Source organism: Treponema sp. R8-4-B8, assembly GCF_054786175.1.
In genome coordinates this window covers 1-57,671 of record NZ_BDHE01000001.1, presented here as the reverse complement: position 1 = coordinate 57,671, position 57,671 = coordinate 1, and the positions used below count along the sequence as shown (strand labels likewise).

Genomic DNA, 57,671 nt, shown 5'->3' with positions numbered 1-57,671 from the left:
TAAAGAGGAATATGTTGAAGTTTGCAGGATTGCGTTGGAAAGATCGGCATAATGATAGTTAACGCCATTGCGATAGATTAATTATTCTGGACGTAAATGTAATTACCTTCTTTGTTAAAGTAATTCTGGTAGATATTTGTCTTGTTTGGAATACTGTCAGGCGGATTTTCACGGAATTGAAATGTATGCTCTTTTTTACTAAGGATCATCTCCCAGTTGTTAATTACATTTGTTCCAAGAATGATGTCGTCCTCCTGACCGCCTTTATAATTTCCCGCAAAAGCAAGGACTTTTTCAAGAACAAAACCGCCAATCATTATTTTATCTATAGAAAACGCCTCTGTTTCTATAAGACTGGCTCCGAGACTGTATTTCATCTTAAACCCTAAAGAATGTCCAGACTTTTCCGCAAGGTCTCTGGGGATCAATGTGTTGTAACAGCCTGTATCTAAAAATATTGAAGTTTCAACAAACTCTTTAGTCCGTAAGTTAAAAACGCCCGCATCGAATTTATAACGATGCTCAAACAGCTTCGATAATGCCACTGTCGAGTATATCATCTTTGGGTATCCATCCTTTTATTAGTACTACTTTACCGTGATATTTGTTGCATTGAATTTCCCTTAGGGCTTCTCGATCTTCGGGAGTTCCGTCGCCACAGGCAACTACATACCCCATGTCATCCTCTGGCGGAAAATCCCTTTTGTCGAATAAAACCCAACGTCCGTCATATTCGGCTTCTACTTCCCGGAAATTTAGAACACGCTTTTCCGTAGTCATCGTTACCATACAACTGTCTCCTTGTCTGGTTAAATATACCATAAAAATTACATAAATACAAATAATAAAAGGTTGCCGCAGGGCATAAACGTTCGCTTTTAGCTACTTGCCACCTCACATCGGCAACCTAATAACAAATTATCTCATACAAACGCTAATCCGTCAATTCTTCCTTTTGTTAGTGTGCGTACCGAAGGTACGAGTTCGTGTGGTAGAAATTCTTCTTCTATCACTCCCCTACTCTATCACTATATGACACTGTAAAGTTTTTAAAATATAATAAACATGAAAACATATTACGAATACGAAGACGGCACTTTCTGGGCAATCCTCACGGAAGGCGGCGACTGCTTCATCGCCGAAGAAAGCAAGTACGTTGATTTTTGGCCGAAACGAATGTTGAAATCAGAAAGTGAAGAAAACTGGCGTATACCGCCTAACACAAAAAAAATCACCTTTGAAACCCCTGAGGCGGCAGAACGGGAAGCCGCGAAAATGGCTGCTGAAAAAAGCGCATCCGCAAAAAAACAAGATGCTGAATTCTGGCGAATCGCAATAGAAATAAACGCTCTTCTCCTTTTCTTTGTCCCCGATGAATATATGACACCGGAACTATGCGCCCTTGCCGCCGGAAGAAACGGCTTGGCGCTCCAGTGTGTCCCGCCGGAAATGAGAAATCAGGAATTGTATAAACGGGCGGTGTATAACAACTGGAACGCGCTTGAATTTGTCGATGAAAATGAAAAGACTGAATATCTTTGCCAAATAGCGGTAGATCAATGCGGCGCAGCCCTTAAATATGCGCCTGAAAAATTTAAAACCGAGAAACTCTGCCTTATGGCGGTAAAAGATTATGGGTTAACGCTTAGGTATGTGCCTGAAAAATTTAAAACCCCGCGGCTGTGTAGCGAAGCAGTAAAAGAAGAATCAAAGGCGCTTAAATATGTGCCGGAAACCATGAAGACCGAAGAGCTTTGCATTGACGCGTTGTCACCTAGAGAAAAAGCTATTAAACTCTCCTTTGAAGAATCAACAGAAGAAATACACTGCGCTCTAGCTTATGTGCCGCAGGCGTTAATTACAAAGGAACTTTGTCTTGACGCGCTTGCGGATAATTCTGAATCCCTTAAATTCGTGCCTGATATATTCAAAACTTATGAGCTATGCCTAAAGGCGGTAAATAATTACGGAAAGGCGCTGGAACATGTGCCGGAAGAATTTAAAACTTTCGAGCTTTGCCTTACTGCGGTGAAAAGAAATGGATGCGCGTTGGAATTTGTCCCTGAAAAACATAAAATGACGGAACTGCTGGATGACGCGCTTGAAGAGGACGGACAAGCCCTTGAATTTGTTCCTGAGAAAAACAAAAGCCGGGAGCTTTGCTTTAAAACGATAAAGAAAGACAGCAGCGCGATTAAATATATTCCAGATGCCTTAAAGACAAAAGATTTTTACGAACAGGCTTTTTCATTGAACATTTTTGTATTTGTGCATATCCCAAAAGAATTTATCACGGAACAAATGTGTGAAAAAGCAGTTAATGATGATGATTACTTATTTGCTTTTGAACATGTTCCCGCCGAGTACCGCTCTGAAAAAATTATTGCCTCGGCAATAAAAAAGAACTGGTTTTCTCTGCGTTACATTGACGACAGTAAAAAAACAGAACAGCTTTGCCGTGCGACAGTAAAAAAAGACGGCTATGAGCTTCAATATGTCCCCTATCATCTGCGTACTCCCGACATTTGCCTTGAGGCGGTTAAATGTCTTGGCAGCGCTTTAGAGTATGTGCCTGAAACGCTTAAAACAATGGAACTTTGCATTGCGGCGCTAAAAAGGGGTACGCCAAAAAATGTAATGCGACACATACCTGAGAGCGTCAGAACAGTTGATTTTTACGCCAGATGGTTAATGGAAGCGGAAACCTTTTCGCCGTTTCAACTAGCAATTTCGAAACAAATGATGGCGGAAGCTCTTGAAAAAGTTGGAAAAAAAGGAAAAAGCGATGGCGAAGAATAGCGAGAAAAATTTTAATAGAACAAATTAAGCGAAAACCGTGCGTTAACGCACGGTTTTACTTTAAAAACTTAAATTTTATATATTTCATTCTTTTGTTTGTGGTAAGAATTCTTCTTTCTCTAATTTTTACCCTATCACTCTATGACACGGTGAAGTTCTTATAATATATATTATAATATAATCATAGCGGAAGGAGAAAAAAATGGAATGTTTTATAATCGAAAACGGCGTGGAAAGAAAAGCGGGACTGGAAGACATACTGCCCTTACTTGACGACAGGTTAATCCAGAAAATTTTAAGAGAGGCGTATGAGCCCAAATATCTGCCATATACTCTCCCGTATGTTCTCGCGTATATGCCAGAGAAAATAAAAAACATAGTGTACCGTAATTTGTCATTACGAATTAATAGTAAAATTAAAGAAAGAGTAAAGAAAATAGAATCTGATCATGAAGAGGTTTACGGTTATTTTGAAAACGGAAATACAGAACTAATTTCTTTTATCGGCAAGTATATTATGAAATATGGAAGCCCGGATCGCCTTGTCTGGAAACAATCCGATCCAAAAGAAAAAACGCAGGCTAACCCTACTGAAGAATTAATTAAAAAAATTGAAAATGCGCGTTCTTCAAAAAAGCTTTTTTTACCGTCTTATAAAACAAAAGAAATGTCGAAGGAAGACATGGAAAACGCCTTTGCCGCGTTCCACGATAGAAAAAACGAATTGCAAGAGATACGAGAATTTACAATCGGGGCGGAAATGTTACCCGCCGCCGCCCTGATTTTTGAAAATGAGACGCTTGATACACTGCGCATTGATGGTAAATTCACCGGAACATGGCCTGAGTTTATGAAAAATTGCGGGACTTTAACGTCAATAAAATTAGACGTATATGAGGGATTAACTGAATTTCCAGCATGGATACGCAATGCCGTTTCCTTGCGCAAACTTTACATTTCTGGTTCTTTTTCAAAAATTACATCCATACCGGATTGGATTGGTGATTTGCAATCCCTGACGGAGATTAGTATAGATAATAGAGATTTTATAACATTGCCTGACAGTATCGGGAATTTAATAAATCTTACCAAACTCACTATAAAAGATTCCGCCATAGAAAAACTGCCAGACAGTATTGGGAATTTGCATAACCTTACTCAACTCTCATTACCCGGAAGTGAAATAGAAACATTACCCGACAGTATTGGCAATATGGAAAAGCTGACTGAGCTTCATCTGGAAAATTGTAAAAATCTAAAACGCCTCCCCAACAGCATTGGAAAACTAAAGAACCTTGTCAAACTGATTCTTTATAGTTCGACAATAGAAATACTGCCTGATACATTGGCGAATTGTACTTCTTTGGAATATGTTGATATATGCGATACCTGCTTTACTTCCCTCCCAAATTTTATCTATTCCGTAAAAACATTAAAGCAATCAATAAAAATCTTAAATCAACCAATAAATCCATTACCGATAAAGCGGAGCATTTCCTACCTTTCTTTTTGTAATTATTATTACACCCTTATCGAAACTATTTTCCGTTTTAGAGAAAAGGCAAGGCGCGAAGGCCTTTTGGCGCTTGAGAATGAATTGGAAGATTTATCAAAAGGTTTTTTCAAGACGGGAATCAGGCTCGTGGTTTACGGTACTGACGCGGCAGTTGTCCGGGAACTTCTTACGCTAAAAATTGAACGCGAGCATGATCATTACATAAAAACACTCAAGAAAATAGCGATGGAAGGAATTATAAGCATCCAAGACGAAGATGATTTACCGCAAATCGGTATAAGGCTTGCCTCTATGGTTGATATAAAAAACAATCCGCTTGACGCCGCTTGCGCCAAATACCTTGCCGGCGATTTAAAAGCTTTTGATGATATTAATTTTAAAGCTTCATTACAACCTGAACAGGAGCGCGAAGAAAAACGTTTTATAAGACGCGCTCTACAGATAAACGAAATGATTCGCAGGGATGGCTGGTTGGAGGTTGAAAAGCATCTGGACAACGACGGTATTGCGGCAAAGGATGTATTTGAATACGGACTTCAAATGTTAGTTGACAACTGGGATTTAAATGATATTGATAAATATTTAAATCCGTTGACGGACCGTGAAACAGATCCAGCGCGTAAAAATCTCGCTTTGGCAAAAAAGCACGCCATTAGAATTCTCCATGAAGGTAATAATCTATGGATTTTTCTGTTCATGTTGGCTTATTTTGACGACGAGTTTGAGCAGGAATGTTTGTCTGAATTTGGTAAGGAATACGGTTACCCCGGATACGAAGACGACACGTCCTGTGACCTCACGGAAGACGACTTCTTAGAAGAAGGAGAAGAAGAAAGCGATGGCGAAGAATAGCGAGAAAACTTTAATTGAACAAAAAAAAGCGATGGCGGAAGCTCTTAAAAAAATTGAAAAATGCCGGAAGTCTCATTCAAGAACACTGGAAATCGGTCATGATTTAAACTTAATCGTATTTCCGAAAGAGATAAGGAAATTAACATGGCTTACAAACCTTTCTGTAGTATGCACAAGTATAAAGGCATTGCCGGATTGGATTGGCGAACTGGAAAACCTTAAAACGCTTGAATTAACAATTAATCATAAAATAAAAAAATTGCCAGCCAGTATCGCTAACTTAAAACACCTTAAAAAGTTAATCCTTGACAATACGGAGGTAAAAAAACTCCCGTCTTTTATCGGGCGGCTTTCGTCTCTTGAATTGCTGGATATTAGCATGCAAGGCATTAAAGAAGTTCCTCAATGTATTTTAGACTTGCCTAAATTAAAGCGAATTGAAACTGGACAGTATAAAATTGACCATCTTCCTTCTCTTGCCGCCAAACAACGCGATCTGAATGTGAAAGAATGTTTACGCCGTATTGAGCTCTGCAAAAAGAAAAAATCGAAAAAATTGGATTTAACGCATCTGCATTTAGACGAGTTGCCAAAAGATTTTTATGATTTAACCTGGCTGGAAGAACTTAACCTGACAGACAACAAACTTACGCAACTGCCCGAATGGATTGGAAAATTTTCAAAATTGACTTTTCTTGACCTTAGAGCCAATGAACTTGTCTCATTACCAGATTCAATAGGCAAACTCTCAAAATTAAAAAATATTTATCTTGACTATAACCGATTGCAAACATTACCGGAAACATTTGGCAACCTAAAATCTCTTGAGAAATTTGTATTAACGGAGGGCGATGAGTGTTTTACGAGCCTTCCCGAATCTTTTGGCAATCTTTCTTCATTAAAATCTTTTTATGTTTCTAATGCAAGTCTGACAGGGCTGCCTGAATCTTTTGGCAACTTAAAAGCATTAAAAGTATTGTGTATCCAAGAATGTAAAAATGAAGATTTTTATTTCCCCACTACGATGAAAAACCTTACCGCTTTAGAAGAGCTTGGCATAGGCTCTTTGAATCGCCTTCCTGATTTTATAAGTGAATTGAAAAATTTAACCAAACTTGATATCAGCCACAATAAACTTAAAGTCTTGCCTGATTATATAGGCAATTTTAAAAAATTAAAAAGTCTAAACCTGCACAGCACAGGGATCACGGAATTGCCCGAATGGGTCGGCAATTTGAAAAACCTTGTTTGTCTGGACATTAGCTTCAACGACCTCAAGGCAGATCCCAAAATAGAAAAAATACTTCCAAAGCTTGAATGGTATTCTGATTTGTATAATGATTACGATACGAAAAGAACGCAATCTAAAAAAACTCTTACGGAAAGTCAGGTTGAATTTATTGATGCGCTTTACGACGAGTTTTAAAAATGATCCTGAGTACCAACGAAGGTTTTTTGATAAACGAAAGGAGTAAAACATGGAATGTTACATTGTTAAAGAAGGCGTGGAAAGAAAAGCGGGACTGGAAGATATACTTTCTTTATTTAGCGACAAGGGAATTCAGTACATTTTTTGGGATGTCCTTAGAGCCAATAATGAGCTGCCGTATGCCCTTGCTCATCTGCCTAATGAAATAAAAGAAAAAGTCTACAGCAAATTAGCGGTGAGAATTCGCCATAGAATTGAAAAAGAGGTTAAAGCTATAGAACACTCTTATGGAAAGCATAACGGTTATCTTATTGATGAAAGGGAAAAACTCATTACTTTTATCGTGGAAAATTATAGGGGATGGCTGCCTGCTAATTCAGAGCGTATAGTGTGGAAAGAAACAGAATCAAAAGAACCGGTCAACTATATTGAAGAATTGAAAAAGACTATAGAGGAAGCGCTTGTTTCAGGATTGCTTCGTTTATCATTTTTTGATACGGACAAAATGACGGAAGCCGACGTGTTAAACGCCTTTATGACATTTCAGAACCGAAAAGATGAATTGCGAAAGATACGGACTCTTGATATATACATGAAGGATTTACCCGCCGCCGCCCTGCTTTTTGAAGCCGGAGGAATTAACAGTTTGAGTATTAACGGCGAATTCAACGGAACATGGCCTCTGTTTTTGGAAAAGTGTCAGACTTTGACATTTATATATCTAAACCTGTGGAAAGGATTAACAGAAATCCCTTCATGGATACGTAACGCCGTATCGCTGTGCAGTCTATACATTGAATCAAATATCACGTTATTACCCGATTGGATTGGCGATATGCAATCCTTAACTGCACTTAGCATATATTACACTAAATTTAAAACCCTGCCTGATAGTATCGGTAATTTAAAAAATCTTACCAAGTTTGAAATTCATTCAGATATAGAAACATTGCCCGAAAGTATTTGCAATTTATCCTCTTTAAAAGAGTTATCACTGTTATACAACGATAGCTTAAAAACTTTACCGGACAACATAAGAAATCTGAAAAATCTGACTTCATTAAAAATATGGTTATCATCAATAGAATCATTACCCGATTCTATTGGCGATCTGGAAAATCTGACTGAACTTTCCCTGTGTGATAACAAAAAATTAAAATTTCTTCCCGACAGCATCGGCAAACTAAGAAATCTGATAACCCTTGATATTTCCAGCTCCGCTATAGAAAAATTGCCCGACAGCATTGCGAATTGTACTTCCCTGGAATGTGTTGATATACGCGATACAAACATTAAATCCATTCCTGATTTCCTGTATTCAATCAAAAATCTATTACAAACAATAGAAGTAAAACCGATAAGCCACGTCAGTTCCTACTGTTCTTTTTGTAATTGCTTTTTCCTTCTAGCCAAAAGTTTATTCCAGTTTGCCGAAAAAGCTATTGAACAAGGCATACTGTCTATTGAAGAAGAATTGTATTACATAACGGATATATTTTTCAGGGAAGGATTGAGGCTTCTGGTTAATGGAACCGATGATGAAATTATTCGGAGTATTCTTACGCTTAAAATTGAGCGCGAGTGCAGTCATTACAAAAAAAAGTTAATGGAAATTGCGATGGAAGGTATTTTATGCATTCAACGCCGTGACAGCATACCGCGTATCGGTATAAAGCTCGCGTCAATGGTCAGCATAAAAAACAATCCGCTTGACGCCGCCTTTGCGAAATATCTTGCCGGCGATTACGAAGCGTTCGATAATATTGATTTTTTTGCGGCGCTTATGCCTGAGGAAGAGCGGGAAGAAATACGCTTTATTAAACGTGTTCTTAAAATATGGGATGTATTTAAGGAAGGTTCTCTTGGTCTTGAAAAACACCTTGACAATAACGGTATTATAGCAAGGGATGTTTTTGAATACGGCCTTTGTCTGATGGTTGAATGTTGGGATTATAAAGAAGTTGATAAAGTTTTAAGCAAGTTTATCGCCGATGAAACCGATCCCGTGCGTAAAAATTTTTCTTTGGCAAAAAAGGAAGCCGTTAAAATGCTTTATGAAGAAGAAATTTCAATCCGCATCGCGCCAACATTATTGGCTTATTTTGATGATGATGTTGCGAAGTGTTTTTGGGAGGCTGATAATGCGTAATGAATTGAAAATAAAATAGAGATAAAAATGAATATAATTGAAGCGTTCGATAAATTAAATAAAATCACTGATGAACTTAGAAGCATATATTGGGAAATATCTGATAATTACAGAGGGCCAAGCGACTTTAATGAAGGCCTATCACAGTTTATTGAAACTGTTGAAGGGCAAAAATTGGAAAAGAAATTATCTGAATTAACGGATAGAGTGAATTCAATCATAGATGAAATAATTGACATTATTGGTAAAGATGAAGTAATCAATAAAGAGAATGTAAAAACGGTTAATGATATAATTATTACTTTTGCGAATAACTTTATTTCAATTAACGCAAAAAACTGGTGGTTTAACCAACATAATATGGACATAAATGAAAGGGGGAAATTAAATGATTATTTTGAAATATTAAATTCAAAAGTTAGATTACTAAATAAGGAATTATCAGAAAAGAAAGATATTTTAAACATAATTACAATACATGAAGCAATTGATAATATTAAAAACGAACTAAATAAAACAGTTTGGACTAATTTGCTAAAATAAAATAGGTAAAATATATAAGGAAATGTTATGAAAGAAAATAATAAAGAATGTATTTATTATTTGGAACAAAATAAAAATATCACTAATTTAATATTCAATAATGAAGTAAATTCCTTAGAATTTGTTCAAAAAATCGTAGATATGGAATTAATACACCTTATAGATTATAAAAAAAGAGATTTGTTTTTAAAGAAACATGGAAAAATATTATTCAGAAAATTTAAATATATTAAACCAAGAAAACCAAGAAAAATAAATATTGAGATTAGGCATGAAACAAGGATATTATCAAAAGAAGATATTGACAGTTTATTAACGGCAGTGGCTGTAGATGAAAATAAAATTAAGTTACTATTACAAGATATAAAGACAAAAATTAAAATGTTTTATTGGCGTTGTTCAGAATGGAAAATTGTTATTTCCAATAATAATATATATTATAAATTTAGTTTGAATGGAATAGAAAGATTTGATCTTAAAAAAACATATTATTTTGATGTTGATGATATATTAGCAGATAGTGTTCTTTCACAAGAAGAAATAAATATGTTATTAAGGCCAATAGATGAGGAGAAAAAATGAGCCAACATCGCTTTAGTATTGGGGAAACCGTTTTCATCTACAGAACTAATTGACATGGTATTATTAACTTATATAATGATAATATGTCTAAATATATTAAGAAATATAGGAAAATTTCTACGATAATATTAATTTTATTGTTGAATTCATGTGCATCCAATAATAAATTTATTTATGGGCCAACCATAACTGCCAACAAATTAGAAAATATTGAAATCATTGGTTCTGTTGAAACTACATTTGAAACAACAATTAATTGGAGAAATAATAATCTTTTATTGGAAAGGTCATATTATGAATTATTAAAAGCAGCAAAAAAAAGTTACGCAGGGGAGATAGACATAAAAAATATAATCATAGAAAAACGTAATTCTAATAAGAACTTTTTATTGCTTATACCGATGATATTCAATAATTATATTTTTATGTCTTATACAAATGTTTATACAAAAGGAGACGTAATAAGATATAATAATAAGTAAAATATGTACATATTCTATGTACGCCTCCAATGTCGCCTAATAGTCCCTTTATAAAGTAAAACACATTGCCTTTATTCAATAAAATATATATTGACCATACTTGCTATTGTGTAATAAAATCCTACTATAAATATACGGATTGTGAGATAATAGATAAAACTTAAATGAATTTATCTCCACAATGCGGAAACTTCGATTAAACCGCCTGATCACTTAAGCGGTCAGGCTTAATTAAGGAGGTTACTTTGATAAAAGTTCTCATTCCCTACGCGCTCAGGGCATTTACAGAGCGCAATGCGGAGGTGGAAGTAAAAGGCGGCACGGCGGGTGAGGCGGTTAACGCGCTTGCAAGCGCCTATCCCGCCCTTAAAACCCACCTGTTTACGGAAGACGGTCAGCTTCGGGACTTCATCAACTTGTTTGTAGGCGGCGTAAACATCAACAGTTTGCAGGGACTGAACACGCCGGTTGCGGATAACAGCGAAGTGATGATTGTCCCCGCTATTGCCGGCGGCAGCGATGGCAGCCCTGCCGGCGGTAATAACGACGACAAAGCCGCCGAGCTCACCAACGAAGAAATCGCGCGTTATAGCCGCCATTTGCTTTTGCCGGAGATAGGAGTCGAGGGGCAAAAAAGATTGAAGGCGGCGAAAGTCCTCATTGTCGGTACGGGGGGGCTTGGCGCTCCCCTTGCCTTGTACCTTGCGGCGGCGGGCGTGGGAACAATCGGTCTTGTCGATTTTGACGTAGTGGACGAATCAAATCTTCAACGGCAAATTATTCACAGCACACGCGACGTTGGCAGACCCAAAACCGCGTCCGCAAAGGACAGAATCAAGGGGATAAACCCGCTAATCAACGTAGTGACGCACAATGCGATGCTTACAAGCCAGAACGCGCTGGAACTTTTTGCCGATTATGACATTATCGCGGATGGAACAGATAATTTTCAAACGCGCTACCTTGTAAACGACGCCTGCGTATTTTTGGGCAAACTCAATGTTTACGGCTCCGTGTTTCAATTTGACGGGCAGGCGAGCGTATTCGGTTCTAAAGACGGTCCGTGCTACAGATGCCTCTACCCTTCCCCGCCGCCGCCCGGACTCGTTCCCTCTTGCGCGGAAGGCGGAGTTATGGGCGTACTGCCCGGCATCATCGGAACAATTCAGGCGGCGGAAACAATCAAACTCATCGTAGGCGGCGCAAAACCGCTGATAGGTCGGCTCCTCCTATTTGACGCTTGGCGCATGGCGTTCCGCGAATTAAAACTTGAAAAAAACCCCGACTGTCCCGTATGCGGAAAAAATCCTTCCATTCACGAACTAATTGACTATGAACAATTTTGCGGTTTAAAAAAGAAAGCCGACAGCAAGCCGATAGACACAATAACCGCCATTGATTTAAAAAAACGCCTTGATAACGGAGAAAAAATTCAATTTATAGACATCCGCGAGCCTCATGAACGCGCCATTGTCAAATTTCCCAATGCTCTTGTAATACCTCTTGGCCAATTGGAAAGGCGCATGGACGAACTTGACCCGTCAGTAGACGCGGTATTTCTCTGTAAAATCGGCCAGCGCAGTATTTTAGGAATAAAAACTCTGCAGGAAGCCGGTTACAAAGGAAAACTGTTGAATCTGCAAGACGGCCTTAACGCATGGGCAAGAGATGTTGATAAAAATATGCCTATTTATTAAGAATTACGTTGAATTACAACCCAAAAAACGCGGTGACTGCCATCATTGCTTGCTTTGAACGTAACGGCTGAATACCCTATCTTCTTTACAGATATGATTTATCCACCAGTTTTTTAGAAATTCCAGAAACTCCTGAGGGTCTTTATTCCAAATGCTATCCTTGCTAGTGTGAGACAGCGCACTTGTCAATTCCTTGTGCAATATACGGTGATTTTCCAAGTTGGGATAGCCGCATTTTTTAAGAAAATCCTCTTCAATCTCGAAATGGATGCGGGTATATTCGTTCACCATGCCGATTATAGGCCGCAACATCTCATTTCCATGCTTATTTTGTATTCCATAGCAGAGGGAATTGATAGTGGAAACAATCCCACGGTGCTGTTCATCGACAATAGGTATTCCCAAATTGTACGAAGGCTCCCACACAATAAGAAGATTATGGTTCAGCATACTAATCCACGGTTCATTTACGGTTATTTTATCGGGCATGTTTCCTCCATTGCTTTCAGAGTAAACCTCTTATTACCGCCTGTCAATATGCCGGATAGACGGACAGAGATAAATATATGAGTGAAAAATATTTTTTTTATTTTTCACAAATTTTTTATTTTTTACTTGACAAAAATTTAAAAAAGGGACATAATTTATCGTAGGGGGGAAAAATTATGCCAGCCAAAAAAGCAGCGCCGAAAGCGGCAGCAAAAAAAACCACAACAAAAGCAAAAGCAAAAAAAACAACAAAGAAGTAAGGTACAAGTGCTATCGGTCTGCGAATGGCACTGCCATCGCAGGCCGATATGTTGACACAGTTTACCGCATTTAAAAAAAATTAAAGCACATTCATTAACAAATAAATCGTAAATAACAGGCGAACACAAAAGTAGTTATGTGATATAATCAACCTGTTTAATTCAATATTGACATAAACAAGTAAAAATTATTTAATACTTATTAGTTTTTAGGGGTATTTATGCTGATAATAGACATTTTATTGATAATTTTAGGGATGGTGTTACTGATAAAAGGCGGCGATATACTGGTTGACGGAGCGTCAAGTTTGGCGCGCCGTTTAAAAATATCGGAGCTGGCAATAGGGCTTACAATTGTCGCTTTTGGGACATCTTCTCCGGAATTAGTTGTAAGTTTATCAGCGGCTATCGGTAAACATTCTGAAATCGCTTTGGGAAATGTTATTGGCAGCAATAATTTTAATTTGTTTTTCATTCTTGGAATTACAGGACTTATAGCGCCGATAGCGGTTCAAAAAAATACGGTTCGTATAGAAATACCGTTTTCCCTATTGGCTGTAATTGTCCTGTTTTTATTGGCAAATCTGAATTTTTTTCCTGATGAAAAAAACATATTAACCAGAATTGACGGTATTATTCTTCTGTTTTTTTTCGGATTATTCCTTTTTTATGTTTACAAAAACATGAAAATGACAACTGTCGGCGTTGAAAATATTTCCGTTAAAACATTATCTTCAGTTAAAATAGCGTTGTTTATTATTTTCGGATTGGTTTTTCTCATTATAGGCGGAAAAATTGTAGTAAATTCCGCCGTGGCTATCGCTCATGCGTTAAATATCAGTGAAAAAGTGATAGGACTTACGGTTGTCGCTCTTGGGACATCATTGCCGGAGCTGGTAACATCAATAACTGCTATTGTAAAAAAGAGCGATGATATTGCGATTGGAAATATAATCGGTTCCAACATATTTAATATTTGTCTAATATTAGGCGTAAGTACCGTAATAAATCCAATGGAATATTCATTAGTTTTTAATAAAGATATATATATTTTAGGTATTGGAACAATACTTTTATTATTAGCAATGATTATAGGAAAAAAGAAAACACTAGATCGCCCGGAAGCCGCAATTTTAGTGATAATTTATATTGGATATGTTATTTATTTAATAATACAAAATGAATAGTTATAAAAACAAATTTAAATAACATATTTTCTATACTGCTTTCACGTAAATATACGCTTTTATGAGGCGCGGATTTATTATTTTTGTGTAAAGTTTCTTTTTTAATAAACACTTGAAAACATAGCAAACCTATGGTATAAAGAGGATAATTATGGTTACTGTACGAATGGATTCGCTTATCAAATCAATATCCACTGCTTTGGATATTGTGGAAGGAACCCTTGCAGGGGCCAGCCCCAATCACGGCAAGCGTATTGCCGTTCTTTGCGCCAAAATGGGAACGCTACTGGGAAAAACTCCGCAGGAAATCACAGCCCTTTCAATTTGCGCCCTGCTTCATGACAGCGCCCTTACCGAATATATTCTTTCCGAGCAAAAAGGCGGAAATCATGACATGGCAATGAAAAAACACTGCGAAATCGGCCAGCGAAACGTGGATGACCTCTGTTTTGAAACAAATGTAAAGGATTTTGTTCTGTATCATCATGAACGCGCCGACGGAAAAGGGCCGTTCGGCATACGTGAAGGGGAGGGTCCTCTTGAAGCGGAACTTATCGCCATTGCCGATTCACTTGACGTTATTTATCATCTGCAAAGGCTTGAGTCTGAAAAACTGTCCGTTATCCGAAATATGATCAGTCAGGAAAGCGGAAAAAGTTATAGTAAAAAAGCAGCGGAACTAATGTTGGAAATTCTCGACTGGCCTGCGGTTCTATCTCTTAAAGATGATGTCATTAAACAAACCGCGTTACAGGTTTTGTTCCCCTGGACTGTCGATATTCATACAGAAACAATTTTTGGCCTGTCCAGTTTTATTGCCAGAATCATCGACTATAAATCTGTTTTTACGGAAAAACATTCAACTCAGATTGCAAATAGAGCGTGGTTAATGGGCAAGTACTATAATTACGAACCTGAAAAACACGCGCAATTGTATCTTGCGGCATCTTTGCACGATCTCGGCAAGTTGGCAGTTCCCATTGACATTCTGGAAAAACCCGGCAATCTTACCGATGAAGAATTTAAAATTATCAGAGGACATGTTCGCCTAACGTGGGAACTTCTTAATGAAGTTGAAGGCTTCGAGACTATATGCAATTGGGCGTCCAATCACCATGAAAAACTTGACGGCACCGGCTACCCCTTTGGCAAAAAAGCTCCCGACCTTGACTTTAATTCCCGGCTGTTAGTCTGTCTGGACTTATATCAAGCAATAAGCGAAGAAAGACCTTACCACCCCAGACGCAATCACGCGGACACAATGCAGATACTAAATGAAATGTCTGATACCGGAAAAATAGACAGTGATATTGTCAAAGACATTGACATTGCTCTTGCGCCTTATGACGGTAAAGATTTGCCGCCGCCTTGTTAGGGATTTATTCGAAAAAATTCACACTAAGAGCACGAAGGAACAAAGATCACAAAGGGGGATTAGGGGTTTTTGTTTCAAAGCTGATCTTGAAATTTCACGATAAGATAACGGACAAAAGCCCTCTGATTCTTCTTTGTGTCCTTCTCTTTCTTTGTGTTCTTTGTGAGAAATCTTCTGGATATAATATTTGTAAAGTTTTAGATGTTACAGAGTAATAGTGCCGTCATACCACCGACTATCGCTATTTGGTTTTGGGGCGTTGTTTCCCTTTTAACGCCGCTTTTGACTTTGCAGGTGTTTTTGCCTTTGAGGTAGCTTTTTTTGAAGTTGCCTTTGCATTAGTTTTATGGGTAACAGTTCTTTTTGGACTCATTTTTTTCTCCTTAACTGCAATAATATAATATATTGAAAAAAAAACAAGGTTAGAGCGGAGGTATCAAGATAAAATAACTAACAACAACTTTCTTCTTTTTTCACCTTTCATTTTTCTTTTGTAAGGGCTTTCTTCTGCTTCTCCACATACGCGGTTTGCGCGGTAGACATATTGGCTAAACGCTGTTTGAGCAATGTTTTTTCTATGAGGTCTATGCCGGGGGCTTTTAGTATGTTTTGTATTCGGGTTTTATGCCCTATACAGGCGACATGAAATGCGTCTCTTGGGAAGCCGCTCACACGGTAGTCTTTATCGTGGGGAATGGCTTGTTCTACAACCTCGTAATGCAAACCTTCAACGGCTTTAAGAGCAAGAAAAGCGTCATCAAAAAACTTAATGGCTTTTGTCAGACTGTTAATTGAGTCTTTATCGGTTTTATCGCATAACTGGAATTCCTGTGTAATAAAAGTGTATTCGGCAAGAATTAGGGCTTGAGGATCAGCGGAGATTTACGCTTGTTGAAAGGCGGTCATAGCTTCAGCTATGCCATCTTCGTAGGAAATACGCCCTTCTTGTTCCTTCCCTTTAGTGGTAAAACCTTTGCGTCCAGAATAAATATATATTACAGAATTTGCAATATTAAGTGCTAATGTAATCAGGTCCAAATTCAGCCTCTACTTCAGATAAATTCCATTTATATCTTGTAAAGAATTCCATACCGACTTTTTCCTTCATTACTTTTGCTAGAAAAGGGGGCAAAGGAACTGTCCGTGTAAGACGTTCATACCCTTCTCGATCACCAGATTTTTTCAATTCTATAGCCCTGTTTAACGTGGCAAGTTTTTCATCTAAAGTCATGGTTTGCGCTTGCGGCATAAATATCTCCTTATTTTAATTTTACTTGCTTTTGGAAGGTTACGGCAAGGGAAAAATTTCCCTCAATCTTCCCTCTTCCTTCATGTTCTTTGTTCCTTCGTGATCTTTGTGAGAAATTCTTTCCAAAGAAACTTGAAAAACATAGTAAACCTATGGTATAAATAGGGTATTGTGGATAAAAACATAAACCAAGGTTTGCAAAAACGCTCATTTCTCATTGATGGAATGTTCTGCGTAAACTGCCAGAATACGATTGAAAAAGAACTGAAAAAAACGGCAGGCATCAAGAAAGCGGCGGTAAATTACCGTACCGGATACGCGGTTGTCACCTATGATGAGGCGATAATTAGCTTTGATAAAATATCCGAGATAATTGAAAATTTGGGTTACAAGACGCGGGAAAAAAGCGGTAAAGATCAATCTGTGCAAAGTAAGACAATCCCGCAAATTATCGGGACTCTGGTGATTATCCTCGCGCTGTTCATGCTGTTACGCGCTTTTGGAACCAGCAAACTCGCGGCCGCTTTCCCGCTCGCGCAGGAAGGCATGGGTTACGGGATGCTGCTTGTTATCGGACTCCTTACCGGCGTTCACTGTATTGCCATGTGCGGGGGGATTAATCTTTCGCAAACGTTAAATAAAGAGAAAAAAGAAGAAAGAAAAGAGAAGAAATTAGCAATTAACGATGAGCAATTAACAATTAGGAAAGGTGACGTTTATTCTTTACTTCTGCCAAGTATTTTCTACAATTTCGGGCGGCTTGTTTCATATACGGCGGTGGGGGTTATTGTCGGCGCTTTGGGTTCGGTGATTACTTTGTCGGGGCGTTTTCAGGGAGCGGTGCAGCTTATTGCGGGGGGCTTCATGGTGATCATGGGGTTAAATATGCTGGGAGTGTTTCCGGCTCTCAGGCGATTAATTCCGCAAATGCCAGCTAAACTTCAAGAGAAGATAGCATCGTTATTCGCAAAAAAAACTGATGGACATAAAACCAGTCGCGGGCCGTTTGTTATCGGTTTTCTGAACGGGTTTATGCCCTGTGGGCCTTTACAGGCTATGCAAGTTTACGCGCTCTCCACAGGAAGCCCCATTCGCGGCGGCATTTCAATGTTTCTGTTTTGCGCTGGAACTATCCCGTTGATGTTCGCATTGGGCGCGGCAAGTTCCACATTAAGCGGCGCAAAGGGGCGTACATTCTCCCGCCGCGTTATGCAAATAGGGGCGATTCTTGTCGCCGCGCTGGGGCTTGTCATGTTCTCAAACGGCTGGAGTCTTTCGGGGTTTGCCAATTCGCCGGATAAGCCTGTTTCCGCTAAAGCCGCCGTACCGAATAGCAGTATTCGAGAGCGGATGCAGGGCGCTGAAAAAACTGAAAATTCCAGCTCGTCAAAGTTTGCTCCGGTAATTAAAAACGGCGTACAGATTGTCAACTCAACATTGCAACCTAACCGCTATCCCGCGATAACCGTACAGCAGGGCATTCCTGTGCGTTGGACAATCAACGCGCCGCCGGGCAGCATTAACGGTTGTAATTACGCCGCGATTTTTTACGAATACGGTATTGAATATGTTTTTAAGCAGGGCGAAAATGTAATTGAGTTTACTCCCGCAAAGGCGGGCAGGTTCCGCTACTCCTGTTGGATGGGCATGATAAAAAGTACCATTACCGTACTTGCCGAAGCCAAAGAAGAAGGTTGATTTATGAATACTGAAACTTTAACCGTCGGCGGCATGCACTGCGCCGCCTGTTCCGCCCGCGTTGAAAAGGCGCTGTGCAAACTTGAAGGCATAGAAAGCGCCTCGGTAAATCTTGCCACGGAAAAGGCGACCGTAGTTTACAACCCGCAAACCTTGCGCCTTTCGGCTATCAAAGAGGCAATCGTCAATGCCGGTTACGAAGTTATTGAAACTTCAAAAAACGCGTTAGATGAAGATAAGCTCCGCAAAGAAAAAGAAATTAAACTCCTGTGGACAAAATTTATAATTGCCGCTTCGTTGGCGCTCCCCCTGCTCTATATCGCTATGGCTCCTATGATAAAATGGGTCACCCTGCCCTTCCCCAAAGCTCTTGCCCCGATGAATTTTCCCCTTGTTTACGCTCTAGTGCAGTTATTATTGGTAATCCCTATTATAATCGCGGGCAACAGGTTTTATACCGTAGGTTTTAAAAATCTTCTGCGCCGCAGTCCAAACATGGATTCGCTTATAGCGGTTGGAACCACGGCGGCGGTAGTTTACAGCGTTTACAATTTGTCTCAGATTGCCGCAGGAAACCATCACGCGGTTGAATCCCTGTACTTTGAAACCGCCGGAGTGATTATTGCCCTGATTCTTCTGGGCAAATCACTTGAAGCGGTATCCAAAGGCAGAACAAGCGAGGCGATAAAAAAACTAATGGGTCTTGCGCCCAAGACGGCAATCATTATCGTCAACGGTGGTTCCGTTGGAGCTGGTTCCGTTGGAGCCGTGGAAAAAGAAATCCCCATTGACGAAGTAGTGTTAGGTGACATTATCGTGGTAAAGCCGGGAGCGAAAATCCCCGTGGACGGAACTGTAACCGAAGGGCAAAGCGCGGTAGACGAATCCATGCTCACTGGGGAGAGTATGCCGGTTGACAAAAAGCCCGGCGATCCGGTTTACGGGGCGACCATTAACAGTAACGGACATTTTTATTTTAGAGCGGAAAAGGTCGGGAGCGAGACAGCTTTAGCGCAGATCATCAAATTGGTTGAAGACGCTCAAGGCTCAAAAGCGCCAATAGCGCAAATGGCGGATATTGTCTCCGGTTACTTTGTCCCTGTTGTCTGCGCCATCGCGCTTGTCGCCGGTGTCGCGTGGTTCGCCGCGGCTTCCGCAGGTATTGTCAGTTTGCCCGCCGGAAAGTCAATAACCGAATTCGCCCTTACGATTTTTATTTCCGTATTAGTCATCGCCTGCCCCTGCGCCCTCGGTCTTGCCACACCCACGGCAATAATGGTGGCAACCGGCAAAGGCGCGGAAAACGGCATTTTGATTAAAGGCGGCGAAGCTTTAGAAACGGCTCATAAAATTCAAACGATTGTGTTTGATAAGACGGGGACAATTACCGAAGGCAAGCCGGAAGTTACGGATGTAATATCAGTGAGAAGTGTGCAGGGAGCAGTGAGAAGTGTGCAAGGAGCAGTGAGCAGGGAGCAGGGAGCAGTGAGCAGGGAGCAGGGAGCAGTGAGAAGTGTGCAAGGAGCAGGGAGCAAGGAGCAGGGGGTGGATTTTCTACTTCAGATTGTGGCGGCTGTTGAAAAAAATTCTGAACATCCGCTTGCTTCGGCTATCGTGCGCGAAGCGGAAAAGCGCGGCCTTGAACTGCCGCCTGTAACAGACTTTAAAGCCATCCCCGGCAGAGGCATAGAGGCAAAAATCTCCTCGTCTCTGCTATCCACTATTCACTCCCCACTCCCCATCCTCATAGGTAACCGTAAACTCATGGACGAACAAAACATCCCTCTTACCGAACTAGAACCCATTTCCGACCGTCTTGCAAGTGAAGGAAAAACGCCGATGTATGTCGCTCTGGGCGGCAAGGCTGCGGGAATCGTCGCCGTGGCGGACGTAGTGAAACCTTCCAGCAAGGCGGCGATTGAGCGGCTCCATAAAATGGGAATCGAAGTGGCCATGATTACCGGAGACAATCAAAAAACCGCAAACGCCATCGCCAAACAGGTAGGAATAGATTGCGTGCTTGCCGAAGTTTTGCCGCAGGACAAATCTGCCGAAGTGAAGAAATTGCAGGAAACGGATTTGGAAAACAATACTGAAAAAAAGCGCAAGCTGTTCTCCAAAGTAACAAAACACCAACAGTTAAACAACCGCAGACGTTTTGTTGCAATGGTGGGAGACGGCATCAACGACGCTCCGGCGCTGGCGCAGGCAGACATCGGCATCGCTATAGGAAGCGGGACGGATGTGGCGATTGAATCGGCAGATATTGTGCTTATGCGTTCCGATCTGAGCGACGTTCCCACCGCTATAAACTTGAGCAAACAGACAATCCGCAATATCAAACAAAATCTGTTCTGGGCATTCGGCTACAATGTGCTGGGTATTCCCATTGCCGCCGGAGTTTTGTACCTCTTTGGAGGGCCGCTCCTCAACCCGATTTTTGCCGCCGCCGCCATGAGTTTGAGTTCCGTATCGGTATTGACCAACGCGCTGCGATTAAAAAGATTTAAAGCGTAATATTATGGAAGAAAACAGTATTATTATGCCTTTGAGTTCCACAGAATTTTTTTTCAATCAGTGCTTGACATTTTTTTGTATATATATCATAGTATTCATACGTATTTAATAGGAATTAAGAACTATAATTCCAAATTCATCAGGAGAAATCAAAATGGGAAGGACATATAAAAAAAACAACTCTAATAAAAAATCTCATTTAGGAGATGAGGAGCCGCTTGACATTGCCGAGCTTTTGGAAAAAACGCATTTTGAAACAATCATGGCTTTTTCTGAAGCGTTGGAAGCAAGAGACCAGTACACGGCAGGACATTCGCGCCGGGTAATGGAATACTCCAAAAGCATAGGGCAGCGCATGAAATTAGACAGGCAGGATATTGAAGACCTTAAAAGATCGGCGTTATTGCATGACATTGGAAAAATTGGAATACCCGATATGGTTCTTAAAAAGCAAACAAAGCTGACCGACGAGGAGTACGCCATAATCAAATCTCATCCAGAAACAGGCGCCTCTATCCTTAAATACATAAAGTCTTTTAAAGATTTAGTGCCGGCGGTATATCATCATCATGAAAGATTTGACGGCGAAGGGTACCCCGATGGCGTTAAAGGCACGGCAATTCCCCTGCACGCGCGAATTATCGCCATTGCGGATACCTTTGACGCGATGACATCAAGCAGATCGTACAGAAAAAAAGCGCTTTCTTTAAGGACGGCGTTAACGGAACTTGAGCAGAATAAAGGGATTCAATTTGATCCTGACATTACGGAGATTTTTTTGGAAATATTACAGGAATCGCCCTATTACTTTTCACGGTTTAAAGAGCCTGAGTATTACTTGTAGCAGAATGTCGTAAACCGACATTGATCATTTTTTGAAAATAATTATCTATACATACTTGACATATCTGTTTAGTATGTTTATAATCTAATACATAGTAAACACATAGGTATTATGTGTTAATAATATTAGGAGGTTTTCAAATGAAAATCAGTTTTAGAAAAATTCTCGTCTCGGCGTTATTATTCGGATTAATCGTTTTAACGCCGATCTTTGCCGGAGGCGGTAAAGAAAAAGCGGCTACTGCTTCAGGGAAGAAAATTATCGTGGCGGATGCCAATTCGACACATCACCTCGATCTTTATGTAGCCTACGAAAAAGGTCTCTTTTCCAAACGGGGACTTGATGTGGAAATTCAACAGACCAGTTCCGGCGTGGCGGCGGTGGTCGGAGGCGAAGCCGACATCGTTTTCAACTGCCCCACTGGCGTAATCACGCCCATTGCAAAAGGGCAGAACATCATCATTATCAGTCAGGTAAAAATACCCTGTACTTCGGTGCTGGTGGTTCCGGTGAACTCGCCGGTTAAGGTTCCGCGTGACGTAAATAAATTGCAAATTGCGGGGCTTTCAACTACCTGCTGCGCGGTTATCGCGATTAGGGACGCGCTCAAGAACCAGTACAATACTGAATTTGAACTGGTAACTCTTGCGCCCGGCGCGGCTCTTGCCGCCCTCGAAGCGGGAAGCGTCAAGGGAGCTATCTTAGAGGAACCTTTTGTGGCTGAAGCACTGCTTCTTGTAGATGCCCAGGGCAAGCCCAAATACAAGACTATCTTTGACGGAACGTCGGACGCCAATGGCGACGGCAAGATTGACGCGAACCTTGCAGGCGAAAATCCGCCATGCCGCACGATCAACGCCAATACCAACTTTATCGCAACAAGGCTTGATGACGCAAAACTTTTTATTCAAGCAATTGACGAAGCGAACAAAATCATCCGCGCCAATCCAAGCGCGCCTGACATCGTAGCCATTGCCCGTAAATATGTAAATGTTTCCGAGCAGGCTATTATCAACAGTAACCCGAAACTGGGATTCCAGATCAAGCTTGATACGGTTGGCCTTAAAGGTTATGCCGACGCGCTTGTAAAACTGGGAACTATCGACAAGAACCCAGGCGACGCGCTTTTCGCGCCGCAGTTCAAAGGAATTACTTGGTAGCCGCGTACAGAGTAGCGACGCTACTCTGTAGCCATGCTGCCTTGTAGCTTAACGCTATGATTGAAACTTACGAAACAAGGGGAATCCGCCGCTTCTTTTTGGAGATCGGCGGATTTCTTAAAAACTCATTGGGGAATTTCTTTTCTCTCGAATTCCTTACCGTGCTGATCCCAATACTGTTGATATGGGAATTTTTCCCGCGTTGGAAAATTCTTCCCGAAGCTCTGATACCAAGCCTGTCCGTTGTAGCGCGGCGTTTTTGGTTTATGCTTTTGCACAAAAAACTTATACTTCACATACTCATAAGCCTGGGGCGCTTCTTCGCCGCGTTTGGCATAGCAGTTGCGCTGGCGGTTCCCCTGGGGCTTCTCATGGGCTGGAACTTAAAAATACGCGCTTATGTGCTTCCGCTCTGGCAGATACTATCAGCAATACCGCCGCCCGCATGGGTTCCCATGACGATCATTTTTTTCGGCATAGGCAGCAAGATGCACATATTTCTCATGTTCATCGGCATTTTTTATCCGGTGCTTTTCAACACCTATCAGGGAATTAAGGATACCGACCCGCGCTATCTCGCCTCCGCGAGGGTTTTCGGCGCGAGCGAATTCACCCTGTTGCGCAAAGTGTATTTTTGGCACGCTTTTGGCTCCATCATTATGAGTCTGAAAACCGGCGTCGCCATGGGACTGGTAATGCTCCTAATCGGCGAGTCTTATGGCGGCAGAATGGGCATAGGTTATCTGCTCGGCCAGGCGAAGGATTACTTCGTCATTCCTGAAATGATGGTCTGCATGGTAATACTCGGCTGGATAGGCTGGTTCCTTATCGAAGTTCTTAAATACGTTGAGATCAAACTTGCCGTTTGGAAAGTCGGAAGATAGCGGGAAAAAGAAAAAAGTAAGATGGAGATTACCGCATGATACAGGCTAAAAGCATCAGCAAATTTTTCTCGGTGACAAATGAAAAGGGTATCGCCGAAGGGCTTACCGCTGTCCTAAATGTCTCGCTTAACATCCCGGATGGGAAAATTGTGTCGTTACTTGGGCCTTCCGGCTGCGGCAAATCAACCTTTTTAGAAATACTTGCAGGACTTCAGCCGCCTACTGACGGAACAATACATATTGATGGCAAGCTGGTTCTGGAGCCGCTGCCCGCGACCAGAAAGGAACAAATCGATTACAAACGGCGCTACCGTTTTATTTCGCCTCTGGCAAACGGCGTGTTTCGGGATCGGCCAAAACATGATATTGCAATGATATTTCAGGACTATGCGGTATTCCCATGGATGACCAGTCTGCACAATGTAGAGTTCGCGCTCAAACTGCGGAATGCGGGACGCAAGGGGAAGGCAAAACTTAAACGTGCTGAGATAAGCGACAAGGCGCTTTTTTATCTGCAAAAAACTGGGCTTGCGGCTTTCGCGAACAAATACCCGTCACAGCTTTCCGGCGGCATGCGCCAAAGACTTGCACTTGCAAGGGCGCTTTCTGTAGAGCCTTCAATAATATTGATGGACGAACCGTTTGCCGCCGTAGACGCGCTGACAAGGGAAAAGTTGCAGGACGAGCTTTTACGCCTGTTATCTGAACGAAATGCCGATTCGCCGTTGACCGCGATTCTGGTGACGCACGAAGTGCAAGAAGCGGTCTATCTTTCCGATGAAGTGATTATCTTTTCTCCCAGTCCGGGAAGCATAAGAAACCGCATCAGCGTTGACGTGAAACGCCCAAGGGCAAGAACCGATCCTGCGTTACTTGACATTCAGGATCGCATTTTTGCCATGTTTCAGTATGATCTCAATCAGGAATCGGAGTACTCGATTTAAAAGAAAAGAGAAAGAGAAAAGAGTTATATTAGAGAATAATGGGAGATATTATGACGGAACAGAACAATTTAAATGTAAAAATTGAAAGCCGGGGGCATATTTATGACGGCATTATTGAGGCGCGGGGCAATACGCCGTTAGTCAGGCTTTCAAAACTTGGCAGGGAAATTTTGGGCAAAGAATTGCCGGGGACGATACTCGCCAAGATAGAATCGTTTAATCCCATGAACAGCGTTAAGTGCCGTATCGGGGCAGCAATGATCGACGCAGCAGAAAGAGACGGCAAACTTAAAGCGGGCGGCATTGTGATAGAGCCTACATCGGGGAATACAGGCATTGGGCTTGCCTTTGCCTGCGCCGCGAAGGGTTACAAATTGATTCTTACCATGCCCGAAACAATGTCCGTTGAGCGGCGCAAATTGGCGCAGATGCTCGGCGCGGACGTTGTTCTCACTTCGGGCAAAGACGGCATGAAGGGGGCGGTGCGAAAAGCGGAGGAACTTGCCGCGCAGATTCCCGGCAGTTTTGTTCCGTTACAGTTTGAAAACCCCGCCAACCCCGAAGCGCACCGCAGAACCACCGCCGAAGAGATTTGGGTGGATACCAAAGGAGAGGTTGATATTTTTGTCGCGGGCGTAGGCACGGGCGGCACTATTACCGGCGTTGGCGATGTGTTGAAAAAACGAAAGCCCGCCGTTAAAATAATTGCAGTCGAGCCTGACGCGTCTCCAGTGCTTTCAGGCGGCTTTGCCGGTCCTCACCGCATTCAGGGCATTGGGGCGGGCTTTATCCCGAAAGTGCTGAACCGTTCAATCATTGACGAAATTGTCAGGGTGACAAACGAAGACGCGATTATCACCGCCCGCAAAGTCGCCCGCGCCGAGGGCATACTTGTCGGCATTTCGGCGGGAGCCGCCGCATGGGCGGCATTGCGTGTCGCGGAACGGGAAGAAAACAGGGGAAAAAACATTGTCGTTGTCTTTCCCGACTCGGGGGAACGGTATCTTTCTACGCAGCTTTCGGATTTGGAGGGATAGATTATGAATAAACGAAAAGTAATCGTGGCGTTTGCGGCGCTATTGGTTTTTTCCTGCGACAAACTTGATACGATAGGAAATTATTCTATTCGCAGTTTTGGCGAACTGTTAAATAAAGCGCCTCAACTGGCGTCGGCTGACGATATAAACGGGGGATGGTCTTTTGCCGCTCCTGACGGCAGCGCCCGTTTTATCTGGAGCCGTAACTTTGCGGAAAGCCCCCATTTTGACGTGATGTTGGAATTTGACGCCGCTCCATTCTTTGCCGCAGGGCTTGATACCGCATTGCTTCCCGATAATTTTTACTTCAACGGGGAAAGCAATTCTCTTATTGTGGGAACAAAATTGGGGACGGAACGCCTACAGTATGACGGTGAAGCGACGCCGCTTGCCTCATACGAGCAAATAGTAAAACTGAAACGGCAGTCTATCGGCTATCATGGCGCGGCGGATCACTACGGCGTGAGTGTGGGAGATGGCAATATGTTTGAATGGGCAAAAGATTTAACAACCAATGATAAAGATATTGTCTTTGTGCTTAATCCCGAACCGTTTATCACCGCTGGTACAAACCCTGAACGCATAGAAGGCTGGCTGTTTACTAAAGTTACAGTAGATGACGAGAACGACAGGCCGGTACAGGTTGACAAAATACTGAAACCTTTTAACTTATTGTAAACGGTGAACTTATTTTTTTTAAAGGAGGCATTAAAATGAAAAAGAAAACCGCGGTATTTACCGCAGCAATAATTTGTATGGTATTGGCGTTTTCCGCCTGCTTATCAAGGCGGGCGTTGGAAGACGCGCCCATCATTACTTCAGCGACTCATCAACATACCCTGTACAATGGAAAAGGGCAGTCCATCGAAGCAACCGCTTCAAAAAAAGGCGCACCGTCCCCAGTTATTACTTACTTCCGCAGCGAAGAAGACCTCCATGCCGACAGAAACGGCTCGTCTGAGCCGCCTGTCGAAGTTGGCGATTACTATGTACGCATACGTCGGCCTGCAGGAAATGGCTATAAGGCGGGGAATGACATTACGGTGGAATTTCATATTCAAAAAGCTATGGTAACCATAAGCGCCGAAGAAAGACAGGAATTTATTTATGACGGAAAACCTAAATCGATTGTTTTTTCCATAGACCAGAATGTTGAACCGGGCGTTGCGTATTATCGCTCCTCTTCTAATCAGCCTCTTAACGCACCTCCAGTAGAGCGCGGCATTTATTCAGTGATTATTTCCTATAACGGAGACGCTCATCACATGGGCGCGTCAAAAAAAGTGGAACTGGTAATCAAATAGCAAGTCCAAAATTTGCGCGAAAATAAATGAAAATTTTTCTAATTATAGCTTGACATTTTTGAAATATTCTAGTATAGTATTCATATATGTTTAGTAGGAATTAGTAGAATTCCTTAATTACCAACCTATCAGGAGGATATTATGAGTAAGTATCGTTTAGAAACTCTTGCGGTTCACGCAGGACAGGAAAAGCCGGATAGCGCGACCACAGCCCGCGCGGTTCCAATTTACAGAACTACGGCTTATGTTTTTAAAAGCACGGAACATGCGGCAAACTTGTTCGGTTTGCGGGAACTTGGGAATATTTATTCCCGTCTCACAAACCCGACCAACGAAATTCTGGAAAACAGAGTAACCGCTTTGGAAGGAGGAGCCGCATCCGTCGCCATAGCCAGCGGAACTTCGGCTATCTTCTACGCAATAATCACCCTCGCCCAGGCAGGTGATGAAATTGTGAGCGCCACAAACCTTTACGGCGGCAGTTACACAATGTTCGACGCCATATTGCCCGCGCTCGGCATAAAGGTGAAATTCGTAGATCAGAGCAAGCCTGAAAATTTTGAAAAGGCGATCACGCCTAAGACTAAGGCGTTGTTTGTGGAGACCATCGGCAATCCGGTTCTTGATGTTGTGGATTTCAAAGCCATTGCGGACATAGCCCACAAAAACGGAGTGCCTTTAATTGTGGATTCCACTTTCACAACTCCGTACCTTTTCAAAGCCATTGAACACGGCGCGGACATCGTTGTCAATTCTCTGACAAAATGGCTTGGCGGTCATGGCACAAATATTGGCGGCATAATTACCGATGCTGGAAAGTTTGACTGGAAAGCCGGCAAACATCCGCTTTTCACCGAACCGGACCCCAATTACCACGGCTTGCATTGGGCGATTGACTTGCCCGACGCGCTAAAACCAATAGCTTTCGCGCTTCGCGTCCGCACCGTTCCATTACGCAATTTAGGCGCCGCCCTTTCGCCGGACAACGCATGGCAGTTCCTGCAAGGCATTGAAACCTTGCACCTGCGTGTTGAGCGCCATGTGGAAAACACTTTGAAAGTCGCAGAGTGGCTGAAAAAGAATCCCAAAGTAGCATGGGTTCGCTATCCTGGGCTTCCCGGCGACCCGACTCACGCGCTTGCGAAAAAGTATTTTAAAAATGGCTTTGGCGGCGTAGTCGTATTCGGCTTAAAGAGCGGCTATGACGGAGCCATCAAGTTTATAAATAACCTGCCTCTGTTCTCACTGCTTGCCAACGTGGGAGACGCCAAGAGTTTGGTTATACATCCCGCAAGCACGACACATTCACAACTCAGTCCTGAACAGCAAAAAGAAGGCGGCCTTTCACCTGATTTGATCCGCCTGTCCATTGGCATTGAGCATATCGACGACATTATAGAAGCGTTGGAAGAAGGAATTAACAAGTCATAAATAATCAACTGCAGGGGTTGAAAATTTTCAGCCCCTGCATTGTTCTATAATACTAAAGTATCCGGTGTGGGAAGGAACATATACAGATGGTTGTCAAAAATATTGACGCGAATTTCGGCTTTGCCACTCGCGCCATCCACGGCGGCAATGAGGTTGACGGTGAGACTGGCGCTATCCGCCGCCCAATCACAATGGCGAACAGTTATGAACTGCCTTACGATCCTTCGGATATAAACTGGAGCAGCGCCGAGGGCAGTATTTATACCCGCAACGGCGGAGTAAACCAACGGTACTTGCAGGAAAAACTTGCCCTGCTCCACGACGCGCCCGATTGCGTTGTTCTGGCGTCAGGAGTGGCGGCGCTTTCCGGCGTGTTTTTCGCCTTCCTAAAGTCGGGCGATCACGTCGTCGTATCCGATTCAACCTACATCGCCGCTTACCGCTTGCTGCATGAATTACTGCCGGAAAAATATAATGTCCAGTCCACTTTGGTTGATTCCTCCGATTTGGAAAAAGTAAAGGCTGCTATAAAACCGAATACAAAGTTAATCCACATAGAAACGCCTTCCAATCCCACGTTGAAAATCAGCGACATTGAAGCCATTGCAAATATTACCCATGAAAACGGAGCTATGCTTTCCGTGGACAACACGTTTGCGTCGCCTTACAATCAACGCCCTCTTGCTCTTGGAGCCGATCTTGTAATAGAAAGCCTGACAAAATATATCAATGGCCACGGCGACGCAATGGGCGGCGCGGTGCTGGGCGCGAAATCTTTGATTGATAAAATCCGCGCACAAGCAATGGTGAACCTTGGCGGGGCAATCAGTCCGTTTAACGCATGGCTGATTATGCGCGGTGCGGTAACGCTGCCCCTAAGAATGAAACAACACAACAACAGCGCGTCTGCCGTAGCGCAATTTTTGGAGAAACAGCCTGCTGTCCGTTTTGTGTCATATCCCGGACTGGAAACGCACAAAGGGCATGTCATTGCCAAACGGCAAATGCCTGGCGGTTTCGGCGGGATTATGGCTTTCGGACTCAATGCCGATCATGACGGTCATAACCGTTTTGTAAGCAAATTGCGTGTAATTACAAACGCTGTTTCTCTCGGCCATGACGAAAGCCTGATCGTGTTCCTCGGAGAAAACGACGAGCGGCAGTATCTTTATGCCGATGAGTTCCACGGAGGGTTTTTTCGGTTTAGCGTTGGGCTTGAGGATACGGACGACTTGATAAGAGATATTGAACAAGCGTTGAAAACGGCAGGTATATAAATTCAAATTGTACCCAGCATCACATTTCACGAATATTTAATTGGAATTAAAATTTACAGGAGAATACAATTATGGTTAAAATTGCGACTATTGCCGGATCGGACGCTTCCGGGGGCGCAGGACTTGAGGCGGATTTAAAGACGTTTGAAGAATACGGTCTTTATGGAATGACGGCGATAACCCTTATCGCAACTATGGATCCCGATAATAATTGGGCGCATGGCGTGTTTCCGGTTGATGAAAAAACTCTAAAGGCTCAACTGGAAACGGTATTTAAGGGCGTTGGGCTTACAGCGGTAAAATCGGGTATGCTTGGAACTTTTTACGCTGTGGAATTGACCCGTGAATATATAAGCAATTATAAAATTAAAAACTATGTACTTGATCCGGTAATGGTTTGCAAAGGGAACGATGAGGCGTTAAATCCTGAATTGAATCAGTCTATAACTGAAAAATTACTTCCATTGGCAAATGTTGTTACGCCGAATTTATTTGAGGCGGGGCAGCTTTCCGGCATAAAGGAAATTTCATATGTTGAACAAATGAAAGAAGCGGCAAAAATAATTGTAGAAAAGGGAACCGCAAATGTATTTATTAAAGGCGGTTCAAAATTGCCTAACGCGACAGAAGCCGTTGATCTTTTGTATGACGGGAAAAATTTTGAAATAATAAAAGATCGCCTTATAAATACAAATTGGGTACATGGAGCCGGTTGTACCGTATCAGCGGCAATTGCTTCCGGTTTAGCTCGCGGTCTTTCGGTTTATGACGCGGTTGTTTTGGCAAAGAAATTTATTACCTTGAGCCTTAACGGAAGTTTTGCACTTAATAAATGGGTCGGACCTGGAAATCCAACAGATTGGAGGAATAATAATTTGTTTTAATAAACAGATTAAAATTACTGAATCTTATTTATAGGTATTGCCTTGCCCTTATATTGAATATCGCGTATTTTCCCTGTAGTAGTACCCATTGGGCAAATGGTACACCACATTCGTGGCGTAAAAAGAATCCCGCAAATCACTCCTATCGCCGTGGCTGTTTCCATAAAAACCAGAATTGTATAACCTATCCTGTCAATATCTAATGTCGGGACAATCCATATCATCAGCCCGATAAATGAGCCCATCATCAATGCCCATAGAAAAAATTTAAACCCTTTTTTATGCATTATTGAAGGGCGTTTCAGCGCGAAAAAAGCAAACGGTCGCGTAACTAATCCAAGAAATGAACCGCGCGGACAAATCCTCGCGCAACTCATTTTTCCATATCCAGCTAGAGCGATAATGATAGGCGTAAACATGCAAACTAAGCCATAAAGGCCAAAAGGATGCCAAAAATTGGCAATCGTCATCCATGCTATGGTGATTATCCACGACCAACTCTGCCATGAAACAGGCCAAATCTTGCCATTTACTACTGTTGATTTAATTTTACGCGCTAAAACTGCCATATAAACACTCTCCTAATAATCTTACTAAACATATATGATTACAGTATATTGTAACAAAAAGAAAACCGCCAGTCAATAAGGAAATAAGCAATTTTCCATAAATGACTTTTTTTTATAAATATGCTTGACATATATTCTTAAAGTACTTATAATTTAATACATAGTATACACATAGGTATTATGTGCATACTACCAGCCATCTCTATTACAGAGTGGTTAATTTAGGAGTCGTAAAATGATTATAGACATTAATCCGCGTAGAAAAATTCTCTTGGTTGATGATGATGAGATACATCTTACCATTACTGAAGTATCATTGAAAGATGAATATGACATTTTTATGGTAAAGTCAGGAGCGGAAGCGCTGGAATTTTTAGGTAAAAGCGGAATCATTCCTGATGTAATACTGCTTGATATTTTAATGCCCGAGATGGACGGCTGGGTAGTATTCGACAGAATTGGCGATATTGCGGCTTTAAAATTTACTCCAATAATGTTTTATACGTCATTAGATGAGGATAGCGCGAAAGAAAGGGCGTATGAGCTTGGAGCGTTTGATTACATTACTAAACCTTGTGAGCAATCGGTTTTATTATATAAAATAAAAAACACAATACGGAAAGTTGAATTACAAAAATGGACTTACAATATATAAAATGAAGAAGACTGAAGAATATCTGGAACATATCTTAAAACTGCTTAGGGACAACAATGTTCCCGATCTTCCCGATGAATACGCGGAAGATCCGTTAATTGTTCAGATTCATGAAGAATTAAAAAAAATAATTCATAAAAAAGGGGAAACCCTCGCGGTTATAAATGATAAGCTTCGCAAAGAAGTTGAGCATGTGGAAATTCTTAAAGAAAGCAACGCTCATTTTAAATTTCTGGCAAGCCATGATCCCCTAACAGGCATTCTTAACCGCCGGGCATTTATTGAGATGGCGGAAATTGAACTTGCCACCGCGGCATATCTTCATGTTCCATGCTGCCTTGCCATGATGGACATAGATCATTTTAAAAGTTTTAACGATACTTACGGGCATTTGGCAGGAGATGAAGCTCTGCGTCACGCGGTCAAGATTGTTGAGGCTAAATTGCGAAAAAAAGACTTCATGGGCAGGTACGGCGGTGAAGAATTTATCTTTTTCTTTTACGATACTGATAAAGAAACGGGACTAGTAGTATTGGAACGGCTTCGCGCGTATCTGTCTGAATCGCCCGTTTCCCTGGTAAAGGGGCCTGTAGAAATTCACGCGAGTTTTGGCATTACAGAGATTGAAGCGGGAAAGTCGCTGGAAAACGGGTATATACAAAAACTGATCCATGATGCGGATATGGCGCTTTATGCCGCCAAATTAGCGGGACGAAACAGGGTAGTGCTTTTCAGCCCTGAAACGGAATTAAATCGCAATTCCGACGCTCAGATTTTTCAAGAAAAAACAGAAAATGTCAAAGAAGAGAAAGCATCGTAAAAACTAATCGCAATGCCGGAAAACGCTTACATTTTTTGTCTTTTTAAGGTATAGTTTTTGCAGGTTAAAAGTGCATTTCGCAATTCGGTATTTTTTGAAACGGCTCCTCTTTCTTATACCGGTACTTCTTGCGGTATCGGTAGTGATATTTTTTCTTATCCGCCTAACGCCTTCTGATCCAATCGGCTCTATTACAAGCGGACGGAGAATCAACGATGAAACGCGGGCTTCTCTGACAGCCCAGTACCATTTGGACAAAAGCCTTCCACAGCAATACGTTATTTGGATCAGTAACGCGGTAAGGGGAAACCTAGGGGACAGTTTCAGGCACCGTCAGCCTGTAGGCGCCCTCCTTTCTGCAAGGCTTCCGGTTACGATTCAACTTGTTTTGATGAGCGCCCTATTCGCTATTCTTCTGGCAGTACCCGCGGGCGTTATAAGCGCCGTAAAAAGGCATACCGCCGTTGACCGCGTTATTTCGGCTTTTATGATCTTTTGCGTGTCTTCGCCTGTTTTTCTTAACGCTATTTTATTAATGTTGATCTTTGTTTTTAAACTCAGATGGTTTCCGGCGTTTGGAGCCGGACGCGGTTTTACGGAAAATCTGTATTATTTATGCCTTCCCGCTTTTGCCCTAAGCCTTAATATGGTCGCCCTAATAGGCAGAATAATCCGTGACCGCATGATTGTGGAATTTAAATCCAATTACGCGCTTGCCCTATCCGCCAAAGGAACGCCTTTTCGCCGTATCGTGATGACCCATTGTTTTAAAAATACTTTGATCCCTGTTATCACAGTCGGCGGGGTGCAAATTGGCGCTATGGTTATTGGAGCGGTACTGGTGGAAAATGTTTTCGCCCTTGGCGGAATAGGCGCTTTGTTAATTGAGGGTATTCAAGCGTCTGATTATCCGGTAGTGCAGAGTATAATGCTGTTTCTAGTTGCTCTGTTTCTAGTTCTTAATTTGATAGTGGATATGGTCTACTTTATCATTGATCCCAGAATACGGGCTTCAGGAAATACCGGGAAAACATGAGGGGCGGGTTATGAACAAACATATATCTTTGCTCCCCAGAAAATTTTTCTCCAATAGCGGAAAAAAAACAGAGGGAACTTTTTTTACGCTGCCATTTTTAGTTTCAGGGATTCTACTTTTCCTTATTATTTTTTGTTGCATACTTGCCCCGATTTTAGCGCCTTACGGCGAGTCCGAACAGGATTTGACCGCTTCACTTGCGCCGCCGTCTGCTAAACATTTGTTGGGTGCGGATAAAATGGGCAGGGATCTTTTTTCACGGCTTTTATTCGGCGGCAGGGTTACGCTGATTTCCGCTTTGGGGGTGGTAATTCTTTCAGTCGTCATAGGCGCGCCGCTGGGGCTATTCTCGGGATTTTATGGCGGTAAATTTGATTCCGTCGTGTGCCGTTGTTGTGATGTGCTGCTGTCATTCCCCTCATTGCTCCTTGCATTCCTCTTTGTTACCGCTATGGGGCGCGGCATTACAAGCGCGGTGGCGGCGCTGGGAATTATCTATGTGCCGATGATTACCCGCCTGATCAGATCGCTCACTTTAGTTGAAAAAAATAAAACCTATGTGGAGGCCGCGGAGTCGATTGGCTTTTCACGACCGTACATTTTGTTCCGCCATATTTTACCTAACTGCGTTTATACCATGCTGGTACAGCTTACCCTTGATCTTGCTTATGCGATTCTCGATCTTGCCGCGTTAAGTTTTATCGGTCTTGGGGTAAGCCCCCCCACCGCCGACTGGGGAGCCATGTTGCAGGAGGGCAGAAATTTCCTGCTCATTAGCCCGCTCCTTGCCCTCGCTCCCGGAGCCGCCATTGTCATTACTGTAATAAGCCTGAATATTTTCAGCGACTGCATAACACAGTATCTCGATCCACAGGGGAGGGTTCTTCCTTCTTTTGAGAAAATTGAAAAACGCAGAGGCGTCATAGGGAGTGAAGTTAATGGAAACTGATTGCCTCTCCATAGAGAACCTTTCCTGCGATTTCCTTACCATTGAAGGGATCGTGTACGCTTTAAGCGGAGTGAATTTGCAATTAAAGCGCGGAGAAATTCACGGCCTTGTCGGGGAGTCAGGCTGTGGGAAAAGCGTAACATCCCGCGCTATTCTTGGACTTGTTGATAAAAAGCATACCCGCATGAGAGGGGTTATCCGCTTTAACGGAAAAAATCTTTTAACTTTATCGGAAAGGGAAATGCGTTCTATCAGGGGAAAACGTATTTCTATGATTTTCCAAGACCCGCTCAATTCACTTTCGCCGCTGGAGACTGTTGGCAGCCAGATTGAGGAAGCCATGACGAATCATTTGGATTTAGATCGCGCGGAACTGCGCCGGCGTACCGCTGAGCTTTTGGAAAAAGTGGGTCTTCACCCTGATACTGCAAAACAGTATCCCTTTGAACTTTCCGGCGGAATGCAGCAGCGGGTAATGATCGCTCAGGCAATAAGCTGTAACCCTGAACTGCTAATCGCCGACGAGCCTACTACCGCACTTGACCTTACAATTCAGGCGCAAGTGCTGGCTATTCTTAAAAGTTTGCAAAAAGAACTTTCTCTTACGGTGTTGCTTATTACGCATAACTTCGCCTTGGTTACTGAAAACTGCGATAGGGCGTCGGTAATGTACGCCGGACGCATTGTCGAGACCGCTCCGGCAAGAAGCCTTATTAAATCCGCCGCCCATCCTTACACTCACGCGTTGATCAACTGTATACCACGAGCAAATACCGCCGGAAAACAAAAAACAAAACTTCCGGTAATTTCCGGTTCTCCTCCAAGACTCTACGCTCCCCTCAAGGGTTGTCCTTTTGTCCCACGCTGCCTTGATTCCGATAAAGCCTGCGTTGTAATGCCTGCGGCCACGGATATTGGCGAAGGAAGATTGGTGTGCTGTCACCACTTGGGAGACATATAATGTTAGAAATCATCAATTTAAAAAAACATTTTGCGTTGAGCAACGGACGGCGGATTCGGGCGGTAGACGGGGTATCTTTTCAGGTGCGGAAAAATGAAATATTGGGGATTGTCGGAGAATCCGGCTGCGGCAAGTCTACGCTGGGCCGGCTTATTCTGCGTTTGATTGAACCGGATTCAGGACAGGTGTATTTCGGCGGCGAGGAAATAACCGGCATCAACCGGAGCGCTTTACGCCCAAAACGCAGAGCGATGCAGATGGTTTTTCAGAATCCTTTTTCTTCTTTTAATCCTAAGATTCGCATTGGCGACGCTCTTATGGAAGTATGCTTTTATTACGGCATGAATTATCTTGATAGCAGTGAAAAAATAAACCGATTGTTACGCGACATTGGCCTTTCAGGCGACATGCTTAACCGCTGGCCGCGCGAGCTTTCAGGCGGGCAGCTTCAACGCCTTGCCATCGCGAGGGCTATCATCGGAGAACCTTCCCTGCTAATTGCCGATGAACCCCTGTCCGCCCTTGACGTGTCAGTTCAAGCCCAGCTTCTCAATCTGCTTGATGATCTTCGCGCAAGCCGTTCAATGGCGATGATTTTTATTTCCCACGACATGACCGTTGTAGAGTACTTCTGCGATAGGGTAGCGGTAATGTATCTGGGCAAAATAATGGAGCTTGTTTCCGCCTCTGAATTGTCACATAATGCCCTTCATCCCTATACCCTATCCCTCAGGGCAAGCGCCCCACGGCTTGATGTTTTTAAGGATTCTTCCGAAGAAAAGACTACGCCCGTTTACGGGGAAACACCGAACCCGCAGGCTGTTATTAATGGCTGTCCTTTTGCCCCGCGCTGTCCGCAAGCGAGACCTCAATGCGCTGAAGTCTTGCCTGAACTTCGTGAAGTCTCACCTGAACACTGGGTACGCTGCAATCCGGCGTAGCCAGTGCTTATTTCTTTCTAGCGCTATTCAAGTTGTCACGCAATTCAGCTAATTCATCTTTAGACAGGCTGCTTTTAAATTCCTTACGCCAGTCTTCGGTAAAAGCAATATTATTTTCGTTTTTCTTTAACATCTCTTGCCCTTCCTGCCGCGACAGTAATTCCAAAATGACAAAGGCGTTTGAATACGGTATAGGATTTGGCGTCCAATTAAGTTTTATGTAATAGGCATTATTCGCTTTTACATCAAGTTTCAAACTGCTCCAGTTGAATCTGTTCGCCATAAAATAATGAGTGCCGGGTTTTGCCTTATAGGCGACATTTCTATATAATCCCCCATATATTTTTCCAATTGGATTTTCTCCGTCCCAAATAACTATGTCGCCAGCGCCGCTCGACACAGGCGGCTGAATAAAATAGATAACCGCGCTGGAAGCGTCAGGGGCCAATTTTGATTCTTCCGCCCCTTGTGGCATGGAGTTGCACGCCGTCATAAAGAATCCAATTAACGCTGTAATGGCGATAATTGCCAAAATGCTTCGCAATTTTAGCAAATTTGATTTCATGTTGTTCATAAAATACTCCTTTGCGGCTTTACCGCCGTTTATTTTTATAGATCCTGCTGATCGCTTAAAGCGATTATGTTTCCTATTTTACCACTTCCTCTTCCCGGTTTCAATGAAAAAACAATAGTTGCTACAATTGCGTGTCTCTCTACCTTCCACCGAATTGTTTCAGTATGCCAAACAAGCCTTGAAACCCGCCTCCGCCTAACGCGGCGCCAATAACCTTGTTGACTGCGAAGTAGGACAAAAGGCTGAGAACCAGGCCGACAGCCAAAAGAATCAGCATTGCCCGAGCGAAATTTCGCCTGTTGAGGTTTTCACAGCCGCCGCACGCCCAAATAATATAGACGACCAGGCCGACAACCGGAATGCACATAATGATGGATGCGATCACAAAGTCGATAGTTCTCATAACCGAGGAAGACCCCCCCTTTGTAATTTTAGCGCTCATAAATCCTCCTTTAAAATAGGTGACAGTCACATTTTTTTTAACCACGGAGGACACGGAGTTACACGGAGTTTTTGTACGAAAATCTTCTTTCCTCCGTGTAACTCCTAGCTGTCCAACGGACAACAGTACTCCGTGGTTATTTCTTACTTCTCGGACACTTCCTTACTTGCGGTTTTCTCAAACCACTACCAAGTATCTGCTTCTTCCTACTGTTTTGTCCACGCAGTGCCGCTTCTCGTATACGTCCCTACACCCCCGCTATTGTACTGATTCTGCAAATTTGTCGTGTTAGCAGAGTTAATAAATGCAAGACTGCCAAAAATAAGACCTGCTTTTCCAAATGTTACACTCGCAAGACTGGTACAACCGTTAAAAGCGGAGCTTCCAATGTCATTAACGCTGCTTCCTATGGTTACGCTGGCAAGGCTGGTGCAACCGTAAAAAGCGTAATTCCCAATGCTGGTAACGCTATTCGGTATGATTACGCTGGTAAGGCTGGTGCAACCGTTAAAAGCGTAATTCCCAATGCTGGAAACTTTACTGGTGGAGGCAAAGGTTACGCTCTCAAGACCGGTACAACCACTGAAAGCGTTAGTCCCAATGGCGGTAACGCCGGTTCCTATGGTTACGTTGTTAAGGAGGGTGCAACCCTGAAAAGCATAATTCCCAATGCTGGGAACGCCGCTTCCTATGGTTACGCTGGTAAGGCCCTTGCAATTTTGAAAAGCCTCATTTCCAATGCTGCCGCTTTGAATGGTTACGCTGGTAAGGAGGTTGCAATCGCTAAAAGCGTCCACACCAATACTGGTAACACTGCTGGGTATGGTTACTTGTTTAAGGTTGGTACCGTTAAAACCGTATTGCTCAATAGTGATAATGCTGTTTGGTAAGATTACGCCGACAAGCGTGAGACATCTGTTAGATGCAGAATATGCTCCAAAAGCGGCATTCACAATACTGGTAAAAGTACTGCCGGAAAGGTCAAGGATGACGTATTTTGTGGGGTTGTCTCTCAGCGCTCTTCCAACGCTTCCAGTAGCGGTGGCATTGCCGCCGAGATTGGCCACGTTCAACTTAACGGTATATGGCGTGTCGATGGTATTGTCTGGTTGCGCTGCTAACCATGTTTTCATGGCGTCAATGCTGTTAAAGGTTGTATTGTTGTTGTTGCTTCCGCCTGTAAAATTTGCCGTAACGGTTACCGCACTTGCAGGCATGGTAAATGTGGTGCTTGCGCTGGTTGCGCTTGCCAATGTTGTGTTGCCTGAATTGACTGTCCAGTATGAGAATGTCTGCCCCGAGGGCACTATTGCGCTAATGCTTACGGTTGCGCCTGCCGCATAACTGCCGCTTCCTCTTCCGCCATTGACGGTTACGGTGTAGGTTGTTGTGTTGTTATTGCCGCCACTTGTAAAGTTTGCTGTAACCATTACCGCACTTGCAGGCATGGTGAATGTGGTGCTTGCGCTGCTTGCGTTTGCCAATGTTGTGTTGCCTGAATTGACTGTCCAGTATGAGAATGTCTGCCCCGAGGGCACTATTGCGGTAATGCTTACGGTTGCGCCTGCCGCATAACTGCCGCTTCCGCTTCCGCCATTGACGGTTACGGTGTAGGTTGTTGTGTTGTTATTGCCGCCACTTGTAAAGTTTGCTGTAACCATTACCGCACTTGCAGGCATGGTGAATGTGGTGCTTGCGCTGCTTGCGTTTGCCAATGTTGTGTTGCCTGAATTGACCGTCCAGCTTGTAAATGTTTGCCCCGATGACGCTGTTGCGCTAATGCTTACGGTTGCGCCTGCCGCATAACTGCCGCTTCCGCTTCCGCTGATGACGGTTACGGGGTAGGTGATGTCGCCTAAAACGCAAGCCGCCATTGAAAACCCGATTACCGCGATAAGGGCGATTACGAACAGTTTCATTGCTTTTTTCATAGAAAACTCCTTTTGCGCTTAATGTCCGCTCGACATTTTACAGCCCCAAAAGGGCGGTATATGCGGAAAAAAGATATATTTTTCTTATATTCCACATAGAAATAGTTTATATATCTACTAGATTTTTGTCTATAGCGACTTTTCTTTTTTATTGTATAAAGGTGGTTTTAGGGGTATGATACATGGATGGAAAGGCTGTAAAAGCCGTTTTAGGGGAAAATATCAAATTTTTCCGCTTGCGGAAGGGATTAACCCAAGCGGTTTTAGCCGAAAAAGCGAATATTTCGGTCATTTTCCTAAGTAGCATTGAACGTGGAACCAAATACCCTAAAGCTGAAACAGTGGCAAAATTAGCAAAAGTTCTTGAGATTGAGGTTTTTGAACTCTTTATAAGGAAAGAAGTACCTGCCCACCAAACAATGCTTAACCACTTATCTGATGATATTAAAAATAACGTAATAAATTTATTGGATAACATTTTCAAGCAATATTCAGGCTAATTTGGGTAAAATGGGGACTGTCCCAAGAAGAATTTTAAAACCACAGAGGACACGGAGAACACAGAGTTTTTGTACGAAAATCTTTTCTTCCTCCGTGTACTCTGTGTACTCCGTGGTTATTTTCTTACTTCTTGGACAGCCCCATGTTGCCTTCCTATCAAGGACATGCACCAGTAACAGAGTAGTACATGCAGGGCAGACTGCGTGTAGAGGATAGGGGGAGAAGTTTCAAAAAGCCGTGAAAAATGGTATAATGGCGATGGGAAATATCGGTTTCCCTATCATTAAACTTTGAGGCGCAAGCCCGCAAGAGAGGTTTATATGTTGGCGACAATTCAAAAATTGGAAAACGCTCAGGCAGTTTGCTTGCCAGAAATTTTTCTAAAGGAATTATTTCTGCAAGAAAATGACCAAATTGACATAACGGCGAAAAACGGTTCTATAGTCATTAGAAAAGCGACACGGAAACGCCGTGCGATAAAAAGCCTTGCGGAACGTTTTGAAGGGTATACAGGCGATTATCAGTGTACCGAGGCTGATACTGGAAAACCTGTTGGTCTGGAGGTTTGGTAATGGCGTATCAGCCAAAGCAAGGCGACATCATTGTTATTGATTTTGATCCGCAAGCAGGGCACGAACAAAAAGGAAGGCGTCCTTGTGTAGTTGTGAGCAATAATCAATTTTATGTGCGGACTAAACTGGCGATGGTTTGTCCAATAACGAATACAATAAGCAATTTCCCAATGCACATTTTGTTGGATGACAGAACAAAAACAACTGGTGAAATCATGTGCTAACAGGTAAAATGTTTGGATATAAATGCCAGAAATCCATCATACAAAGAATCCCTTACCGATGATTTACTTGACGAAGTAATAGATTTAATTTGCTCATTTGTTGAATAAATACTCCGAAGAAAATTTTTACATTACTCTGCCAAAAAAACATACGACGTATTGACACCTTTTTGGCATTTTATGGCTCATACGGATTATATTAACACAAAAGGGAAAGGCGACAAGCGAGGGATTTATACCTTTTGAATGCCGTTGTCGGTTCTGGGCGGCATATTGATCTTTTTTTAAAAATAAACTAATATGATTTTTAATAACAATCAAATTTAGGAGGTGTTATAATGAAGAAATTGTTTTTTATCGTCATAACGTTGTTGGTCATTGCCAGCTTGAGTTTTACCGGATGTTCCAAATCAAAATCCAAGGGCGTTACTTTTACCGTGGCTCTGAGCGAAGACATCAGGGCGGTGGACGCGGGAGTGGCATGGAACTATGTTACCAATCAGGTTACAAATCAGATCACCGAAGGGCTGGTAACTTTTGACGCCAATAACAATATTATTCCGGAACTGGCGAAAAGCTGGAGCCAGCCTGACGAATTAACATACGTCTACAATGTCAGGGATGATATTGTTTTTTCTGACGGAAGCAAAATGACAATGGATGACGTGTTATTTTCTTTTGAAAGATCAAAAGACCCCGATGGCGGAACTTACTTTTCCGATTTCTTTAACGATGTTGAGAATTTTTCCGTTGACGGCTGGCAGTTCACTATTAAGCTTAGCCAGCCTTCGGCGGTGTTCAAGTATGTTCCGGCAATCGGCGCGGGACGGATAATCAGCAAAGCTTATTACCAGAAGCACGCCAATGATTTTGGAACTGCGGCTGGAGGCATTGTCGCGACAGGTCCCTTTGTTTACGAGAAATGGATCAGCGGGCAGGAAATAGTATTAAAGAAAAATAAAAACTACTGGAACAAGGAAAAATTAGCTGCCAATATTATTGACACTCTGATTTTCAAAATTATTCCGGAGGACACCACGAGGGTAATCGCGCTCCAGAGCGGAAACGCTGATTTCTGCGCCAACCTGCCGCAGGATATGTTGGACAAGCTAAGCGCGGACCAGAATCTTAACTTTACAAGCGTGGACTCCTTCAGCCTTACATACGTGGCGTTTAATACGCAGCGGGCGCCAATGAACGATATAAATGTACGCAAAGCAATTTCACGGGCAATGGACATTTCTGAATTCCAAAAACGCATTATTAAAAACGCGGGAAAAGCGGGAACAATTCTGCCTTTCGGCCAGGCGCTTTACGGCGATAACGCCGCCAAATGGCAGCAGTATTTAAATAATACTCAAGGCTACACTTACGATTTAGCCGCCGCGAAACAGCATCTTGCCAAGTCAGCGTATCCAAATGGTTTTACATGCGATCTTATTGTAAGCGAAAATTCTCTTGCCAATCAGAGGGCGCTGTACATTCAAGAGTCTCTAAAAGCGCTTAACATCACCGTAAATATTAAGAAGATGTCAGGCGACGAGCAGGACACCTACCAAATGGGCGGCGTTCTGGACGCCAACGGCAAACGTGATTACGATATGCTCATCGGCGGATGGGAAGCGGATTATCCCGATCTTAACGGCAATATTGAAATCATGTTCGCGGAAAGCCAGGCCGGTGAAGACGGATACAACGCGGCTGCTTACATCAATCCTGTTGTTGACGCGATGATCGAAGCCCAGAGAACTACTGTGGATTCCGCCAAGCGTTTTGATATTCAGTCAAAGATGATGGATATTATTGTAAACGACGTTCCCTATATCGTATTTGATTACACCTCACGGCAGAGCGTCTTAAACAAAAAATATACCGGGCTTGCCGTTTCTCCATCGTGGCTGTGGGTGCTTCCCGTACAGAACGTCCGCGCCGTTAATTAATTTCTTTTAAAGAAAGCCGTAAAAGCCCGATGCGCCATATATATGTCGGCTTTTGCGGCTCCCTCAAACGGAGAGTGCATTGAAAGGAGCGGTACGCCGAGATCAACAGCGGGAATGTCAAGGTTTGCGAAAAACCGCGATAAAGTCCCGCTGTATCCGGCATCAACCTTTCCACCTTCTCCCGTTTGCCAGATTATATCAGCTTCATCTAAAATTTTAATAAGCGCCGCAACAGTTTGGGCATCAGCGTCGTTTGTGTTTTCTTTCCCCTTTTCGCCCCAATAGCGGAAAAGCACAACGCCATGATTTAGCCTTGCCTCTCCATACTCGTCAAAAACTTCTTTATAAAGAGGATACCAGCAGGTATTAACATCAGCGGAAACGCAAAACGAATTTGAAAAAACTTCGCTCCCGGACTCTCCCGCGGCCTCAACAAGTTCATTGATAAAGTTGGGGAAAAAAGACGACTTCATTCCGCTAATCCCAAAAGAGCCGGTTTCTTCTTTGTCGGCGAGAACCAGACACGATGTATATTCAGGCTCATTTACGGAAAGGAACGCGGTAAGAGCGGGGTAAGCGCAGGCCTTATCGTCCTGGCCATAGGCGCCTACCATGCTCCTGTCAAGCCCAATATCCGAAGCGGGAAATGCCGGAACTGCGGAAATCTCCGCCGACACAAAATCTTTTTCGGTAATACCGTATTTTTCATACAGGAGCTTGAGTATATTGAGTTTCACCGCTCCCGCTCCGCTTTCGCCCGGCGCTGAATTGAGTCCCGCGAGAATATCAAGGCTTTCCGCCACAACCGCGTCTTTTACTGTTTTCTTCATCTGTTCTTCCCCAAGATGAGGAAGAAGATCCGCAATAAAGAAACGCGGATCATCACGCTCTTCGCCGATTTTTATGTTAAGCTCCTGTCCGTCTTTAAGGATAAAAAAACCGTGAATAGCAAGGGGAATGCCAGTCCACTGATAAGGTTTAATGTCACCATAATAATGGGTGTCAAAAAAAGCTAAACGTGAGTCTTCATAGAGCGGCTGCATTTTTAGATCAAGGCGAGGGGAGTCTACATGGGAAGCGATAATAGAAATGCCCTGAGAAAAACTTTTTTTGCCGATGGTACAAAAAACAGCGGCTTTTCCACGGCGGCTAAGATAGAATTTATCGCCGCTTTTTATTTTCATTCCTTTTTTCCAGGGAATAAAACCTTCTTTCTCGGCCAAGGTTATGGCGGCGCTTACCGTTTCCCTTTCAGTTTTCGCGGCATTAAGAAAAGAGATATAAGCCTTGCAATACTCATCAGCCGCTTTAATTTCTTCTACTCTCATAAAAACAGAAGCGTCCTTACGTGGAAAAAGAAGTTTATTTTTTATGCCAGAATCCATATAGTTTTCCTTATCAATGATTATAACAAAAATATTCCTAAAAGTCTAAAAAATTGAATGAATTTCCTTGCCTTTTATTGTTATTTTTATGATTTTAATAGTAAGAGCTTTTATCAAATTATAAAAGTCTCTTAAACCGAAGTTTAAAAAGTAAACAAACTTAACAATTACATAAATATTTATCACAAAAAAAAATCGTATCCGTGTTGCGGAACGATGAAACAACATTATTCGAACTTCAGTCATTGATTAATGTTATCCGGCTGTGTCGGATAACACGCCGCTGTCGCGGCTTAAAAAGGAGCGAAAAAATGAAAATCAAATTCAAACTGAGTATTCTGGTGATCGCAATTGTGACTATCGTAGCGGGGGGCATTGCCGTACTGCTGTTACAGAAGGCTTCCGACATCAGCCTTTCATTGAGCCTCCAAGGGCTTCAGTATGTCGCCAATAATCAGGCCGCATACATACAAGGCAGGGAATCAAGCTATCTAAAGACGGTGCAAGCATTAGCGGGTATTATGGGTGATTATAAATCAATTCCCGTAAAAGAGCGGCGCGACCGCTTTGACGATATGCTGCGCTCCACGCTCGATTCACAACCCAACTTTGTCCGTATATCTTCCGTCTGGAAACCAAACGCGTTAGACGGCATGGACGATAGTTTTATAGGCCGCCCCGGCTCGACAGCCACAGGCCAGTACGCGATGACATGGGGCAGGGATACCGGCAAAATTGAGGTTACGCAAAACATTAACGTTGAAGAAATCATGGCTCATATTAGTGGCCCTGACGCGTACAAGGAGCGGGTGGAGCATCCTGTTCCGCTCAGGGTAAACGGAATAGACACATATACAATCAGTATGGGCGCCCCTATCATTAATCCGCGCACCAGCGAAGTAGTGGGAACCGTAACCTGCCTGATAACAATAGACGCGTTACAGCCGTTAGTTGAAAACACCATAAAAAATTACGATGAAATCGCCTTAATGGTTATATATTCGGGCAATGGGTTTATAATGGGGCATTTTATTCCCGACCGCATAGGCAAAAATACGATTGACGTTGATGTTGAAGTCGGCGCTAACCAACCGGCGCTTTTAAAGGCAATAAACGAAGGGAAAACTTTCTCGGGCAACACTTATGATCCAACCTTAAAAACAAACGTATACTTTAAAATGCAGTCGTGCCAAATCGGCGATTCAGACACAACATGGTCGGTATTGGTAGGAACCACAGAATCATACGCGCTAAAAGAGGTAAACGCGATAACCAGATTTACCGTTATTATAGCGGTTATAGCCGTCGCGGTTACCGCGGTAATTGTGTTTTTCTCTCTTAGTAACATTACCAAACCAATCTCTAAAGTAGCTGACACCCTTAAAGACATTTCCGAAGGCGAAGGAGACCTTACCCGGACTATTTCCGTCAAATCCAACGATGAAATAGGCGACCTTGCCCTGTACTTTAACAAGACTTTGGAGAAGATAAAAAATCTCATTGTAAACATCAAGAAAGAAGCGGATGGATTGTCCAATATAGGCAACGACCTTGCCAGCAACATGACAGAAACCGCCTCGGCGGTTAATCAAATTACAGCCAATATTCAGAACATCAAAGAGCGCGTTATTAATCAGAGCGCCAGCGTTACCCAAACCAACTCTACCATAGGACAGGTTATAACCAATATCAACAAACTCAATGAGCATGTTGCAGACCAGAGCTGCAATATTTCCCAGGCGTCGTCCGCGATTGAGGAAATGGTAGCGAATATTAATTCGGTAACAAAGACGCTGGTTAATAACGCGGAAAATGTAAAGACGCTGGAAGAAGCTTCGGAAGTGGGACGCAACGGATTGCAAGAAGTAGCGGCTAATATTCATGAAGTAGCCCTTGAATCTGAAGACCTGTTAAAAATTAATTCTGTAATGAAAAATATCGCAAGCCAGACCAACCTGCTGTCGATGAACGCGGCGATAGAAGCGGCTCATGCGGGAGATTCGGGCAGAGGTTTTGCCGTTGTCGCCGATGAAATCCGTAAATTAGCGGAAAATTCCAGCGCACAATCAAAAACAATCAGCGATGTTTTAAAGAAAATTATGGTATCAATCAATAAAATAACAAAATCCACGGAACATGTGCTTTCCGAGTTTGAGGCGATTGACTCAAGCGTCAAGACGGTGGCTGAGCAGGTAGAGAATATCCGCGGCGCGATGGAAGAACAGGGCGAAGGCAGCAAACAAATACTTAACGGCGTGAGCAATGTAAATGAAATTACCAATCAGGTAAAAGGCGGCAGTGAGGACATGCTTGATGAAAGCAAAGAAGTAATGAATGAAAGCCATAACCTTGAAATTGTTACTCAAGAAATCACAGGCGGCATGAATGAAATGGCATCAGGCGCGAATCAGGTGAATGTGGCGGTAAATCATGTAAATGACATATGCGCGAAAAATCGCGAGAGTATTTTACACTTATTGCAGGAAGTTTCACGCTTTAAAGTAGCGTAATGTTAAAGAAGCGTAAAAAAAGCCCCGCCGTAGGACAATGTTCTATGACGGGGCTTTTTTTACGCTGAAAAATGCGCGTGGAAAATACTAATCTATAACTCACTTAAAGTCTGTTATCTTAAAGCCACTCTACCGCGCCGCTGTGAATGTCATAGTAGGCGCCTACAACCTTAACTCCCAAACGTTTGACAATCTCGTCCGCTTTAACTTGCTCAAGCATTTCCGCAACATGGGTATGAACAACCTTGTCTATGTCGCCGCCTTTTTTCACGGCGGGCATGATGTGATCTACAATATGTTTGATGTTTGGCGGAAGTTCCCCGCCCGAACATGCAGCAGTTACCGCGCCGCATTTGCCGTGTCCGCAGACGACGACCAGTTTGCTTTTAAGATGTTCAACCGCGTATTCAATACTGCCAAGAGCCGTTTTGTCGGCGACATTACCGGCATTGCGGATAACAAAAATGTCCCCTAATTTCTGATCAAAGAAAATTTCAGGCGCGGCCCGTGAATCGGCGCAAGTTAAAATCACGGCAAAAGGTTTTTGCCCGCTGTTTAAAACTTCCCTATCGGCGCTATAGCTGGTCTTAGGGATAAGCGCCCCTTTTAAATAACGCTCATTTCCTTCCTTGAGCATTTGCAACGCCACATTTGCGTCCTCAATTAATTCTCCCGGTTGATGAATTTTCATAAAAACCTCCTTTAAATTATTCTTAAAATATAATTTTAAAATGTAATTTTACGACACCTTAAAGCGCGAAACTTCCCGCATTAATTTGTCTATGCCTTCGCGGTTCCTGGCGCTTATATCGTTGACATGGTTTACCGATAAATTTACCTGATCCGCGCCTGTTGCCATCTCATTCATGCCGCCAGTGATCTCCTGCGTTATCTTTTCAAGGTTGTGGCTCTCATTAATTACTTCCTTGCTGCCCACGAGCATCTCTTCAGAACCGCTCTTTACCTGCTGGGTAATCGCGTTCAAATTGCTGGTACCTTGAAGAAGCTGTTTGCTGCCCTCGCCTTGCTCCTCCATTGCCTTACGAATAACTTCTTCCTGCTCAGCCACTGTATTTACGCCCGAGTCAATTGATTTAAATCTGGCTAGGACGGTCTCTGTGGATACGGTTATTTTGTCCATTGAAGATTTTATCTTCTTTAAAACATTCCCGATAGTCTTGGACTGTTCGCTGGAACTCTCCGCTAGTTTGCGTATTTCATCGGCGACTACGGCAAAGCCCTTGCCGGCGTCTCCGGCGTGCGCCGCCTCAATAGCCGCGTTCATCGAAAGCAGATTTGTTTGGCTTGCGATATTTTCCATTACCGAGTTAATCTCCATAAGCCCTTCGGATTCTTTTGCTATTTCCTGAATGTCCGTAGCCACTTCCTGCAATCCGCCGTGGCCGACTTCGGAGGCTTCCTTTAAGGTTTTAACATTTTCCATATTTTTAAGCAGAGTCTGATTTACCGAATTGATGTTGTTTACCATTGTCTGAATAAAGGCGGATCGTTTTGTTATTGTTTCAGCCTGATTTTCAACTTGGCCGTTGAGTTTGTTGATGTTCGTGATAACCTGTTCCATAGTCGCGTTTGTTTCGGTTACGCTGGCGGACTGGTTGATCACGCGCCCTTTGATGCTCTGAATATTGGCGGTGATTTGGTTTATCGCCGCCGCTGTTTCAGTCATGTTGCTGGCAAGATCATTGCCAATGCTGTTCAGTCCCGCCGCTTCATTCTTGATGACAACAATCATGTTTTTAATTTTTTCAATGGTTTTGTTGAAGTACAGGGCAAGGTCGCCGATTTCGTCTTTGGAACTGACGGTTATGCTTCGCGTTAAATCGCCTTCGCCTTCGGAAATGTCCTTGAGAGTGTTGGCTACATTGACGATTGGTTTTATAGTGCTGTTCAAAACAAAGTACACAATTAAAGCCGCTAAAACAACTGCTATCGCCGTCAAAATAATTGTGAATCGGGTAATTGTGTTGACTTCCTTTAATATTATTATTTCAGCGGTTCCTACCAATACCCCCCAACTCATATCTGAATCACTGATTTTACAAGGCAACATCTTAAAGTATACAAATGTTTTTATGGTTGGATCATAAGCGGAGCCGGAAAACATCTTTCCTTCTTTTATTGAATTTAAAAGCGGCGTCTGGTTAGCGCCGACTTCAACATCGACATCAATCGTGTTTTTACCTATACGCTCGGGAATAAAATGCGCCATAATTGTCCCATCGCCCGAATATATAACCATCAAAGCGATTTCTTCATGAGTTTTTATTGTATCTACAAGGAATGGCTGTAATGGATCTACTGACAACATACAGAATACGGTACCGACAACTTCATTGTTACGGTGATTAACAATGGGAACTCCCATTCTGACCGCATAAGTGGCTTTTCCGTTTACCGTAAAAGGAATGGGATTCTCCACGCGTTCTTTACTCGCGTTGGGGCCTGAAATATAGGCTATGGTATCTTGGATTTTAGCGTCGGACGCAACTACTATCTGATCGGCGTTTCTGCCCCATACCATTGCGTACTGCCCTGTGGCGGTCGAGCCGGGACGGCCTGTGAAACGGCTGTCCATGCCGTCAATGGCGTTTGCTTTCCAGACAGAACCCAACTGCGCAAAATTTGGTTCCGCAATCAAGGTAGAGCGCAGCATATCGTCATACCTGTTCCGCCGATCTTCAGCTTGTACAGTATCAAAATCACCCATGATATTCGCCAATGTTTTCAGCGCGCGAATATAGCCGTCTTCCCTGCCTTTCAGGTACGTGGCTTGATCTTTCGCGATATATTCAAGCTCCTTAAGGCTCAAGGAAAGGGTACTTGCGGAAGCCTGCCGTAATAGTATTATGGCAATGCTCGACGCTACAATCGCCACAATGGCGATAACCATCAGACTCAGTCTAAATTTGAGTTTCATTTTTTTCTCCTTAAATATTTACGATTGCTGAATTCCAAGAGTATAAAATTTATACCGCCTCCGCTTCTAATTTAAGCTTGGAATTTATTAGGCTTCTTTGCCATTGAGAGCATTTTTTCGGCTCATTATGGCATTATACCATTTAAAAGTAAAATTAACAATAAAATAGAAAATTATCGCCTTAGGCGTATTCTTTTAAATTTATGGAAATAAATTACTTTTTATTAGAAATATACTGCAAAAAAGCTAAAACTAATTAAAATATAGTACCAGTGGCGGAACGAATTTCCTTGCCTTGGATGGTAATTTTTATGATATTAAAAGTAAGAGCTCTTATAGAATAATAAAACCTTAAAAACTGAAGTTTTAAAGGGTCGTTTACTTATAAAAAATACATAACATCTGTAACTAAAAAAATGAAAAATCGCCGCCGCGTCGCGGAGCGATGAAACTGCTTTACCTAAAACTTCAATATTAATTAAAGCTATCCGGTTAGATCGGATACATGCCGCTGTCGCGGCTTAAAAAGGGGAAAGAAAATGAAAATCAAAATTAAACTGAGTATTTTAATTATTGCCATTGTTACGGTCATTGTAACGGGAGTTGCCATACTCCTTCTGCGGCAGGCGTCCAACATCGCCTTGAATTTATCCCAACATAAAACCATGTATATGGCGCGTGAGTACGCCAAGGAATGGGACGGTAAAATAGACGGTTATATAAAAGTGTTACAAACATTATCGAATGTTATGGACTTTTATGAAAATATCGCGCCTGAAGCGCGGCGACAGGAATATGAAAATACGATGATGTCTGTTTTTAAGGACATGCCCGATTTTATCAGAATATTTACAGTCTGGAAGCCGGACGCTATTGACGGCATGGACGCGCGTAATATAGGCAGAGCGGGCTCAACTGAAACAGGACAATTCGCTTTTGCGCTGACAAGGGAAACCGGAGATATAAAAGCTATAACCTGCCTCGTTGTTCCGCAGGCAATGGCGCATCTTTCAGGAACCAATAGCAAATTAGTTGAAATGTCCGACCCCGCCGTCATTAAGATGCAGGGAAAAGACACATGGTGTATAAGAATCATGGTTCCCATTATTAATGAGCGTCTTAATGAATCAGTCGGAGTCATCGGCTGTCAGTTTAATATTGCTCTGATACAACCTCAGGTAGAGAAGGCTATCAATGATTTTGAAGAAGTTGCCAGTATGGCGATTTACACCAACACAGGTTTTGTTTTGGCAAATTACCTGCCGCAGATGATAGGAGGGCAGTTAGTTGAGGTGGAAACGCAATACGGCAATAAACTAAACCAAGTCGCCACTGCTATTAGAAACGCGGAAGAATACGAAGTTTCCAGTTACGATCCCGAAATGAAAACAACCATGTATATGAGCATAGCTCCAATTCCACTTGCGGCTTCTCCGACAACATGGTCGGTAATGATCGGCTCAACTGAAGATTACATCTTAAAAGATGTCAACACGATGAGAAATTTCGTCATTATTTTGGCGGCAATAGCCATTCTTATAGCGACGGCGCTTATATATTTTGTTTTAAGCAGAACTACCAAACCAATCGTTAAGGTATCGGAAACTCTTAAAGATATTTCCGAAGGCGAAGGCGATTTAACGCGGGTTATAACCGTCAATTCCAAAGACGAGATAGGCGACCTTGCCCTGCACTTTAACAAGACGCTGGAAAAAATTAAAAATATGATTATCCATATTAAGAATGAGGCAACCGGTTTGACAGAGATAGGCGATGACCTTGCCAGCAACATGACCGAGACCGCCTCGGCAATTAATCAAATTAACGCCAATATCCAGAGTATCAAGGGCCGCGTTATTGACCAGTCCGCCAGCGTTACCCAAACCACCGCCACAATGGAACAGGTTATTACCAATATCAACAAACTTAACGGCAATGTGGAAGACCAGAGCAGTAATATTAGCCAGGCGTCGTCCGCCATTGAACAGATGGTAGCCAATGTTAATTCGGTAACTGAAACGCTGGTTAAGAACGCTGATAATGTAAACACTTTAAAAGAAGCCTCCGAAATAGGCAGAAACGGATTGCAGGAAGTGGCGGCTGATATTCAAGAAGTAGCCCGCGAATCTGAAGACTTACTGAAAATTAACGCTGTAATTAAAAACATCGCCAGCCAGACTAATCTGCTATCGATGAACGCGGCGATAGAAGCGGCTCACGCTGGAGAAGCGGGCAGAGGTTTTGCCGTAGTCGCCGATGAAATCCGTAAATTGGCGGAGAGTTCCAGCGAGCAGTCTAAAACAATCAGCACTGTTTTGAAAAAAATTATTGGATCAATCAACAAAATTACAGACTCCACAGGAAACGTGCTTAACAAGTTTCAATCTATTGATTCAAGCGTTAAGACGGTAGTGGAACAAGAGGATAATATCCGCAACGCTATGGAAGAGCAGGGCGAGGGGAGCAGGCAGATACTTGACGGCGTAAGCAATGTAAACGAAATTACCCGGCAGGTAAAGGGCGGCAGCCAGGAAATGCTTGAAGGCAGCAAGGAAGTAATGAATGAAAGCCGCAATCTTGAAGTAGTAACGCAGGAAATAACCGGCGGCATGAATGAGATGGCGTCAGGCGCGGATCAGGTAAATGTGGCAGTGCACCATGTCAATGAGATATGCATTAAAAACCGCGAAAGCATTGAGTCTTTAATGAGGGAAGTATCGCGCTTTAAGGTGGCTTAACTAAACGGAAATATCGTATAGGGGGTTGATTATGAAAAAAATAATGGCAAAATTTTTGCCGAAACGCCCCCTATACATACAATTGCTTTTTACAGTCTTTGCCTTTATTGCAATGGTTGTTTTAAGCTGCATCTTTACAGGCAGAATCGTTCGCACTAATCTGTTACGCAACGCGGACAGCGTACTTGACTTTGTGGAAGCGCAAATTAATTCTAATCTGCGGGAATCACGCACAATACTGGATGATTTTGCACAATCCGTACAAAACTTAACGCGGCAAGGCTATAATGCGAAAAAATTGACCGCTTATAATGAGGATATATCAAACCATTTAATTTCAAAAAACAATGACACTTTCAGCACTAACGGTCCTTTCGGCTATTTTGAAAAATCTCCGGAAGGCCCGTTCTTTTTTAACGGCATTGGCTGGCAACCGCCCGATGATTGGAATCCGCCTGAGCGTCCCTGGTACAAAGCCGCTCTTGAGGCCGGCGGCATTGTCGCGGAAACAGAACCGTATAAGGATGTAGTTACAGGCGAACTTGTTTTTTCATACTCCCGTTCTATTTTTGACAACGACGGTAACTGTATAGGAGTCGTCGCCATTGATATACGGGCAGGCCATATCGGGGAAAAAGTCGCCAATACCGCTTTTGCAAAAGACAAAAGCTACGGAGTATTGGTAGGTAATGATTTAACAATAATCGGCCATATTAACCCAAATTTTGTTGGAATGAAAATGTACGATCCGATAATATCCTCATCGCATTTGGTTATTGATTTATTAACCACGGGAAAAATTTCAGAAGCCGCGTATAATAACTGGAAAGGCGAAATGATTATCGCTTTTTTCCGTACTCTTTCCAATGGATGGCATTTAGGCCTTTTGGAGCCAAAAAATGTATATTATCAAAGCCTAAACAATATGGCGCTGACACTCAGCGTATTGGGCATATCGCTGGCGGCAGTATTGATTTTAATTTTAATTCAAGTTGACGCGGCAAAAAACAAATCTGATACGGAGAACAGGCATAAGAGCGCGTTCCTTGCAAACATGAGCCACGAGATACGCACGCCAATGAACGCGATAATCGGCATGACTACAATAGGAAAGTCCGCTTCTGATTTAGTTCGCAAAGATTATTGTCTTTCTAAAATAGAAGACGCGTCAAACCATCTGCTTGGCGTTATTAACAATATTCTGGACATGTCAAAAATCGAAGCCAATAAATTTGAACTCTCTGAGACGGAATTTGATCTTGAGAAAATGCTGCGGCGGATAGTAAATGTCATAAATTTCCGTATAGACGAAAAACATCAAATATTCACCGTTCATATTGACAGTTCCATTCCCCGCGCGCTCATTGGGGACGACCAGCGGATAGCGCAGGTAATTACCAACTTGCTTGGGAATGCGAATAAATTCACGCCGGAAAAAGGTTCCATAGCCCTTGACGTGCACATTGTAGGAGAAGAAAACAGCATTTGTAATCTGCAAGTTTCGGTAAGCGACAGCGGAATCGGCATAAGCCCCGAACAACAGGCAAAACTTTTCAAATCATTTGAACAGGCTGAATCAAACACAAGCAGAAAATACGGAGGCACGGGGCTGGGGCTTGCCATTTCCAAAAACATAGTGGAAATGATGGGCGGGTCAATATGGATTGAATCAGAACTGGGAAAAGGTTCAACTTTTACTTTTACCGTTCAGTTGAAACGAAGCGCGAATGAATGTCTCGGCGCGGATAAACAACAGGCGGATAAATTAAAAGCTGCGGATATAGCGGGCATATTTGCCGGGCGGCGCATACTGTTAGTTGAAGATGTGGAAATTAACCGCGAAATTGTCCAAACCCTGCTTGAGCCGACAAAGCTGGAGATAGACTGCGCTGAGAACGGAATAGAAGCGGTACGCATGTTTACGGAAGCCAAGTATAAGTACGATATGATTTTCATGGATATACAGATGCCGGAAATGGACGGCTACGAAGCGACACGGCGTATCCGCGCTATTGAGGCGGAACAACGCAAAGCCTGTGTGAGTTTTTTCGGGGGTAAAACAAATTGCATGGAGTTTCCGATAGAATCACAGTGCTCGAGTTTTGCCGAAGGCAAAACTCGAAGCAACAATAGGAATTTGCGCCAGCAAATTCCTATTGTTGCAATGACCGCAGATGTTTTTAAAGAGGATATTGAAAAATGTCTTGATGCCGGGATGGACAGCCACATTGGCAAACCGTTGAATTTTGAAGAAGTTATAAGCAAGCTTCAATTATATATGGGAATAAAAAAGTGTAATAAAAAAATAGAAACAAAGTATGCGGTGGCTTAAAGCTTTTAGCTTTTGTATCAGTATCTGCCGCCGCCGCCGCCATGACTCCTTCCGGAAGAACCGGTATGGGAACCTCCTCCGCGGGAATCATCGTCATCACGGGCAGTTTTACTGACTATGCTGTACAAGAAAGTTTCCGTTTTCACGTTAAACGCGAGGCTTCCCGGAACCACATAGGCGGCAGCCTGAGTTTGCGGAAGCGCGGTATTCATTTTCCTTTTCCATGATTGCACAACCATAAAGCCTATAAGCAGGGATGCAAGCCACGCGACTAATACTGAAACATAATTCCATCTGTGAAAGAAGTTGTATGTCCTGCCGCCTCTTGCGTTAAGCGCGAGAAATTCCTTTGAATCATTCAGAAACGCCTGAAACGCGTCGTAATAGCTGCCTTTTTTTAGCAATTTCACAATGTCGTCTTTCAGTTTTTGTATCGCTGTGGAGGTATATAACTTTATACCTCTACCCGATGTGCTGAACCAGTAGTCACGGCTTCCCGTTACCAATAGAAAAAGACAGCCATCCCGATCCTGTCCAAGACCGTAACCTTTATAATCAAAAAAATCATCCGCGTAAGCCATTGGGCTGGCCGCGCCAATATCATTTTCTGTAACAATTACAAGATCAAAATTATACATTGATGAGATTGAAGAAATTAATGCTTTTAAATTATCTTTTTCCCACGAGCTTAAAATATTGGCGTTATCAACAACACGTTCTTGGGCAAAAACTGGCACGGCAAAAAAAACAATCATGGCCGCCAAAAAAAGTTTAATCAATTTTGTTTTCATAAAAAACTCCTACAGTAATATCCGCAAAGCTTGAATGAAAAATGTTGAGACTGCGCCGATGATACCGGCAATCAAAGCCAAGTATTTCCAGTACTTGCCGCGATCTGCCGGCAGTTTTCCTACAAGGCGCCCCGACTGTCCGTTCATTAAAAACATATAATTTTCATTTTTATACTTGGTATTGAGTACCCACACCGGAAACAGGCTGTAACTCACCTTGCCCTGTTCTACGCTGACTGTAGAGCTTTGAGTAGTAACAGACTCATACCCTATAACAGATCGGGCAAACTCCACTTCCACAGACCCTTTGATTCTCTTGACCGCTCTTTCCTTGCTTTTCTCCGCGTCCACATCGTATTTCTCAGTCAAATAACCCGACAAATACGCTGTCTCAAAACCTGTCATCTGGGTATAGTCGAAAGGTTCTATGGCGTCCATGTAGTCATCGTCCATTTTTTCAGAACCGTCCACAGGAATTTTTTTAAATTGCAAACTGCCGTCGCGCACAATGGAATAATAATCAGTTTTTGTATAATCGTATCTTGAGTCGCTCCATACTCTTGTTTTTGCGCCTTTATAACAAACATGCCCCTGCGCGTTTGCGTCAAAAAGCCAGAAGGGAAGATAAACGCCCTGTATGCTGTTGACGCGGTTTTCATCTTTGAAGCTGTCGGGAAGAAGCCGCTTGTCTTTGTAGAAATTTTTTAAAGCTTCCACCGCGACCTTCTTGTCCAGTTTGAATGAGATGATGTATTCCGGTTTTAATAAACCGGTGAGCCGCCTTAACACAATTTGCGTATTGCCGCAATTGGGACAAACCATTGACGCTGTATTTTTATCTCCCAAAAGCTCAGCCCCGCACGAGGGACAGGAACCGGTTGAAAGATCATCAAGTTCTTTCTGTTCCCATTCCTGCGCTGTTTCTTTCCCGTCCCATTTTACATTGTCCTTTTCAGCGACCTGTAATTGCTTCTGATACTCCTCAATTGTCGAGACTTGGAATTCCGCGTCGCAGAACGGGCATTTCATACTTTGCGATGAACTGTCAAACTTAACCGCTCCGCCGCAATTAGGGCATTTATATTCTTTTATTTCCATGATTCCGCCTTAGGGCCTGGGCTTTCCGCACCCCGCGCAAAATTTGCCGGTGTTTCCTTTTTGTCCGCACGGGCAATCCCATTCGGCGGCAGGAGCGGGCTTTCCGCACTCCGCGCAAAATTTACCAGTGTTCCCTGCGTGTCCGCAAGAGCAAGTCCATGTTGAAGCCGGAGCGGGCGCGGGCTTTCCGCACTCAGCGCAGAATTTGCCGGTATTTCCAGCGTGGCCGCATGAGCAGGTCCACCCCGCCGCCGCGGAAGCTGCCGGTTGTTGCGGCGCGTTTTGCTGTCCCATCGCGAAAAGATTTTGCGCGTTCATGCCGCCCGCTGCGCCTGCCATTCCCATCCCCATGAAGCCAGCCATAGCTCCGCCTGTATTTCCTGCGGCAGTACGCATTGCGTCGCTCTGGGCGTTTACCAGTGACGCGGCGGCCATTGTCGGGTCGCGCATAACTGCCGATGTTTGCAGTTGTTTGATCCGTGTTTCATCTTCCGGCGAAGCGGTGCAGGTAATTCCAAAATTAACAATTTCTATGCCCCTGCCTTCCCTCCATTTCGCGCTGAGAGCTTCGTTGAGTATCTCTGCCAATTTTTCAGTTTGAAATGAAATCTCGTGGTACTCCAACCCCTTTCCAAGTTTGCCCAAGGACGGACCCAGAACTGTAATAATTTCGCTCTTTAGCTGGCTGTCAATCTTGTCTCTTGTGTACGGTTCATCAACATTGCCGCAGACATTCGCGTAGAACAGAACCGGGTTTATCATGCGGAAGGAATATTCCCCGTTAGCGCGAAGGCTTATGGTCAGGCGCAAATTGATGTTTGGATCGACAATCAGATAGGGAATTGGATTTGGTGTGCCATATTTATTCCCCATTATTTCCTTTGTGTTAAAGTAGTATATTCTTTGATCTTTTCCGGGAATGCCGCCGTATTTGAAACGTTCCTCAATACTTTTAAGCGCTCCCTTGATACCCTGACCAAGACCGCCATAAAAAATACTTGGCTCACTGGACTGGTCATAAGTAAAGTGTCCTTCTTCCGCGCAAACTTCGGCGATTTTTCCGTTATCAACAATAATCGCCGCCTGTCCCTTATTTACCACAATACCCGAACCGTTAGAGATGATATTATCTTCTCCTTTGGTATTACTGCTTCTTTTACTTGTCTTCTTCTGCC

At 43.0% G+C, this 57,671-nt stretch carries 52 protein-coding genes and 1 pseudogene (1 of these 53 running past the window's edge); 37 read left to right on the top strand and 16 right to left on the bottom strand.

Translation table 11 applies throughout. The features are described from left to right. Nucleotides 1-52: the end of a DUF4116 domain-containing protein gene (locus ACYVRA_RS00265; protein WP_461250739.1), read on the top strand. Its footprint begins 2,846 nt before the window's first position; the window shows 52 of its 2,898 coding nt (coding positions 2,847-2,898); its start codon lies off the left edge, out of view; the stop codon is at nucleotides 50-52. A gap of 25 nt (nucleotides 53-77) precedes the next feature. Here ACYVRA_RS00265 and ACYVRA_RS00260 read toward each other — a convergent pair whose 3' ends face one another. Then, the gene (locus ACYVRA_RS00260) at nucleotides 78-545 is read right to left on the bottom strand and encodes a retropepsin-like aspartic protease (RefSeq protein ID WP_461250738.1); all 468 of its coding nucleotides are present in this window, start codon (nucleotides 543-545) and stop codon (nucleotides 78-80) included. Continuing rightward, nucleotides 523-789 (bottom strand): hypothetical protein, encoded by a 267-nt coding sequence (locus ACYVRA_RS00255; protein ID WP_461250737.1) that lies wholly within the window; start codon nucleotides 787-789, stop codon nucleotides 523-525. The genes ACYVRA_RS00260 and ACYVRA_RS00255 overlap by 23 nt, the downstream gene beginning before the upstream one ends. A gap of 276 nt (nucleotides 790-1,065) precedes the next feature. Here ACYVRA_RS00255 and ACYVRA_RS00250 point away from each other — a divergent pair, with 276 nt between their 5' ends. The 9 genes and pseudogenes from ACYVRA_RS00250 to moeB all read left to right on the top strand — a co-directional run bounded on the left by ACYVRA_RS00250 (nucleotide 1,066) and on the right by moeB (nucleotide 12,049). Next, nucleotides 1,066-2,799 (top strand): DUF4116 domain-containing protein, encoded by a 1,734-nt coding sequence (locus ACYVRA_RS00250; RefSeq protein WP_461250736.1) that lies wholly within the window; start codon nucleotides 1,066-1,068, stop codon nucleotides 2,797-2,799. Nucleotides 2,800-3,001: 202 nt separating this feature from the next. Next, nucleotides 3,002-5,167, top strand: a complete 2,166-nt coding sequence (locus ACYVRA_RS00245; protein ID WP_461250735.1) for a leucine-rich repeat domain-containing protein — start codon at nucleotides 3,002-3,004, stop codon at nucleotides 5,165-5,167. After that, a complete protein-coding gene (locus ACYVRA_RS00240; protein WP_461250734.1) occupies nucleotides 5,154-6,593 on the top strand; it encodes a leucine-rich repeat domain-containing protein in 1,440 nt (479 codons plus the stop codon). The genes ACYVRA_RS00245 and ACYVRA_RS00240 overlap by 14 nt, the downstream gene beginning before the upstream one ends. A 52-nt stretch (nucleotides 6,594-6,645) precedes the next feature. Next, nucleotides 6,646-8,745: a leucine-rich repeat domain-containing protein gene (locus ACYVRA_RS00235; protein ID WP_461250733.1), complete on the top strand. Its 2,100-nt coding sequence runs from the start codon at nucleotides 6,646-6,648 to the stop codon at nucleotides 8,743-8,745. A 27-nt stretch (nucleotides 8,746-8,772) separates the two neighbouring features. Further along, nucleotides 8,773-9,288 carry a hypothetical protein gene (locus tag ACYVRA_RS00230; RefSeq protein ID WP_461250732.1) on the top strand — a complete coding sequence of 172 codons (516 nt, stop codon included), beginning with the start codon at nucleotides 8,773-8,775 and terminating at the stop codon, nucleotides 9,286-9,288. 27 nt (nucleotides 9,289-9,315) lie between these two features. After that, on the top strand, nucleotides 9,316-9,870 hold the full coding sequence (locus ACYVRA_RS00225; RefSeq protein WP_461250731.1) for a hypothetical protein: 555 nt from the start codon (nucleotides 9,316-9,318) through the stop codon (nucleotides 9,868-9,870). An 83-nt stretch (nucleotides 9,871-9,953) separates the two neighbouring features. Next, entirely contained in the window at nucleotides 9,954-10,352 is a 399-nt protein-coding gene (locus ACYVRA_RS00220) for a hypothetical protein (protein WP_461250730.1), read from the top strand. Nucleotides 10,353-10,597: 245 nt separating this feature from the next. Beyond that, a pseudogene (locus tag ACYVRA_RS00215) lies at nucleotides 10,598-10,855 on the top strand (MoaD/ThiS family protein); the annotation flags it as partial. Then, entirely contained in the window at nucleotides 10,841-12,049 is a 1,209-nt protein-coding gene (gene moeB / locus ACYVRA_RS00210) for a molybdopterin-synthase adenylyltransferase MoeB (protein ID WP_461250754.1), read from the top strand. The pseudogene ACYVRA_RS00215 and the gene moeB, both read left to right, overlap by 15 nt. Before the next feature lie 42 nt (nucleotides 12,050-12,091). Here moeB and ACYVRA_RS00205 read toward each other — a convergent pair whose 3' ends face one another. Next, complete coding sequence (locus tag ACYVRA_RS00205) at nucleotides 12,092-12,538, bottom strand: bacteriohemerythrin (protein WP_461250729.1); 447 nt, start codon at nucleotides 12,536-12,538, stop codon at nucleotides 12,092-12,094. Between the two features lie 481 nt (nucleotides 12,539-13,019). On the opposite strand from ACYVRA_RS00205, the gene ACYVRA_RS00200 reads away from it, so the two are divergent. Together ACYVRA_RS00200 and ACYVRA_RS00195 are read left to right on the top strand one after the other, a co-directional pair. Beyond that, nucleotides 13,020-13,985 carry a calcium/sodium antiporter gene (locus ACYVRA_RS00200; protein WP_461250728.1) on the top strand — a complete coding sequence of 322 codons (966 nt, stop codon included), beginning with the start codon at nucleotides 13,020-13,022 and terminating at the stop codon, nucleotides 13,983-13,985. Between the two features lie 151 nt (nucleotides 13,986-14,136). After that, nucleotides 14,137-15,360, top strand: coding sequence for an HD-GYP domain-containing protein (locus ACYVRA_RS00195; RefSeq protein ID WP_461250727.1), 1,224 nt, complete (start codon nucleotides 14,137-14,139; stop codon nucleotides 15,358-15,360). Nucleotides 15,361-15,601: 241 nt separating this feature from the next. Here ACYVRA_RS00195 and ACYVRA_RS00190 read toward each other — a convergent pair whose 3' ends face one another. The 3 genes from ACYVRA_RS00190 to ACYVRA_RS00180 all read right to left on the bottom strand — a co-directional run bounded on the left by ACYVRA_RS00190 (nucleotide 15,602) and on the right by ACYVRA_RS00180 (nucleotide 16,609). Beyond that, nucleotides 15,602-15,733: a hypothetical protein gene (locus tag ACYVRA_RS00190; RefSeq protein WP_461250726.1), complete on the bottom strand. Its 132-nt coding sequence runs from the start codon at nucleotides 15,731-15,733 to the stop codon at nucleotides 15,602-15,604. A 107-nt stretch (nucleotides 15,734-15,840) separates the two neighbouring features. Continuing rightward, nucleotides 15,841-16,083 carry a hypothetical protein gene (locus ACYVRA_RS00185; RefSeq protein WP_461250725.1) on the bottom strand — a complete coding sequence of 81 codons (243 nt, stop codon included), beginning with the start codon at nucleotides 16,081-16,083 and terminating at the stop codon, nucleotides 15,841-15,843. Nucleotides 16,084-16,372: 289 nt separating this feature from the next. After that, nucleotides 16,373-16,609: a hypothetical protein gene (locus tag ACYVRA_RS00180; protein ID WP_461250724.1), complete on the bottom strand. Its 237-nt coding sequence runs from the start codon at nucleotides 16,607-16,609 to the stop codon at nucleotides 16,373-16,375. Between the two features lie 171 nt (nucleotides 16,610-16,780). On the opposite strand from ACYVRA_RS00180, the gene ACYVRA_RS00175 reads away from it, so the two are divergent. The 12 genes from ACYVRA_RS00175 (at nucleotide 16,781) to thiD (ending at nucleotide 30,589) form a co-directional block, all read left to right on the top strand. Continuing rightward, nucleotides 16,781-18,307, top strand: a complete 1,527-nt coding sequence (locus ACYVRA_RS00175; protein WP_461250723.1) for an urease accessory protein UreH domain-containing protein — start codon at nucleotides 16,781-16,783, stop codon at nucleotides 18,305-18,307. Nucleotides 18,308-18,310: 3 nt separating this feature from the next. Continuing rightward, nucleotides 18,311-20,824, top strand: a complete 2,514-nt coding sequence (locus ACYVRA_RS00170) for a heavy metal translocating P-type ATPase (RefSeq protein WP_461250722.1) — start codon at nucleotides 18,311-18,313, stop codon at nucleotides 20,822-20,824. 154 nt (nucleotides 20,825-20,978) lie between these two features. Next, nucleotides 20,979-21,668: an HD-GYP domain-containing protein gene (locus tag ACYVRA_RS00165; protein WP_461250721.1), complete on the top strand. Its 690-nt coding sequence runs from the start codon at nucleotides 20,979-20,981 to the stop codon at nucleotides 21,666-21,668. Between the two features lie 140 nt (nucleotides 21,669-21,808). Continuing rightward, the gene (locus ACYVRA_RS00160) at nucleotides 21,809-22,828 is read left to right on the top strand and encodes an ABC transporter substrate-binding protein (RefSeq protein WP_461250720.1); all 1,020 of its coding nucleotides are present in this window, start codon (nucleotides 21,809-21,811) and stop codon (nucleotides 22,826-22,828) included. 56 nt (nucleotides 22,829-22,884) lie between these two features. Further along, nucleotides 22,885-23,712, top strand: a complete 828-nt coding sequence (locus ACYVRA_RS00155) for an ABC transporter permease (protein WP_461250719.1) — start codon at nucleotides 22,885-22,887, stop codon at nucleotides 23,710-23,712. Between the two features lie 35 nt (nucleotides 23,713-23,747). Beyond that, nucleotides 23,748-24,656 (top strand): ABC transporter ATP-binding protein, encoded by a 909-nt coding sequence (locus ACYVRA_RS00150; RefSeq protein WP_461250718.1) that lies wholly within the window; start codon nucleotides 23,748-23,750, stop codon nucleotides 24,654-24,656. Nucleotides 24,657-24,706: 50 nt separating this feature from the next. Next, nucleotides 24,707-25,693 carry a cysteine synthase A gene (gene cysK, locus ACYVRA_RS00145; RefSeq protein WP_461250717.1) on the top strand — a complete coding sequence of 329 codons (987 nt, stop codon included), beginning with the start codon at nucleotides 24,707-24,709 and terminating at the stop codon, nucleotides 25,691-25,693. A 3-nt stretch (nucleotides 25,694-25,696) separates the two neighbouring features. After that, the gene (locus tag ACYVRA_RS00140) at nucleotides 25,697-26,371 is read left to right on the top strand and encodes a hypothetical protein (RefSeq protein ID WP_461250716.1); all 675 of its coding nucleotides are present in this window, start codon (nucleotides 25,697-25,699) and stop codon (nucleotides 26,369-26,371) included. A gap of 35 nt (nucleotides 26,372-26,406) precedes the next feature. Further along, complete coding sequence (locus ACYVRA_RS00135; protein WP_461250715.1) at nucleotides 26,407-26,997, top strand: hypothetical protein; 591 nt, start codon at nucleotides 26,407-26,409, stop codon at nucleotides 26,995-26,997. Between the two features lie 141 nt (nucleotides 26,998-27,138). Next, nucleotides 27,139-28,428 carry an O-acetylhomoserine aminocarboxypropyltransferase/cysteine synthase family protein gene (locus ACYVRA_RS00130; RefSeq protein WP_461250714.1) on the top strand — a complete coding sequence of 430 codons (1,290 nt, stop codon included), beginning with the start codon at nucleotides 27,139-27,141 and terminating at the stop codon, nucleotides 28,426-28,428. An 86-nt stretch (nucleotides 28,429-28,514) separates the two neighbouring features. Then, nucleotides 28,515-29,705 carry a trans-sulfuration enzyme family protein gene (locus tag ACYVRA_RS00125; RefSeq protein ID WP_461250713.1) on the top strand — a complete coding sequence of 397 codons (1,191 nt, stop codon included), beginning with the start codon at nucleotides 28,515-28,517 and terminating at the stop codon, nucleotides 29,703-29,705. 71 nt (nucleotides 29,706-29,776) lie between these two features. Beyond that, the gene (gene thiD / locus ACYVRA_RS00120; protein ID WP_461250712.1) at nucleotides 29,777-30,589 is read left to right on the top strand and encodes a bifunctional hydroxymethylpyrimidine kinase/phosphomethylpyrimidine kinase; all 813 of its coding nucleotides are present in this window, start codon (nucleotides 29,777-29,779) and stop codon (nucleotides 30,587-30,589) included. Between the two features lie 14 nt (nucleotides 30,590-30,603). Here thiD and ACYVRA_RS00115 read toward each other — a convergent pair whose 3' ends face one another. Continuing rightward, the gene (locus ACYVRA_RS00115) at nucleotides 30,604-31,158 is read right to left on the bottom strand and encodes a 4Fe-4S binding protein (RefSeq protein ID WP_461250711.1); all 555 of its coding nucleotides are present in this window, start codon (nucleotides 31,156-31,158) and stop codon (nucleotides 30,604-30,606) included. 235 nt (nucleotides 31,159-31,393) lie between these two features. Here ACYVRA_RS00115 and ACYVRA_RS00110 point away from each other — a divergent pair, with 235 nt between their 5' ends. The 6 genes from ACYVRA_RS00110 to ACYVRA_RS00085 all read left to right on the top strand — a co-directional run bounded on the left by ACYVRA_RS00110 (nucleotide 31,394) and on the right by ACYVRA_RS00085 (nucleotide 36,520). Beyond that, nucleotides 31,394-31,813, top strand: a complete 420-nt coding sequence (locus ACYVRA_RS00110; RefSeq protein ID WP_461250710.1) for a response regulator — start codon at nucleotides 31,394-31,396, stop codon at nucleotides 31,811-31,813. A 1-nt stretch (nucleotide 31,814) separates the two neighbouring features. Further along, on the top strand, nucleotides 31,815-32,633 hold the full coding sequence (locus tag ACYVRA_RS00105; RefSeq protein WP_461250709.1) for a GGDEF domain-containing protein: 819 nt from the start codon (nucleotides 31,815-31,817) through the stop codon (nucleotides 32,631-32,633). Nucleotides 32,634-32,727: 94 nt separating this feature from the next. Continuing rightward, nucleotides 32,728-33,669 (top strand): ABC transporter permease, encoded by a 942-nt coding sequence (locus ACYVRA_RS00100; protein WP_461250708.1) that lies wholly within the window; start codon nucleotides 32,728-32,730, stop codon nucleotides 33,667-33,669. A gap of 10 nt (nucleotides 33,670-33,679) precedes the next feature. Further along, nucleotides 33,680-34,618, top strand: coding sequence for an ABC transporter permease (locus tag ACYVRA_RS00095; RefSeq protein ID WP_461250707.1), 939 nt, complete (start codon nucleotides 33,680-33,682; stop codon nucleotides 34,616-34,618). Then, complete coding sequence (locus ACYVRA_RS00090; protein ID WP_461250706.1) at nucleotides 34,608-35,579, top strand: ABC transporter ATP-binding protein; 972 nt, start codon at nucleotides 34,608-34,610, stop codon at nucleotides 35,577-35,579. The genes ACYVRA_RS00095 and ACYVRA_RS00090 overlap by 11 nt, the downstream gene beginning before the upstream one ends. Then, on the top strand, nucleotides 35,579-36,520 hold the full coding sequence (locus ACYVRA_RS00085) for an oligopeptide/dipeptide ABC transporter ATP-binding protein (RefSeq protein WP_461250705.1): 942 nt from the start codon (nucleotides 35,579-35,581) through the stop codon (nucleotides 36,518-36,520). The genes ACYVRA_RS00090 and ACYVRA_RS00085 overlap by 1 nt, the downstream gene beginning before the upstream one ends. Before the next feature lie 7 nt (nucleotides 36,521-36,527). Here the strand turns inward: ACYVRA_RS00085 and ACYVRA_RS00080 are convergent, their stop codons facing one another. From ACYVRA_RS00080 to ACYVRA_RS00070, 3 genes are all read right to left on the bottom strand, one after another. After that, complete coding sequence (locus tag ACYVRA_RS00080) at nucleotides 36,528-37,094, bottom strand: hypothetical protein (protein ID WP_461250704.1); 567 nt, start codon at nucleotides 37,092-37,094, stop codon at nucleotides 36,528-36,530. A 139-nt stretch (nucleotides 37,095-37,233) separates the two neighbouring features. Continuing rightward, entirely contained in the window at nucleotides 37,234-37,536 is a 303-nt protein-coding gene (locus ACYVRA_RS00075; protein ID WP_461250703.1) for a hypothetical protein, read from the bottom strand. Between the two features lie 206 nt (nucleotides 37,537-37,742). Next, nucleotides 37,743-39,467 (bottom strand): leucine-rich repeat domain-containing protein, encoded by a 1,725-nt coding sequence (locus ACYVRA_RS00070; RefSeq protein ID WP_461250702.1) that lies wholly within the window; start codon nucleotides 39,465-39,467, stop codon nucleotides 37,743-37,745. Nucleotides 39,468-39,649: 182 nt separating this feature from the next. Between ACYVRA_RS00070 and ACYVRA_RS00065 the strand changes: the two genes are divergently transcribed. The 4 genes from ACYVRA_RS00065 (at nucleotide 39,650) to ACYVRA_RS00050 (ending at nucleotide 42,704) form a co-directional block, all read left to right on the top strand. Beyond that, entirely contained in the window at nucleotides 39,650-39,967 is a 318-nt protein-coding gene (locus ACYVRA_RS00065; RefSeq protein WP_461250701.1) for a helix-turn-helix domain-containing protein, read from the top strand. 321 nt (nucleotides 39,968-40,288) lie between these two features. After that, nucleotides 40,289-40,540: an AbrB/MazE/SpoVT family DNA-binding domain-containing protein gene (locus ACYVRA_RS00060; protein ID WP_461250700.1), complete on the top strand. Its 252-nt coding sequence runs from the start codon at nucleotides 40,289-40,291 to the stop codon at nucleotides 40,538-40,540. Further along, nucleotides 40,540-40,764: a type II toxin-antitoxin system PemK/MazF family toxin gene (locus ACYVRA_RS00055; protein WP_461250699.1), complete on the top strand. Its 225-nt coding sequence runs from the start codon at nucleotides 40,540-40,542 to the stop codon at nucleotides 40,762-40,764. Before ACYVRA_RS00060 ends, ACYVRA_RS00055 begins: the two co-directional genes overlap by 1 nt. Before the next feature lie 338 nt (nucleotides 40,765-41,102). Then, nucleotides 41,103-42,704, top strand: a complete 1,602-nt coding sequence (locus ACYVRA_RS00050; RefSeq protein WP_461250698.1) for an ABC transporter substrate-binding protein — start codon at nucleotides 41,103-41,105, stop codon at nucleotides 42,702-42,704. Here the strand turns inward: ACYVRA_RS00050 and ACYVRA_RS00045 are convergent. Then, entirely contained in the window at nucleotides 42,701-44,089 is a 1,389-nt protein-coding gene (locus ACYVRA_RS00045) for an aminopeptidase (protein WP_461250697.1), read from the bottom strand. The two genes, ACYVRA_RS00050 and ACYVRA_RS00045, sit on opposite strands and share 4 nt — an antisense overlap. Nucleotides 44,090-44,400: 311 nt before the next feature. Here ACYVRA_RS00045 and ACYVRA_RS00040 point away from each other — a divergent pair, with 311 nt between their 5' ends. After that, complete coding sequence (locus tag ACYVRA_RS00040) at nucleotides 44,401-46,599, top strand: methyl-accepting chemotaxis protein (RefSeq protein ID WP_461250696.1); 2,199 nt, start codon at nucleotides 44,401-44,403, stop codon at nucleotides 46,597-46,599. Between the two features lie 118 nt (nucleotides 46,600-46,717). Here ACYVRA_RS00040 and ACYVRA_RS00035 read toward each other — a convergent pair whose 3' ends face one another. Both ACYVRA_RS00035 and ACYVRA_RS00030 read right to left on the bottom strand, forming a co-directional pair. Then, nucleotides 46,718-47,290, bottom strand: coding sequence for a carbonic anhydrase (locus ACYVRA_RS00035; RefSeq protein WP_461250695.1), 573 nt, complete (start codon nucleotides 47,288-47,290; stop codon nucleotides 46,718-46,720). Nucleotides 47,291-47,338: 48 nt separating this feature from the next. Next, nucleotides 47,339-49,537 carry a methyl-accepting chemotaxis protein gene (locus ACYVRA_RS00030; RefSeq protein WP_461250694.1) on the bottom strand — a complete coding sequence of 733 codons (2,199 nt, stop codon included), beginning with the start codon at nucleotides 49,535-49,537 and terminating at the stop codon, nucleotides 47,339-47,341. A gap of 539 nt (nucleotides 49,538-50,076) precedes the next feature. Here ACYVRA_RS00030 and ACYVRA_RS00025 point away from each other — a divergent pair. Both ACYVRA_RS00025 and ACYVRA_RS00020 read left to right on the top strand, forming a co-directional pair. After that, the gene (locus tag ACYVRA_RS00025) at nucleotides 50,077-52,275 is read left to right on the top strand and encodes a methyl-accepting chemotaxis protein (protein ID WP_461250693.1); all 2,199 of its coding nucleotides are present in this window, start codon (nucleotides 50,077-50,079) and stop codon (nucleotides 52,273-52,275) included. Nucleotides 52,276-52,306: 31 nt separating this feature from the next. Continuing rightward, entirely contained in the window at nucleotides 52,307-54,607 is a 2,301-nt protein-coding gene (locus ACYVRA_RS00020; RefSeq protein ID WP_461250692.1) for a hybrid sensor histidine kinase/response regulator, read from the top strand. Between the two features lie 17 nt (nucleotides 54,608-54,624). On the opposite strand, the gene ACYVRA_RS00015 is transcribed toward ACYVRA_RS00020, so the two are convergent. The 3 genes from ACYVRA_RS00015 to ACYVRA_RS00005 all read right to left on the bottom strand — a co-directional run. Then, nucleotides 54,625-55,398 carry a TPM domain-containing protein gene (locus ACYVRA_RS00015; RefSeq protein ID WP_461250691.1) on the bottom strand — a complete coding sequence of 258 codons (774 nt, stop codon included), beginning with the start codon at nucleotides 55,396-55,398 and terminating at the stop codon, nucleotides 54,625-54,627. Between the two features lie 9 nt (nucleotides 55,399-55,407). Next, nucleotides 55,408-56,496 carry a TFIIB-type zinc ribbon-containing protein gene (locus tag ACYVRA_RS00010; RefSeq protein WP_461250690.1) on the bottom strand — a complete coding sequence of 363 codons (1,089 nt, stop codon included), beginning with the start codon at nucleotides 56,494-56,496 and terminating at the stop codon, nucleotides 55,408-55,410. Nucleotides 56,497-56,505: 9 nt separating this feature from the next. Continuing rightward, nucleotides 56,506-57,671, bottom strand: a 1,166-nt coding sequence (locus ACYVRA_RS00005; RefSeq protein ID WP_461250689.1) for an SPFH domain-containing protein, incomplete at its 5' end; no start/stop codon positions are given.

Excerpts from the sequence above, each read along its gene's own strand:
- ACYVRA_RS00255 (WP_461250737.1), bottom strand. The coding sequence starts at position 789 with ATGGTAACGATGACTACGGAAAAGCGTGTTCTAAATTTCCGGGAAGTA.
- ACYVRA_RS00250 (WP_461250736.1), top strand. The coding sequence starts at position 1,066 with ATGAAAACATATTACGAATACGAAGACGGCACTTTCTGGGCAATCCTC.
- ACYVRA_RS00245 (WP_461250735.1), top strand. The coding sequence starts at position 3,002 with ATGGAATGTTTTATAATCGAAAACGGCGTGGAAAGAAAAGCGGGACTG.
- ACYVRA_RS00240 (WP_461250734.1), top strand. The coding sequence starts at position 5,154 with ATGGCGAAGAATAGCGAGAAAACTTTAATTGAACAAAAAAAAGCGATG.
- ACYVRA_RS00235 (WP_461250733.1), top strand. The coding sequence starts at position 6,646 with ATGGAATGTTACATTGTTAAAGAAGGCGTGGAAAGAAAAGCGGGACTG.
- ACYVRA_RS00230 (WP_461250732.1), top strand. The coding sequence starts at position 8,773 with ATGAATATAATTGAAGCGTTCGATAAATTAAATAAAATCACTGATGAA.
- ACYVRA_RS00225 (WP_461250731.1), top strand. The coding sequence starts at position 9,316 with ATGAAAGAAAATAATAAAGAATGTATTTATTATTTGGAACAAAATAAA.
- ACYVRA_RS00220 (WP_461250730.1), top strand. The coding sequence starts at position 9,954 with ATGTCTAAATATATTAAGAAATATAGGAAAATTTCTACGATAATATTA.
- moeB (WP_461250754.1), top strand. The coding sequence starts at position 10,841 with ATGATTGTCCCCGCTATTGCCGGCGGCAGCGATGGCAGCCCTGCCGGC.
- ACYVRA_RS00205 (WP_461250729.1), bottom strand. The coding sequence starts at position 12,538 with ATGCCCGATAAAATAACCGTAAATGAACCGTGGATTAGTATGCTGAAC.
- ACYVRA_RS00200 (WP_461250728.1), top strand. The coding sequence starts at position 13,020 with ATGCTGATAATAGACATTTTATTGATAATTTTAGGGATGGTGTTACTG.
- ACYVRA_RS00195 (WP_461250727.1), top strand. The coding sequence starts at position 14,137 with ATGGTTACTGTACGAATGGATTCGCTTATCAAATCAATATCCACTGCT.
- ACYVRA_RS00190 (WP_461250726.1), bottom strand. The coding sequence starts at position 15,733 with ATGAGTCCAAAAAGAACTGTTACCCATAAAACTAATGCAAAGGCAACT.
- ACYVRA_RS00180 (WP_461250724.1), bottom strand. The coding sequence starts at position 16,609 with ATGCCGCAAGCGCAAACCATGACTTTAGATGAAAAACTTGCCACGTTA.
- ACYVRA_RS00170 (WP_461250722.1), top strand. The coding sequence starts at position 18,311 with ATGAATACTGAAACTTTAACCGTCGGCGGCATGCACTGCGCCGCCTGT.
- ACYVRA_RS00165 (WP_461250721.1), top strand. The coding sequence starts at position 20,979 with ATGGGAAGGACATATAAAAAAAACAACTCTAATAAAAAATCTCATTTA.
- ACYVRA_RS00160 (WP_461250720.1), top strand. The coding sequence starts at position 21,809 with ATGAAAATCAGTTTTAGAAAAATTCTCGTCTCGGCGTTATTATTCGGA.
- ACYVRA_RS00155 (WP_461250719.1), top strand. The coding sequence starts at position 22,885 with ATGATTGAAACTTACGAAACAAGGGGAATCCGCCGCTTCTTTTTGGAG.
- ACYVRA_RS00150 (WP_461250718.1), top strand. The coding sequence starts at position 23,748 with ATGATACAGGCTAAAAGCATCAGCAAATTTTTCTCGGTGACAAATGAA.
- cysK (WP_461250717.1), top strand. The coding sequence starts at position 24,707 with ATGACGGAACAGAACAATTTAAATGTAAAAATTGAAAGCCGGGGGCAT.
- ACYVRA_RS00140 (WP_461250716.1), top strand. The coding sequence starts at position 25,697 with ATGAATAAACGAAAAGTAATCGTGGCGTTTGCGGCGCTATTGGTTTTT.
- ACYVRA_RS00135 (WP_461250715.1), top strand. The coding sequence starts at position 26,407 with ATGAAAAAGAAAACCGCGGTATTTACCGCAGCAATAATTTGTATGGTA.
- ACYVRA_RS00130 (WP_461250714.1), top strand. The coding sequence starts at position 27,139 with ATGAGTAAGTATCGTTTAGAAACTCTTGCGGTTCACGCAGGACAGGAA.
- ACYVRA_RS00125 (WP_461250713.1), top strand. The coding sequence starts at position 28,515 with ATGGTTGTCAAAAATATTGACGCGAATTTCGGCTTTGCCACTCGCGCC.
- thiD (WP_461250712.1), top strand. The coding sequence starts at position 29,777 with ATGGTTAAAATTGCGACTATTGCCGGATCGGACGCTTCCGGGGGCGCA.
- ACYVRA_RS00115 (WP_461250711.1), bottom strand. The coding sequence starts at position 31,158 with ATGGCAGTTTTAGCGCGTAAAATTAAATCAACAGTAGTAAATGGCAAG.
- ACYVRA_RS00110 (WP_461250710.1), top strand. The coding sequence starts at position 31,394 with ATGATTATAGACATTAATCCGCGTAGAAAAATTCTCTTGGTTGATGAT.
- ACYVRA_RS00105 (WP_461250709.1), top strand. The coding sequence starts at position 31,815 with ATGAAGAAGACTGAAGAATATCTGGAACATATCTTAAAACTGCTTAGG.
- ACYVRA_RS00095 (WP_461250707.1), top strand. The coding sequence starts at position 33,680 with ATGAACAAACATATATCTTTGCTCCCCAGAAAATTTTTCTCCAATAGC.
- ACYVRA_RS00090 (WP_461250706.1), top strand. The coding sequence starts at position 34,608 with ATGGAAACTGATTGCCTCTCCATAGAGAACCTTTCCTGCGATTTCCTT.
- ACYVRA_RS00085 (WP_461250705.1), top strand. The coding sequence starts at position 35,579 with ATGTTAGAAATCATCAATTTAAAAAAACATTTTGCGTTGAGCAACGGA.
- ACYVRA_RS00080 (WP_461250704.1), bottom strand. The coding sequence starts at position 37,094 with ATGAACAACATGAAATCAAATTTGCTAAAATTGCGAAGCATTTTGGCA.
- ACYVRA_RS00075 (WP_461250703.1), bottom strand. The coding sequence starts at position 37,536 with ATGAGCGCTAAAATTACAAAGGGGGGGTCTTCCTCGGTTATGAGAACT.
- ACYVRA_RS00070 (WP_461250702.1), bottom strand. The coding sequence starts at position 39,467 with ATGAAAAAAGCAATGAAACTGTTCGTAATCGCCCTTATCGCGGTAATC.
- ACYVRA_RS00065 (WP_461250701.1), top strand. The coding sequence starts at position 39,650 with ATGGATGGAAAGGCTGTAAAAGCCGTTTTAGGGGAAAATATCAAATTT.
- ACYVRA_RS00060 (WP_461250700.1), top strand. The coding sequence starts at position 40,289 with ATGTTGGCGACAATTCAAAAATTGGAAAACGCTCAGGCAGTTTGCTTG.
- ACYVRA_RS00055 (WP_461250699.1), top strand. The coding sequence starts at position 40,540 with ATGGCGTATCAGCCAAAGCAAGGCGACATCATTGTTATTGATTTTGAT.
- ACYVRA_RS00050 (WP_461250698.1), top strand. The coding sequence starts at position 41,103 with ATGAAGAAATTGTTTTTTATCGTCATAACGTTGTTGGTCATTGCCAGC.
- ACYVRA_RS00045 (WP_461250697.1), bottom strand. The coding sequence starts at position 44,089 with ATGGATTCTGGCATAAAAAATAAACTTCTTTTTCCACGTAAGGACGCT.
- ACYVRA_RS00040 (WP_461250696.1), top strand. The coding sequence starts at position 44,401 with ATGAAAATCAAATTCAAACTGAGTATTCTGGTGATCGCAATTGTGACT.
- ACYVRA_RS00035 (WP_461250695.1), bottom strand. The coding sequence starts at position 47,290 with ATGAAAATTCATCAACCGGGAGAATTAATTGAGGACGCAAATGTGGCG.
- ACYVRA_RS00030 (WP_461250694.1), bottom strand. The coding sequence starts at position 49,537 with ATGAAACTCAAATTTAGACTGAGTCTGATGGTTATCGCCATTGTGGCG.
- ACYVRA_RS00025 (WP_461250693.1), top strand. The coding sequence starts at position 50,077 with ATGAAAATCAAAATTAAACTGAGTATTTTAATTATTGCCATTGTTACG.
- ACYVRA_RS00020 (WP_461250692.1), top strand. The coding sequence starts at position 52,307 with ATGAAAAAAATAATGGCAAAATTTTTGCCGAAACGCCCCCTATACATA.
- ACYVRA_RS00015 (WP_461250691.1), bottom strand. The coding sequence starts at position 55,398 with ATGAAAACAAAATTGATTAAACTTTTTTTGGCGGCCATGATTGTTTTT.
- ACYVRA_RS00010 (WP_461250690.1), bottom strand. The coding sequence starts at position 56,496 with ATGGAAATAAAAGAATATAAATGCCCTAATTGCGGCGGAGCGGTTAAG.